Genomic DNA, 57,671 nt, shown 5'->3' on the forward strand with positions numbered 1-57,671 from the left:
CCCGTCGATGACTTCGTCGAGAATTTCGGGATGGTCGGTCAGATCCTTCTGGAACCACAGCCGATTGACGAGCAGGCGCAGGATATTTTCGCGCAGATGCTCCACGCGGTCGGGGCGAACGGCAACGTCGGCATTGACGCCCTTTACCAGCATGTCGAGACCGTCGCGGAAATCGTCGGGGCCAAAGTCGGACAGGCCCGTCCGATCCTGCGCCGTTTGCAGCAGTTCCCGAGCGTCGAGCACTTTCATCACCATTCTCTCCTAGATGCCTGCGGCACATGTCCGCAAAAGCCGTGCTGATAACATTGTCGGTCAAGCGGATCGGCAGCCGCCCCCGTCAGAGCTTCGATATGACCTCGTCGCCGAACCGCTTGATATCATCGAGTTTCTTTTGCAGCGGGACGTCGGGCGTCGGGAACAGGACGATGCAATAATCGGTCACGCCGATATCCTCGAACTTGCGATAGGCGCCAAGGTCGGGCCGTTCCTGCTGCGCGGTGCGCATATTATATTGGCGGGCGTGAATCTGGAAATCGCGATCGTCGGCGCCGTAGGACCGGCGCAGGTCGTGCAGTTCGGCGATCATGGCCTTCATCGGATCATAGTCCATGTTCACCACGGTCCAGCCGTCGCCCACCCTGGCGGCGCGGCGCAAGGCCGGCTTTGAATGGCCGCCGATGACGATGGGCACGGGGCGGGTCGGCGCCGGATTGATCTTGATCGGCCCGAACCGGTTATGCTTGCCCTCATAGCCGAACAGTTCGCCCGTCATCAGCCCCTTGAGGATGTCGATCGATTCGTCCAGAAGCTCGCCGCGCTTGCTCCAGTCGAGGCCGTTATAGGAAAAATCCTCCTCCCACGGGCCGATGCCGGCGCCATAGATGAAGCGATTGTCCGAAATGACCGCCAGCGAACAAATCTGTTTGGCCAGCAATATCGGCGCGCGCGACGCCGACTTCATCACATTGGGAAAGAAGCGCAGCTTGCTGGTCCGGGCCGCCATCCAGGCAAAGGCGACCATCGGTTCGATAAAGGCGGTATTTTCGATATATTTCCGGATCGCGTCGGTTTCATTATACGGATAAATCGAGTCCGTTTCAGCAGGATAGAACACGCTGTCCGGTGTGGAGAAAGCGTCGAATCCGGCTTCCTCCGCGGCAACGGCCATCTCCAGCCAGTCCTGATACTGGCCCATTGTCTCCGATAGGCTAAAGCGCACTTTCCGATCCTCCAAAGACTTTTTTCATATGCCGCCGCGACTTCAATGTCGCTCAATTATCCCGTCGCTTCACAGGTGCTTGCAGAATATCTTGCCGGCGGCGATCCCCCCTCACCACCCCTGGCCGAAGGGCGCAAAGGCGGACGCCGTGCAGCGCAGGCTGCTGATCCGCCAGCCCGACGGCGTGCGGACGAATTCATCCTCGTAGAAAGCCGTCGTCCACATCGCGCCCATGTCGCGCCGGTTGAGCGCGACGGCCACATGCCATCGCCCTTTCGCGCTATCGCCATCCACCTCTATGTGCGGGTTGCCGAGCAGGTGATAGGAATAGGGATATAGCGTCGCGTCGTTGAACCGTTCGGTGACGGCGGCCGATCCGATCAACGGCGGTGCGCCGGTCGGCACGATATGGAAAATCGCGTCCTCGGTGAAAAGCGCACCGATCTCCTCGCCCGTATGGGGCTTTTCCGCGCTGCTGTCGGCGAGTTCGGTGTAGCGGGACTTGAGGCGGATGATCTCCTGGATATCCTCAAGCCGCTGGAGTCGCTCTTCAATGGTCATAGCAGCGCATTCGTCTTCGATTTTTTCGTCGGTCATCGGGTTCATGCGATCGGATTTGCGGATCGGTTGAGCTGAATGAAGTCCTGGTGGGTCGGGCTGTGGCCGAGGCTGCCATATTGGGTGACGAGATGATCGCGCGTTTTGGGCGCCTGCCCCGGAACCGCCTGGTCGAGCGCCCTGCGCATGGTGTCGGCGTCGTAATCGCAGCAATAGCTTGGGGTGGCGGGCTGCTGGCGCCATGAATCGGCGAGCGCACCGGCATCGACGGGATCAAAGCCCATGGCGTCGACAATGTCGCACACCAGCGCCTTGTGGGCCGGATCATCGCCTGCAACGGCGATGGCGAGTCGCCCCGGCGTGCCTTTGGACTGGCCCAGTTCAGCCAGCGAATAGGCCAGGATGTTGTTGAAGGCCTTGATCACGGGCCGGCCGATCCGGCGGGATACCCAGACGCTTTCGACCTCGCCATCGTCGAGTTCGGCAATCTGCGGATCGCGCATGCCCGGATAATAGTTGCCGGTGTCGACCACCGGCACGTCCCGGGGAACGGCGTCGAACAGATCGCCGGGCAGATTGGCGATGGCAGGAAGCGGAATGGACAGGATCACCATGTCGGCGCCGGCGACGGCACCCTTCGCATCGGCCGCCGTCGCGCCGATTTCGTCGGCGAAAGCCTGAACATTCCGGGCGCCCCTGGAATTGGCGACCCGCACCTGGTGCCCCGCCGCGGCAAGCCTACGTGCAAGCAGGCCACCGATGCTGCCAATACCAATAATGCCGATCTTCATGCCTCGTCCCAACCTGTTGCGTTACACCGGAGTTTAGGCCTAAGTAGTGGCATCGGCAATAGCCTACCAAAAAGTGTGAAGCTGTCTGAAAGGTAAGCATGGATGGGACATGACTGGATATGCGACGACCCCAAAAGGCAACTGATCTGGGCCGCCGCGACAAAGGATGCGCTGCGTTTGCTGGAAGGCAAATGGAAGATCGTCATCATCTGCCAGCTGTTCGGCGCGAAGGCGCCGATCCGATTCGCCGAGCTGGAACGGCGGATCGAAGGGGTGAACCAGAAGATGCTGATCCAGCAGCTCAAGCAGCTTGAAAAGGACGGCATCGTCGCGCGGAAGGTCTATCCCCAGGTGCCGCCACGGGTGGAATATTCGCTGACCGAGATGGGCAAGGCGCTTGGCCCGTCCATGGCCGAGCTTACCGAATGGGCGTTCAAGCTGCGCGAGGCGGTGGACGCGCGCGATAAGGTCGAATGACCGGCGGCAAACGTCCAACGCCTCAACCGGCGCAACGGGCCCCTGATCACAGCCAAGGCCGGCACGGCTGTGTTTCCCGGCATCGGCCAATATCCCCTTGCCGCTGACGGCCTGGCTGCAACGGATCGCATCTGCGCCTGCTCCACGTCCTTAGAGCGCGTCGAACATTATCCCTCGATCGCCGCCCGCGAGGCGCCCCCCCCCCCCCTGCGCTTGCGCCTGTCCAAGCCACGCGCTTGCAGCCCCCGATCCTTGCGTGTCTGTGGGCGCGGGTCGCGAGCCTAGGCCCGGTTGCAGGATGCGGCCAGGGACGCGGGAGACAATAGCGCCCGTAGCGCGACTTCGAACCCGGCGGCGATCATATCGGGCGCGCTGGCCGGATGCGTACTCGCGTGCAGCGCCAAAGCGCGCGTCATCATGAGCAAAGTCTCGATACGGCCGTTGATGTCCCTTTCCGCAAGGCCTTCGAACGCGGGCGCGACAATGGTGCGAAGGGCATCGCGGAATCGATCGTCCACGCGCGCGACCAGTTCGGCGACCCTGGGATTGCGCGCCGCTTCGGCCAGGACCGCCTGGGCAAGCGCTGCCCGCTCAAAGTCGAGCAACCATGGCACGGCATTGAGGTATCGATCGACAAGGGCATCGATGTCCAGCTTTCCCAGCTCATCCGGGTGGGTGATGTGCAGCATGAAATCCTCAAAATCGCGCTCGGTGAGGGCGATCATGATCGCTTCCTTGCTCGCGAATATTTTATAGACGTGCCCAACGCTCATGGATGCTTGCGCGCAGATGCGGCTGATCGTCGCTGCGTGGACCCCCTCGGCAATGACGCATGCGCGCGCGGCATCGAGGATTTGAGTCTTGCGGGACATCGCGCGCTCTTCCCGTCGTGATATCACCGCTGCCGATCGTGCCATCTATCATTTTCCCAACCGCTTGCGGCGCCCAGAAGCCGAAGCAGAGCGTCTTGCATATCTTGCCCTGTGGGATAAGGAAATAGGTATAGAGCGAGCGATCACTCTATTTCTATTGACCGACCGACGCGCCTGTGTCATTCCAGGTCGAACGGCCGATCGCTTCGGCCTGTAACCAAAGACCTGCGATATGCTGGCGATGGCGCAATGGAAAAGGATGAGGATCAGGCGATGAAGGGTTTCGACCATGCCGAACTGCGGACCCATTATGATGACATAATGGGGCTGATCGCCCGCAAGGAGCCGACGCTCGCGCCCGATATCCTCAAGGTTCCGGTGACGGACTATACCGATCGCGCGCGATGGGAACGCGAAGTCGCGCTCCTGAGGACGACGCCGATGATGCTCGCATTGTCGAGCGAGCTGCCCGAGCCTGGCAGCTATTGGGCCATGACCCGGCTTGGCGTGCCGATGCTGCTCACGCGCTTGAAATCGGGCGAGGCGAGGCTGTTCATCAATGCCTGCCGGCACCGCGGCGCCAGGGTGGTGGAGGACGGAAAGGGCAAGGAACCGCGCTTTACCTGTATCTATCATGCCTGGACATATGGGCTGGACGGGAAGCTCCTGGCATTGCCGGAAAACCGGATTTTCGGGGACGTCGACAAGAGCTGCTACGGCCTGACCGAACTGGCAGTCGAAGAAAGGGCCGGCCTGATCTGGGGGGTGCTCACACCGGGCGCGCCGCTCGACCTCGACGAATATCTGGGACCGCAGATGACGGACCTGCTGGCGAAATGTCGCCTGGACCGCTTCCAGGTCGTCAACCAGATCGAATTGCCCGCCGCGAACTGGAAGCTGGCGTTCGAAGGCTATTGCGAATCCTACCATTTCATCAGCCTGCACGCCAAGAGCTTCGGCAGCTTCGTCATTCCCAATGTACTGAAATTCGACAGCTTCAATTCGCATACGCAGTTCCTGACGCCGGTTCTGGGCATCGACGGTTGCGATCCTTCATCGACGAATGATCTGAAGCGCTATGTGCAACTCGCCTTCACCTGCTTCCCCACGACTTTCTTTGCCTTTGCGAGCGACACGGCCTTCTCAAGCGAACGAGAAGCCGGAGTCGAGCCGGTAGAACGGATTTTCATCAACCAGGTCCTGCCCGGCGACAGCCCGGAAACGTCGATAACCATCTCTCGCACCGTGGTCAGTACCGACTTCATCGGGACACCGATCGAGGAAGAGACGCGGCACTGGTCGATGATGACCCACAGGACCGTCCGCGAAGAGGATTATCCGGTCGTGCAAAGCACCCAGGCCACGCTGCTGTCGGGCGCTCAGGACCACCTGACGATCGGGCGCAACGAAATCGCCATTCATCACCTCCACCAGATGTTGCGCAAAGCATTGGGCGACGAATTGCTGGGCGAACGCGGCGACCATGCTCCCGCTGTCGGGCACATGGCGAATGTGTCGCCGCCGATGGTCAATTGCTGAGGGACCGTCGAGCGCATGGACGGCGTGCCGCGCCACCCCGGCCGACAAGGCGACGGGACCCGTTTTCTCGCCATCCACAGGGCCGATGCCGAGCACCAATATCGGTTTGACTACCACGATGAATTTTATGCATCATAGCGCGCCGATTTAGTCATTGGACTGGCGGTGAGACCGAGCGTAACCGCGAGGCAGCATAATAGGGAGGCGGATTGATGCCAGGCAAATTGACTTTCGGTTACCTTTACGATTTCCGTAATCCGCCGCAGTGGCGTCGGCCCTGGGCAGATGTTTACAAGGAAGCCATCGACGTCGCCGTCTGGAGCGAAGGGATCGGTTTCGGGGGCGCATGGGTGCCCGAGCATCATCTGTCCAGCGATGGCTACCTGCCCTCGCCGCTCGCCGTGATTTCGGCGATGGCGACGCGCACCAAGCGCATCAGGCTTGGCACCTGGATCGCATTGGCCCCGCTATATCACCCGATGCGCTTCGCTTCCGATTGCGCGGTGCTCGACATCATTTGCGAAGGGCGGCTCGATGCCGGCCTCGCGATCGGATATCGGCCAACGGAATATGCGGCGATGGGCGTCGATTTCACCAAGCGTGGCCGGCTGTTCGACGAATGGCTGGAGATCGTCACCAAATTGTGGGCGGGCGGAAAGGTGAGCTATGCCGGGGAGCATTATCAGCTGGATGACGTCCAGTTGATGCCGCCCGCCCCCAACAGCCGCATCCCGATTTTCATCGGCGCCTTTGCCCCCAAGGCGATGGACCGGGTGCTGGCCTATGCCGACGGCTATGTGGGATCGGTCGAAGGCGCCGAACTCTATGTCCAGAAGCTGCGCGAGCAAGGGAAGGACATGAGCGAGGGCAAGGTACGGCTCGGCGATTTCTACACCCTCGTCGCCCGCGACCCGGAACAGGCGATGGAGGAGCTGGCTCCCCATTTCCTGCACGTCAACAACGCCTATGCCGAATGGGGTGGCGAGGGGATGGACTGGATGAGCCTCGACGATTTCAAGGCGTCGGGCAAGTTGCAGATATTGACCCCCGATGCCGCGATCGCGAAATACAAGGGATTGCAGGAACGGATGCCGCTCGACCATGTATGCATGATGATGCCGGCGGGCCTCCCCGCCAAGCGCTTCATGCCCTACGCGCAACTGTTCGCCGACGAGGTGTTGCCGGCTTTCAAATAGGCGGAGGGGCGCGGGCGTTGCTGGCGATCGGACATGCGCAAGGATGCGGTGACGCAACTTTTGCGATGTTCGACGCAAATCGCCGGCCCGCCCCCTTCCGCTCAAGGCGATTGCCCGTTTCCTTTGTTCAGTTTCGGATATAGTGCCTAGCGCTACCTGGCCTTTGGCCATGTCGAATTTTCGATGCGGGTCGAGGCGCTCGCAGGATTTTACAGGAGAAAGTGGATGGAACTCGGCAAACTTGCGATTTGGGCCAATGTCAATGGACCGATCAGCTTTTTCGAGGACGAGAAGTCCGGCGAACTGGGACCGGCGACGGCCGAACGCCTCGCTCGTTTCGCCCGCCGCGTCGAGGAACTGGGCTATGATTCGATCTGGATGCCCGACGCTTTCGGCCGCGATCCCCTGCTCGCCTCCGCCTGGTTGCTGGCCAACACCACCACGCTGAAGGTGGCGACGGGCATCATCAGCATCTATTCGCGCGATCCCATCGCCATGCGGGCCGGCGCCGATGCGCTGAACGAACAATGGGGTGGACGCTTCATCCTGGGCCTGGGCGTTTCCCATCGCGAAACCGTGGAGGGGATGCGCGGCCACCAATATGAAAAACCGATCCCCGCGATGCGATCCTATCTGGAGGCGATCGCCAAGGCGCCCTATTATGCGGCGGCGCCCGCTGAACCGACGACGATCGTGCTGGCCGGTCTGCGCGAAAAGATGATCGAGCTGGGCGGGACGCACGCGCAGGGCGCGCACAGCTACCTTGTGACGCCCGAACATACTGCCCAGGCCCGCGCGATCCTGGGCCCGGACAAGCTGCTCTGCGTCGAGCAGCCGATGGCGCTGGAAACCGACCCTGTAAAGGCGCGGGAACTCGCACGCGCCGAGGTCGCATTCTATCTCACGCTGCCGAACTATTGCAATTCGTGGAAGGCGCTGGGCTTTTCCGACGAGGATCTTGCCAATGGCGGCTCCGATCACTTCGTCGACTCGCTCGTCGCCTGGGGTGACGAGGCGGCGCTGCGCAAGCGCATCGACGAGCATCTGAGCGCAGGCGCGACCCAGGTGTGCATCAAGCCGTTGGCGCCAGGGGGCGGCAGCACCGACATGCGCATCGTCGAACTGCTCGCGCCTGGCGCCTGAGCGGCGGTTGGACGAACATATAAAATAGATATGGAGTGATGCCTGTGCGTGCCGTTACCGCTGATTTCGACAATCTTTCGCAGTCCCCACGGATTTCGGAAATAGAGCAGCCGACGTTATCGGACGGTGAAATGCTGGTACGCATTTCCTATGGCGGGATGAATGCGGCGGACTGGCAATATTCGCAGGGAATGGTGCCGACCATGGCCCGCGGCAGCCTCAATATCCTGGGTTTTGAGGCTGCCGGCGTGGTCGCGCGGGTCGCACCGGACGTCACGAGCTTCCGCGAGGGTGACCGCGTCATGTTCGCGCGAAGCCGCGCGACCGGGGATACGGGCACGTTCGCGGAATATGTCGCGTTCCCGGCCGATCTGGCGTGTCGCGTGCCGGACTGGATGACGATGGAGGATGCAGCCGCCACGCCTATCTGCTTCCTCACCTCCTACATCTCGCTGTTCGCGGACGATCTGGGCAACGCCAAGCCGGGGCAAAAGGTGCTGATCCATGGCGGCTCCGGCGGCGTCGGCAGCTTCGCCATCCAGCTGGCAAAATATGGCGGGCTGCTCGTGGCGGCGACGGGCCGCACGGCCAATCAGGACTATATGATCGAAATGGGCGCGGACATCGCCATCGACTATACCGATCGGGAAAAAGGCATCGTCGCGCAGACGCGCGAGTGGGCGCCCGAAGGAGTCGATCTGGTGTTCGACGCCGTGCGGCAAGATACACTGCCCGACGCGCTCGCTGCGTTGAAACCGGGCGGAACGCTGGTCAGCATATCGACCGGTCTCGACACCAGCAATCTGGACGAGCAAATGGTCGCGTCGCAGGCCCGCGGGTTCAAGCATGTGCGCTGTTTTGCCCATTGGCCCGAGAGAATTGCCAAGGTGCCCTTGGTCAACATTCTGGAGAAGAAGGGCATTCGCATCCCTCCGGTCGAAGTGGTGGAACTTGACGACCTCGAACCCGCGATCACGCGGCTCAGGGGTGGGCATAACCGGGGCAAGCTCGTGCTGAAGATGACGGGCAAATAAGGTCCGGCATCGGCCGCCGCCGGATGAGTCAGGCGCTGCATCGACAATGATGGAAGGCGGTGGCGCGCAGCCGCCGCCTATCTATGCCATGATGCCGAGGTCATAGCCGCATGTCGAAGGGCAAAAGTTCCTCCGCCGAGCTTGCGCGCTGGCGTCGCACAGCCGGATCCGCAGGGGGATTGATCAGATCCGCGATTATGGATCGGGCCATGCGAGACAGTTTCCTGTTCTGCAAAGTAACCAGAACGATGTCCTGATACTTCCACTTGTCGATCAGGTCGCCGATAGGAAGCTCGACCAAGTCATATTCCGGGTGCGATGAAAGCACATGCCTCATGACAACGATCAGGGATTCGGTTCTTTGCGCCAGATCCATTGCGTATAATATGTCGTCGCAATGTATCGTCGTACGAAAATTATATTCATGACGCCAACCATAGTTCGCGTCACCATTATACCCAGTGGATACCGGAATTCTGGGCGAAAGTATCGGATATTCGGACATTTCCGCCAAATCTATGGAATCTTTATTCGCCAGAGGATGTGATTTTCTGGCAGCTATGACGAATTCCACCCGACACAGCGGTTCGAGTGCCAGTCGATTGGACATGGTATCGACATCGCGTTCAGCGGCAACGTAGAACTCGATATCCTCTTTCAATAATGAATTAAGCAGCTTTTCTCCCGATTGCTCGATGATTTCTATGTCGAAACCGGAACAGTGACTCAAAGACATTGCCAACGTCTGTTTCACAATATCGAGCTGAGCGAGCGCAGGGGTTATCCCGAAGACGGCCTTGCCCGAGGACCCTGCGCTCAAGGCATCGATTTCGTAAACAAACTCATCGATCTGATGGACCAGCCGTCTGGCAAAGACGAGGAATTCGCGACCCAGCGGCGTCAGCCTGACCCCCGTCTGGTTCCTGTCGAACAGGCAAATGCCGATGCATTCCTCCAGATTGGCGATGCTCCTGCTCAAGGCCGATTGGGTTATGCGCAGGACGTTGGCTGCCCGCTGATAATTTAGCTCGTTTGCCAGGACAACGGCTCGGTCGAGGGAGCGGATGTCCCTCATCTTGAGGAGTTTGTCTAGCATAGGTCCATATCCGTCAGGTTGCTCGACATCGCGATCCTTTGTGCCAGGCGCGCGGGGGTCAACCCATGTTTGCCCGGCATGGCTTCCCCGCACCGCGTCTCCGACGATTTTCGCCTCTGTTCGACCATAAGATCGAGACGAACGTCACGACGCTTGAAAGCCACCTCACTCTCCTGCCCATGCACGATGCGTTGCGCCCGCCACTGCATATATGTGGCGTTCATATGTGCTGTAACAATTGTTACAAGAACAATCCGGCCATGCCTCCTCCTGCCCACCGACACTCGCGGCGTGCCGAGGTGGTGGAGGCGGACCATGATATCGTTGCGGAACAAGGCCCCGTCAAGCTGGCCGTGCGCCAGGTTGCGGCAGCAGCGGGTATCCAGCGCCGCGGGCTTCAGTCACTATTTTTCGGGCAAGCAGCTTCTGGTGTCGGCGGTCTGTCGCGTCCCATCTGATAGCAGGATGCGGGCGAATGCCGGTCACACCGTCCCGCTCGGCTCGCCGCGCTCGGCACGATCGAACGCCATGTCCCAGAAGAGCCGACCGCCATCAGCCGCATGGTTGACGCTTCGCAACAATTGGAAGGGCACGGCGACCGCCGACCGCACGGGAATGCGAACGACATCCGCGCCGCCGGGGTCGTCGCTGCCGAAATCGAAAAATGCCGCGACGTCGTCGGTCGCTCGCATCCGGAACGGCGCGCCTTCGGCCATCTCCGGCATCTCGACGAACCGGCATCCTGTTGCGGTCAATGGCGCATAGAGCATGTCCCACAGGCCGGGATTGAGATTGCGGGTAAATACCTGCAAGCGCGAACTGTCCAGTTCCCCGGGCGCAATCGACGGACGCTGCGCCCATTGATGCGATCGGCCCACTGTCACCGCCAAGCCATAATGCGCCAGGACGATACGTTCGAAACGGGCGGTGTCGACTTCGCCCATCATGAAGGACAAGTCGATCTCGCCGGCCTCCAGCTTCGCCAACAGCGGGAGCGACCAGGCGCTTTCAAGCTCAAGGCTGACGTCGGTATGGGCCAGGGCGAAATCGTTGAGCAACTCGTGCCGGTGCCGGCTCGTCTTGGTGCTGGGCGCGGCCCCTATCCGCAGCACGCGCCGCTCGCGACGGCCCAGCTGGAGCGATAATCGGTCGGCGGTTTGGGACAGGCGCGCCATCTCCTCCGCCACAGGCAGGAAGGCGGCACCACGCTCTGTCAAGGTGACGCTGCGGGTCGTGCGATGCAGCAGGCGGAAACCCAGTATGTTTTCCAGCTTGGCGAGCCGCGCCGACAACCAGGGTTGCCCCACCCGCAGGCGTTGCGACGCGCGGACGAAGGAGCGTTCCTGCGCGATCGCGGCGAACTCGATCATGAGCCTAGGATCGATCCGCACCGCTGCCTCTCCTGATGGCGCGCACGATAATGTCGAAATTCGACTTAATCAAGCGCCAATCCGGCTTGGACTAGGCCCCAATGCGATTGCATAATCCTTATCCCGGCACGAAATGGCCGATAGTCCGCAGGTTCGTTGCGCCGGTCGCAACAATGATGGAGAGGATAATGTCGGCATCATCCGGGACAGTGGCGACGCCGTCCTATCTTGAAATCGTGGCCGGCTTTGACATGGACGATGAGCTGGCATTGCTGAGGATGGATGACGGCGGGGCGGTCAATGCCGCCGAACTGTGTTGCACCCGTCATGCCAGCGATCCCGACCGGGTGGCATTGCGTCATCGCGCCCCGGACGGCGCCACCCGCGACTGGACCTTCGCCGAACTCGATCGCGCGTCGTCGCGTTTCGCCGCGGTGCTGCGCGACCTTGGCGTCACGAAGGGGGATCGCGTGGCGGGCCTGTTGCCGCGCACCGCCGAATTGCTGGTCACCATATTGGCGACATGGCGGATCGGTGCGGTGTACCAGCCGCTGTTCACCGCCTTTGGCCCCAAGGCGATCGAGCACCGGCTCAAGCTGGCCGATACGCGCGTCGTGGTCGCCGATGCCGCGAACCGGCCGAAACTGGCGGACCTCGACACGCAGGCCGCGACAGTCATAGTGGGCGCAGCGGCCGGCAGCGGCGACAGGGACTTCTGGTCGGCCATCAACGAACAGGCAGGTGGCATCGCGCCGGTTCGGCTCGCTCTGGACGACCCGTTCCTGATGATGTTCACCTCCGGCACGACAGGGTTGCCCAAGCCGCTGTTCGTGCCGCTGCGCGCGATCGCCTGCTTCGTCTTGTATATGCGCCATGCCATCGATCTGCGGGCCGACGACCGGTTCTGGAACCTTGCCGACCCCGGCTGGGCCTATGGCCTTTACTGGGCCGTTATCGGCCCGCTCGCGATGGGCATGACGACGGTCTTTCACGAAGGCGGCTTCAGCGTGGAGTCCACCTATGACACGATCGTCGAATATGGGATCACCAACCTGACAGGATCGCCGACCGCCTATCGACAATTTCTTGCCGCCGGCCCCGAAAAGGCGGCCCGCGTCAAGGGCCGGTTGCGCGTGGTCAGCAGTGCCGGCGAACCGCTGAACCCCGAAGTGATCCGCTGGTTCGACCAGCATCTCGACGTCGCGATACATGATCATTACGGGCAAACCGAACTCGGCATGGTGGTGTGCAACCATCATGGCCTTTCGCATCCGGTGCGGATCGGATCGGCCGGCTATGCGCTGCCCGGCTACCGCGTCGTCATACTTTCGCCCGACGACCGGGAACTGGGCGTGGGCGAACCGGGCGAATTGGCCCTGGATCTGGCGCAATCGCAGCTGATGTGGTTCACCGGCTATATGGGCCGCGACACGCCGGCGCTGACCGGCGCCTATTTTCGCAGCGGGGACATGGCCGAACTGAATGACGACGGCAGCATCTCGTTCCTTGGCCGTTCCGACGATGTCATCACCACATCGGGCTATCGCGTCGGCCCGTTCGATGTCGAGAGCGCGCTGCTGGAACATCCGGCCGTCGTGGAATCGGCGGTGATCGGAAAGCCCGATCCGGAGCGGACCGAGATCATCAAGGCGTTCGTGGTTTTAAGGCCGGAATATGAGCCAGGCCCGGCGCTCGCCGAGGAGTTGCGCCTGCACGTCCGGTCCTGCCTGTCTGCGCATGCCTATCCGCGCGAAATCGTCTTCGTCACCGACCTGCCCAAGACGCCCAGCGGCAAGGTCCAGCGTTTCCTGCTTCGCCAGCAGGAGATCGCCCAGCAGCCCGCGGCCGCATCATGACCGTTTCTATCCGGCCCGATCCCGGCGTTTCGGCTTTCGATGCGGTCGCGGGGCGCCGTTCGATCCGCCGCTTCCTGCCCGACCCGGTGCCATATGCGGTAGTCGACAACATGCTGGCAACCGCATCGCGCGCGCCTTCGGGACAAAATATGCAGCCCTGGCTGGTCCATGTGGTCACCGGCGATACCCGCGCGCGCCTGTGCAGCGTGGTGGCGGACGCGGTCATCGCGGGCGAGCGCAGCGACGAATATGCATATTTCCCGGCCGAGATCCGTGAGCCCTATCGCGCGCGCCGACGCAAGATCGGCTTTGACCTGTTCGCGATCTACGGCATCGGCCGAGACGATCTGGAGGGGCGCCAGCGCGTGCTGCTGCGCAACTTCGACTTCTTCGGCGCGCCGGTTGGGCTGTTCTTCACGATGGAACGCGACTGGGGCTATGGCGCGTGGATCGACATGGGCAACTTCATGACCAACATCATGACGCTGGCGCCCGCCTTTGGCCTGGCGACATGCCCGCAACAGGCCTGGGCGGAATATGGCGCGGCCGTCCGCCGGGTGCTGCCGGTGCCGGACGATCATGTGATCGTATCCGGCATGGCGCTGGGGGTTCCCGACCTTGAGGCCCCGGTCAATGCCCTGGTGACGGAGCGCGTCGCAACCAGCGCTTTCGTCCGGCATCATGGCTGACCCCGGATGGTCGAGGCGGGAGCGAGCATGTTTGCGTTGTGGGCGTGGCGCCTGATCGGGCGCACTATATGTCCGGCTCGGCTGCGTATCGCTCTTTAAGGAGAAACAAGATGCAAAATGATCCTGTCGTCATCGCCAGCTATGCGCGCACGCCGATGGGCGGGTTCCAGGGCGCCTTGTCCGCGCTCAAGGCCACCGACCTTGGCGCCGCCGCGGTGAAAGCGGCGGTGGAGCGCGCGGGGATATCATCCGACGATGTCGATCGCATCTATATGGGCTGCGTGCTGCCAGCCGGGTTGGGGCAGGCGCCCGCGCGACAGGCGGCGCTGGGCGCGGGCCTTGGCATTCATACCGAAGCGACGACCGTCAACAAGATGTGCGGATCGGGCATGCAGGCGGCGATCATGGCGCACGAGGCGCTGGTGGCGGGCGCAGCCGACGTGGTGATCGCGGGCGGCATGGAAAGCATGACCAACGCGCCCTATGCGCTGACCAAGCATCGCGGCGGCGCGCGCATCGGCCATGATCGCATCATCGACACGATGATGATGGACGGGCTGGAAGACGCCTATGAACCTGGCAAGGCGATGGGCGTCTTTGCCGAGGAAACCGCGCGCGACTATCAATTCACGCGGGACGAGCAGGACGCCTATGCCATCCGGTCGCTCGAACGGGCAAATGCGGCCATCCGCGGCGGTGCGTTCGCCAGCGAGATCACGCCGGTCACGGTCGCGGGCCGGGGCGGCGATACCGTCGTCGATACCGACGAGCAGCCCGGCAAGGCCAGGCCCGATAAAATCCCGGCGCTCAAGCCCGCCTTCGTCAAGGATGGCACGATCACCGCCGCCAACGCCTCCTCCATCTCCGACGGTGCGGCAGCGCTGGTCATGACGCGGGCCAGCGTGGCGGAACGGCTCGGCCTCAAGCCGGTGGCAACGGTCGTCGCGACCGCCGCCCATGCGCACGAGCCGTCCAAATTCGCCATTGCGCCCGTCCCGGCGATCCGCAAGGTGCTGAAAAAGGCAGGCTGGTCGGTCACGGACGTCGACCTGTTCGAGGTCAACGAAGCCTTCGCCGTCGTCGCGATGATCGCGGCGAAGGAACTGGGCATCCCCGACGACAGGCTAAACGTCAATGGCGGCGCGACGGCGCTGGGCCATCCCATCGGCGCGTCGGGCGCGCGCATCCTCGCGACGCTGATCGCCGCGCTCGAACATCGCGGGCTCAGGCGCGGCGTCGCCAGCCTGTGCATCGGCGGGGGCGAGGCCACCGCCATGGCGATCGAGCTGATCTGAAGGGAAAGCCGCGACATGGATATTCGAAACAGCGCCGCCATCGTCACCGGCGGCGCATCGGGCCTTGGCCTGGCGACGGCGACGATGCTGGCGGCGCAGGGGGCGAAGGTTGCGATCTTCGATCTCAACGAAGCGGATGGCGAGGCAGCGGCGGCAAATGTCGGCGGCGTCTTCGTTCGCGTCGACGTCGCCGATGAGGCCAGCGTCGCTTCCGCCATCGACGTGGCCGAACAGGCCCATGGCATCGCCCGCATACTCGTCAACTGCGCCGGCGTCGCGCCCGCCGCGCGGACGGTGGGCAAGGATTTCGCGCCGCATCCGCTGGCCGGTTACCGCAGGACGATAGAGATCAACCTGGTCGGCACCTTCAACGTCCTGTCCCAATTCGCGGCCCGGGCGGCCAGAGTCGAGGAGGTAGAGGGAGAACGCGGCGTCATCGTCAATACCGCCTCGGTCGCCGCCTATGACGGCCAGATCGGACAGGCTGCCTACAGCGCATCGAAGGGCGGGATCGTCGGCATGACCTTGCCGGTCGCACGAGATCTGGCGCAGCACAAGATCCGCGTCATGGCCATCGCGCCGGGCATTTTCCTGACGCCGATGATGCAATCCTTTCCGCAACATGTGCAGGACGCGCTGGGCGCACAGGTCCCCCACCCCAGTCGCCTGGGGGACCCCCGCGAATATGCGCAACTGGTCGAGGCGATCGTCCGCAATCCCATGCTTAACGGAGAGGTCATCCGGCTGGACGGCGCCATCCGCATGCCGCCGCGCTGAAGGGGATCGGCGCTGGCGGACATTGCTCGCAACATTGCCGCCGCGTCGCCCCGCCCGAGGATCCGGGCGACGGCATCGCGCTTGCACCCATCGCCGGAACTGCCCCTCCCCATGGCCGCCCGCCGCCCTCAAAAAGTCGGGATCGCAGCCGCCCTGAAATAGAGCGGCGGTTATTCACATTCCCGCGAGGATGACTATTTTGCCCGGCATAATGGCGGATGAAGGCGGCGAACGGGACCCGGCCCGGCGTTTATCTCCCCAAATCTTCGTCAAGGATGGCACGATCAACGCTGATCGCCACACCATGTCGCGCGTCATTCCCGCATCGGCCGGTTGCCCCGGCACGGTCATATGATATGGCGAACCCGAACGACTTATAACGTGCGTTACGGGCGGGAATATCTGTATGTCCTTACCAGTCGATCGCCATTCGCGTCGCGCCGAGGTGGCGGAGGCGGCCTACCATATCGTCGCGGAACAGGGTCTGGACATGTTGACCGTCCGGGCGGTGGCTAAGGCCATGGGGTGCAGCACCGCCGTGGTCAGTCATTATTTCGCGGGCAAGCAGGACCTGCTGCTGGCGGTGCATCGCTTTGCCTCCGAATGCGCCTTCATGCGATGGGCATCCGTGGAAGCTGCGGGGGGCGACCTGTGCGCCTGCCTGAAAGAGGTGCTTCCGACCGACACCGAAATGCGGCGCTATTGGCGGGTCTATTTTTCGTTCTGGAGCACGGTAGGGACAGATCCCGGCCTTGGCGCGATCCATAGCGGCATGCTGGCGCGCAGCCTGGATAATATTCGCCGACTGATGAACAAGGACCCGCGCCTTGCGAAGCTTGAGACCCCTGCGCTGGACAGCCTCGTTCGTCAGGTTCTGGCCTTGCAGACCGGCATCGCGACGCAAGCGGCCATCAGCGAAGACTATTGGCCGGCGGACCAGCAAATTGCAGATCTCGAAAGCGGTTTTGCAAAGCTTCTGGCCGGGGCATGATCGAAGGCGGCGCCTGGGGGTTCAGCGCGCCGGTATCGCGCCTCTTGCTCCGGGCGGGCGGGTGCTTTTTGCGAGCCCCTCGCCGTACCGCGCGCCGGGCGAATTTCGCAGTTTTCACTTGTGACAACTGTTATATGGCCTACTATCGCGCGGCGATGATGCGCGCATATTGTGATCAAACCAGTCGATCCGCCGGATTGATCCCGTCCTGAAGCAATGGCGCGCAACCGCTGAACAAGACGAAGCGCATGTGTCCGGCATTGGCTCCGGGTCCATGGGACTGTCGCGGCCGGAGGGAGCCTGAACATGTATAAAAGCAATGAAATCATGCAGATCGCTTATGTCGTCGACGATCTTGACGCTGCCATCGAACGCTGGAGAAGCCTGATCGACACAGGTCCTTTCTTCGTTTTTCGTGACAGCTCCCCCGAAATATTCAAATATAGGGGGCAGCAGAGCGAGGTGCGACTGGATATCGCGATCGGACAGGTTGGCCCTGTTCAGGTTGAATTTGTTCAGCCCAAGATGGCGGGCCCCAATATCTGGCGCGACGGCGTTGCCGCGGGCGCGCAGGGCTTCCATCATCAATGCTATGTGACCGATGATCTTCAGGCCGAAATCGCGCGCTACGCGCAGATGGGCGTCGAGTTGGGTGTCGAGGCCCAGGCGGGACCGATCGCATTCGCCTATTTCGATACGCGACATCTGATCGGGAGCATGACCGAAGTGGTACAGCGTTGCGAGGCGTTCGACGGACTGTGCAAAATGATCGCGGATGCGGCGGTCGACTGGGATGGCTCCGACCCGGTGCGCGTTCTGGGCTGAAATAGCCCCCCCTTTTTGGACTGTCTCGATTTGGTAGTCGGAGCGATTTGGCAATGAGAATGTACCGCCGGCCGGCGCAGGCTCGCCGGCTTGAAGCTGCGCGACGCACGCGAATGGCACGCGGCTTCGGGCTGGCTTTTTAAAGATACGCGCTGGCAGGTGTAGCGGGAGGATGCGATGAGCAGATATTTCGGGAGCGCCATGCAGACGGCGTTCGTCGTTCGCAATATAGACGATCATATTCGGCGCTGTGTCGAGGTCGGTATCGGTCCCTTCTTCGTCAGCCGGAACATGATCCTGAACATGCGCTGCCGTGGCGAGCGGCGGCAGGTGCCCATCACCATCGCGCTCGCCTATTCGGGATCGATGATGTATGAATATCTCGAACCGCATGACGACACGCCATCGCCCTATAGCGCGTTTCTGGCGAAGAACCCCGAAGGCGGCCTGCATCACCTCGCCTATTTCTGCGACGATTATGACGATGCGCTTGCCAGGGCGAAGTCGCGGGGCGGGACGTTCGACATTGTCATGGAGCTTTACACGCAGGACGGCAGCCTGATCGAAATCTACGTCGAACCTGAGGGACAGCCTGACGGGCTGCTGTCCCAGCTGATCGTGGAAAGCATGTTCGGCAGCTTTTTCAAGCAGGCCGAGGCCGCCGCGCTCGAATGGGACGGGACCAGCCCGGTGCGTCCGCTCGCCGATCTGCTGCCGCCGGTGATGCAGCCGCCAGTGATGCGGCCGCGCGGGGCCACATAAGTTCGGGACCCGGACGGGTGTCGTTGCATAAGGAGAGGTCGACGAAATGCTTACGGACACAGTCGTGATCGTGACGGGCGGTATGCGGCCGGATAAGACGCTGTCGCATATTGCTTTTCGAAAGGACCCAGGTAAAATTTAGGGCACATGCCTCAATCGACAGTTGACAAAGCCGGTTGACTTGGGTGATGAAGGAATAACAGACAAGTTTTAAGAACCAATATGTTTTGCCTGTACTATCGGTTCAGTTAAAATCGCCGCGATCAGTCAGCAGGGCTTGATACCCTCGATATTAACGAAATAAAGATACGTTTCCGGGCAAAAAGATGATTAAATATTAACCGCGATAATAAAAATAGATAAATTGGCTGGCAATGCCGATAAATAAGAGGGGATGTTCGATGAAGACGAGCTATGTCATTCTTAAAACAATATTGCTTGCCGGCAGCGCCATGACCGGCTTTTCGGCCCAGGCCCAGTCCGCCGGCGCGCAGGATGCCGCGACATCTTCTGCCAGCGCCGCCCAGGGCGAGGCGTCCGGTTTGGGCGACATCATCGTGACGGCGCAGCGCCGCTCCGAACGGTTGCAGGACGTCCCGGTCGCCATCACGGCGGTCACCCCTGAATCGGCGCAGCAGCTTGGCCTGCGGAACCTTCGCGATATCAAGCTGGTCGTGCCCGGTACGGACTTTGCGGAAGGCACGGGTTTCGCGCAGCTGTATATCCGCGGCATCGGCCAGAATTTCGCGACGCCGGGTGTGGAAGCGCCCGTCTCGGTCTATCTCGACGGCGCTTATCTGCAACGCACGGCGGGATATAACTCGCTGCTCGACATCGTCGATCCCGGCACGATCGAAGTGCTGCGCGGGCCGCAGGGAACCCTGTACGGCCGCAACGCCACGGGCGGCGTGATCCGCCTCAACGCGGCGCTGCCGACATCGAAGTTCGAGGGCCGCGTGCTGGGCGAATATGGCCGGTTCGACCATAAGCAGTTCGACGGCATGCTGAACCTTCCCGTCAGCGAAACGCTGAGCGTCCGCTTCGCGGGCCGCTATCTGGAAGAAGACGGCTATATCCGCAATCTTGCGACCGGCAACGACCTTGGCGGCGGACGATCCTACACGCTGCGCGGCACGGTGCGGTGGCAGCCGAACGACAGCACGGACATCGTCGCAGGCGTCGAATATCAAAAGAGCCGCTGGCGGCGGGATATCGATCAACTCGCCTTCGGCGCGCCCCTGTGCCTTACCTGCCAGACCACCGGCAACACGCCGGCCGACGGTTTCTACGAAACCAACCAGACCGAATTGGTGCCGTTCCGCAATCGCGTCCTGCGCACCTATGTACGGACCACCTTTTCCACGGACAATTTCGACATAACCAGCCTGAGCACCTTCCTGTCCGACAAGAGCGTGCAGAAGGCCGATAACGATTATGTGCCCGTCAACGCTTTCGTGTTCGAAGTGCGCGGCGTGGGCGGCAAGACCTATTCGCAGGAATTGCAGGTCGCATCGCATCTGGACGGGCGGTTCAACTATATCTTCGGGGTCAACTATCTTTACGACAAGGCCTTTTTCGACCTTGCGCTGACGGGTAACGACTATGCCGGCGTGATCGCCGCCACCGGGGATGGCCCTGGCACCGTGAATACCATCCGCACGGAATCGATCTCGGCCTTTGTCGAGGGCAATTACAAGCTGACCGATCAGGTGAAGGTGACCTTCGGCGGACGCTATACCTATGACAAGCGGACGATCACCGGCGACAATAATGCCGGGTTCGAATTGTTCGGCTTGCCGGACAGGTTCACCTTCGGCGGTTCGTTCCGTGCGTTCACACCCCGCTTTGTCCTGGCCTGGGACAATGGCCCGACCAACATCTATTACAGCTTCACGCGGGGCTTCAAGGCGGGCGGTCTGAGCACGCCCGCCACATCGCCGGCCGAGGCGCTGCGTCCTGAAAAGATCTTCAACCATGAAATCGGCATCAAGAATTCCCTGATGGGCGGAATGCTGCGCACGTCGCTGTCGGTCTTCTATTACAAGAACAAGGATTTGCAGACCCAGATCATCGACGCGACCGCAGGCGGATCGCGGTATGAAAATGCCGGCGGGCTAGAGGGCTATGGCGCGGAGTTCGAGGCGACGCTGCGTCCGACCGACGGGCTGACGCTGGGCGCCTCGCTGGGCTATCTGCACACTGAATTTTTCGATTATGAAAATGCGTCGCAGGTGTGCGTGAGGCCCTTCGATCCGGCCGCACCGGGGGCGGTTCTCTTCAATTGCCCTCCCGGACCGGACACGAACCTGAATGGCGTGCGCGGCGTCCATGCGCCAAAATTGCAGGCGTCGCTGACCGCCAGCTATGAATTCCCGATCGGAACATGGAGTGCCAATATCGCCGGTGCGGCGCAATATCGCTCATCGTTCGACTTCGCGGCGAATGGCGGCGGCGTCCTGCACTATGACCGTCAGGGCAGCTACACCGTCGCCAACTTCTCGGGCTATGTCAGCCCTCCGGGCGACAATATCCGCCTTGGCGGCTATATCGACAACGCGTTCGGCCAGAAATATGCGGTCTATCGCTCCACCAGCCAGCCCTATGGCCTGAGCTATCAGGCGGGCAAGCCGACCACCTATGGCGTTCGTGCCGAATATCGTTTCTAAATAGCGAGGGGGCGGTCACGTCGGCAATGCCGCTATGATCGCCCCCCCATCTTCCATCAAGCCGTGGACCGGATGGCGCAGCGCTGTTCCTTCGCTCATGATGACGCGATGAAATCTGATCTTATATAATTTGCTATTGGGCCAAGTCCCAACCGCCGATGGTGTGGCTGGCGACGATCGCTCGCGCCACTTGTAACAACTGTTCTATAACTTATAAGGATCGGCGAGGCTGCGCGCGCTCATCGCCCCGATCCCTGGTCGAACCGGGGCGGGCCCTGCAAAAATGACCCATCAGATGCGCGTCGCTTCGGAGAGATGACATTCAGAAAGGCTCATCATGACGCTTACCAATGGCCCCACCTCGGCTTTGCTGGATCTTACGGGCAAAACCGCGCTGGTCACCGCCGCGGGACAGGGCCTGGGACGCGCGGTCGCGCTGCGCCTTGCGGATGCTGGTGCGAACATCGTGGTATCGACACGCCGACCGGAGCCGGGCGCGGCGGTGGCGGAGGAAATCCGTGCCGCTGGCGGAAAGGCCATCGCCGTCATAAACGATGTCACCAACCTTTCGCAGATCGAACCCGCGCTCGACAAGGCGACCGAGGCCTTTGGCGGCGTGGATATCCTCGCCAACGTCGCGGGGGGAATTCACCCGTTCACGCCGTTCCTCGAACTGGACGAGACGATGTGGCAAGATACGATGGAGCGTAACGTCAAAGGGTCTTATTTCATGACCCAGGCGGTTGCGAAGCGGCTGGTGGCGGCCGGCAAGCCGGGCAGGATTGTCACCATCGGCTCGACCGCCGCTTTCCGCGCGGACGATCTGATGTCAGCCTATAATGCCGCGAAGGCGGCGCTGGTGCAATTCACCCGCTCCGTCGCCGTCGAGCTTGCGCCGCATAAGATCCTCGTCAACGCTGTGCTTCCCGGCCCGCTGCGGACCACCAACACCGAATGGATCTACGATGATCCAAAGATTGCCGCGCAAGTCGCCCAGAAGGTGCCGCTTGGCCATCCCGCCGATCCTGACGACGTTGCCAACGCCGTCCTGTTTTTCGCGGGCAGAGGCGCCGGCCATAACACGGGGACTCTTCTGGTAGTCGATGGCGGCTTCCTGTGCGGGTGACGGCGCAATAGCGTCAACTCAGATAGCTGGCTTCGCCCGTCGCCGTACGCAAAGTGGCGCCCCCGCGCTGATCGTAGGGACAAGGAGCGCCTACCCGCATGAGGAAGCGGGTCGACGTGCACGACGGCGGCGACCCCAGTCTGCAGCGGCGCAACTGGTGGCAGACCGGCTCGCGGCGGACCAGACCGAATGTGCGATTCGAAGGAGATGAAGATGGACGTTTCGGTGCGGATTTCGGCGGCTGCAATGATCATAGGCCTTGCAGGAAGCGGCGCCCATGCGCAAACGCCGGGACTTCTGGATCAGAAGCCCGCCAGCGCCGCGACGCGCGAGGTGCTTGCCAAGCCGATCCCCCCGAGCCCTGAGGACCGGCGTGACTTCGACTTCAGCGAGCGCGGCTTCATGGGGACCATTCCGGCGGTCAAGAGTGCAGACGGCCGCGTTCTGCGCGATCTGACCGCTTATGACTGGGCGGCCAAGACGAAGCCGGACACCGTCAACCCCAGCCTGCTGCGCGCTACAGAACTCTCTGCGCGCAGCGGCCTTTTCAAGGTGACGGACGGGGTCTATCAGGTGCGCGGCGTCGATGCCGCGAACATGACCGTCGTCGAAACCGCGACAGGTTATGTGGTCATCGACCCGCTGATGTTCGCGGAACACGCCCGCGCGGCGATGGATCTGGTCTATGCCAAGGTGGGCCGCCGACCGGTGCGGGCGGTGGTCTACACCCATTCCCATGGCGACCATTATGCCGGCGTCAAAGGCGTGGTCACGGAAGCGGACGTGAAGGGCGGCAAGATTGCCATCATTGCGCCTGACGGGTTCATGCGGGAGCTCATATCCGAGGCCGTCATCGCCGGCCCCGCCATGGGTCGCCGCGCGCAGTATCACGCCGGGTCCCCCCTGGAAGTAGGTCCCAAGGGATTGGTTGGCTGGGGCGTGGCGCTCGGCCGCCTGGAGGGCACCAGCACTTTCCTGGCTCCTACGGACAGTGTGACCCGCACGGGCGAGACCCGGCGGATCGACGGCCTGGACATTGAGTTCCAGATGGTGCCGGAGAGTGAGGCGCCGTCCGAATTCAACCTCTATCTGCCCAAGCAGCGGGCGCTGCTGATCGCGGAGACCGCCAGTTGCAGTCTGCACAACATTCAGACATTGCGCGGCGCGCGGCCTCGGGACGCCCTGCGCTGGGCGGGCTATCTGGACGAGGATCTGCGCCTCTATGCCGGGCGATCCGACGTGGTGATGATGAGCCACTGCTGGCCCAGGTTCGGACAGGACGAGGTCAAGGACTTCCTCACCAAGCAGCGTGATGCCTACAAGTTCATCCACGACCAGACCGTTCGGCTGATGAATATGGGCAAGACGCCCACAGAGATCGGCGACGAACTCAAACTGCCCGAAAGCCTGGCGAAGGAATGGTACAACCGCGACTACTACGGCACGGTCAGCCATAATTCAAAAGGCGTCTACGATCGCTATCTTGGCTGGTTCGACGGTGTTCCCGCCAACCTCAACCCGCTGCCGACAGAAGAGGCCGCCAAACGCTATGTGGCATTGGCCGGCGGACCGGAGAAGATGCTTGCCGCAGGCCGGGCCGCTGCGACCAGCGGTGATTACCGCTGGGCGGCCGAAGTGCTGCAGAAGCTGGTTTTTGCCCAGCCCACATTGGAGGCGCGCGCGGCGCTGGCGGACGTTTACGAACAACTGGGATATCAGAGCGAAAGCGGGCTGTGGCGGAATTTCTACCTCTCCGCGGCGAAGGATCTTCGCGAGCCCCGGCAACCGCAAACGCCGTCCCCGACGAAAATTCCTGACACCATGCTGGCGATCCCTACATCTGCTTACCTGGATGTTCTGGCGACCAGGCTGGATCCTGCCAGGATCGGCGATGCGCCGCTGTCCCTGAACCTCATCGTCAAAGACAGGGACGAGCGTGCGCTGATCACCCTTTCCAACCATGTCCTGCTGGGCGAGATGGGAGGCAACAGCGATACGGCCAGCGCAACCATCGAGGCGCCATGGACGACCATATTGCAGCTTTTTTCCGGCGCCCCGCTGGCAAAGTTGGAAACAGGGAGTGATTTGAAAATCGCGGGCGACAAGGACGCTGTCGAGCGCCTGCGGTCAGCGCTCACGACATTCAATGGCTTCAACATCGTCACTCCATGATACGGACGGCCAGAACGCCAGACTCGACAACAGGCGAGCCTGGCGTGAAGTCGGGGCCGACATGATGGCTCGATCGGCGTCCTCGCCGTCGGCGGCGTCATCCGGCTGGTCGACCCAATCGTCGCGGACGAGGCCTTGGATATTACCGCACATCTGGGCGTTGCCGCTGCGTGATACGAAACAGGGGGCAGCGACGCCTAGCGATGTGAAGCAGGTGGAGAATCGCAACTCACTTTTGGCTGGGGGGAAAGGAGCCGCCGAGCACTGGCGCGAAGAAGTCGAGGATTGGAAAACACGGGCGGGCGAGGCTACGGCGTGATCGCGCGCAGCATGCTAACGCCGCGGACGTGGTGGCTCATTTAGGTCAACGGGAGACAGGCATGTCCAACGATATTCAACAGCAGGTTTTCTGGGAACAGCAGAACCGGTCGTTCAGCGAACCTACGGCCGCCTGCGACCTGTTGCACCCCGAAACGCGCAAGACCGAGACCGACCCGGCGCTCACCGAGACGCAATATTTCGGTTTCAGCGTGCCCGAGGAGCATATCCACGGCATGACCTATCTGTGGCACCACCCCAATCTCGGCGTCGTCAGCGGCGGCGTCTTTGCCTGGCGCGGGGTCAAGAGAGGCCCGCTGGAGGCGGAGCTTTTCGATATGATCACCTTCGGCTCCGACGACTGCCTCGCCGGGGACCTCTACGACTATACGCTGCCCAACGGCTACCATGTCACGACGCTGGAGCCGATGCGCAAGCACCGGCTGCGCTACGCGGACCCCAGCCGGGGCAACGCGCTCGACATCTCCTACGAAGCGGTGATGCCCGCCATGGTGCTCGGTAACGGCCACCACCTCGAACAAGCGATGCGCACTACCGGCGAGCTGACTCTGGCCGGCAAGACCTACCCCCTCGATGGTTTCAGCGTGCGCGATCGCACCTGGTCGGAGCTGCGGCGGGACACGTTGCAGCCGGGAGCCATGCCGCCTATCGACTGGATGACGGGCGCCTTCGGCGACGACTTCTGCTTCGGCTGCACCGCGCAGGACAATCTGGACACCAACCCGGACTGGAAGGGCGTCATCGAACCCTCGCCGGGTGATCCGCTCAAGCTCGGCTGGGTGTGGCGCGACGGCGAGATGATCCCGCTGGTCTCTTCCCACAAGCGCAGCACGCGTACGCCCGTCAGCCTGTTCCCCGAAACCGTCGATATGGTGCTGACGGACGCGCATGGGCGGACTTACGAGATGAAGGGCACGATCCTTGCCGCCTGTCCCTGGTATCCGTGGCCTACCATCGAGGCGGTCATCTGCTCGGTGCGCTGGGAGTGCGAGGGGCGCACGGCTTATGGCGAGGTGCAGCGTGGATTGCGGCCGGACTATATCCGCGCTTTCCGCAGCCAGTCGTGACCATCCAGGCGTCCACCTGACAGGGCCGGTCGACTGCGCGCTTCGCCCGGCGTAACGCCGAACCGGGCGCGATAGGCATTGCTGAAATGCGCACCGCTGCGGAATCCGGCCATATAGGCTATGTCGACGATGTTGAAATGCGCGAATTCGCGATCCATGAGCCACGCGTCGGCCTGACGTAGCCTGGTCGACCACAGGCAGGTTGCAAAGCTCGTCTGCTCCCGGCGAAGAAGATAGTGCAGCGCGCGGACGGACATATGGCATGCGCGTGCGACATGATCAGCCGTCAGCCCCTGCACGGTGAAATGCTGGTCGATGAAGCGCAAGACGCGTTCCAGCGAGGCATTGCGCGGTGCTGGAGCGGCGCGATAGGGCGGCGCGTGCGCTCGGCTGGGTGCTGCCATCGGTCGGCCTTCAGGCGGTAACTGGCGGCTGCGGCATGCGGGGCGTCAGCATTGATTTTTCGGAGATGTCGTTTTGGCTCTTCATAATCCCGCCGGGCCACCATAGCCCGGCGGGATTTTTCATCCGTCAGAAGCTGACTCGCGCCGATACGCGAATGTCCCGCCCGGAAAGGGGCGCGAAGTCCTTCAGGAAAGAGGCATGGCGGCGGGCGACGACATCGAAGATGTTGTTCGCCGACAGCGCGAAGCTCAAGGGCCGCTCGCTGCCCCAGGGGCGGAAGTTCACTTCGGCATTGACCAGGGTGTAGCCCTTCGTCTCCGTCTCGAACGCCGAGATCCGCTTCTGGTCGTCGGTCCATTCGACCTCGCCGCGCACGTCGACCTTCGGGCTGGTGACGCCAAGGCCACCGAGCAGGCGCAGCGGCGGGATACGGGGCGCTGGGCCTGAACCGACGATCCGGGCGTGCACATAATCGCCCAGCGCATCGGCAACGATGTTCATGTCGCCGAACTTCACCAGCGTGACCGATCCTTGCGCTTCGAACCCGTAGTAGCGCGCCTTGGCCTGGGCGAACTGGTAGATGGGCAGGCCATCCTCCTCCTCGCCGGTCAGCCCTTCATAGATGAAGTTGGAGAACCAGTTGTGATAGGCCGACGCCTCAAAGCTGTAATTCTCGCCCTTGTCGCGCAGCACGGCTTCAAGGCCCACGGCGCGTTCGGTCCTGAAATTCGGATTGCCGACCTCGAACGCCTGGGTGCCCGCATGGGGGCCATTGGCGAACAGTTCCTCCGCCGAGGGTGCGCGCACCGTTCGCGACAGGTTGACGCCCAGGCGCCAGTCCTGACCCAGCCCATAGGACGCGCCGCCCGATAGCGAAAGCGTGTCGAAGGTCCGCTTGCCCAAGAAGAATTGCGGCTGGTCTTCCAGCGGCTTGGCCTCAAGCGCGCTATGGTCGTAGCGTGCACCCGCCTCCAGCTTCAGCGCGCCATAATCGAGCGTCTGGAAAGTGAAGACACCGAATTGCTGGGTGCTGTTCTTGGGCAGGAACGCCTCCTCCCCGACGACGTTGAAGTCGCGCGAGAAATATTGAATGCCGCTCGCGCCCTTCCAGACGCCATGATCGGCCTGCACCAGTTCGACACGCGCTTCGATCCCCTTGTTGTAGAAAGCGGTGCCGACCTCGCCGCTCTCTTCCAGTTCGAAATGACGATAGTCGGCATAGCCGGCGCGGGCGCGGATGCTCTTGAGGATCGTGCCGCCGGTGTCGACCTCGGCGCGCAGGTCCACCCGATCCTGCGCCAGGTCGAGCCGGGGCGCCTCCTGCTCCTGTCCGGGTAGCGTCGCATAGCGGAGCGGGATGCCATACAGGCTGTCATAATGGCTGTAGGACACGCCCAGATTGCCGGTGTCGGTGATGAAAGCCGCGCCCACCCCTGCGGTCCAGGTCTTGCTCTGGCTGTTGGGCAGCATGCCCTTGACCGCCGCGTTGGCCGCGAAATCGATCGGCTCTTCCTCTTCCCCCTCGCCCTGTTCGGGCGGCAGCAGGCTGGAAGCGAGCGCCTGGGCGCGGGCCTGCGGCGACAGGGCATAGCCGCCGATGCGCATATTGCCGGACTTCAGATAGCTGCCGTCGGCATGGACCACGAACCGGTCGCCCAGCGGCACGTCGATCGATCCCGCGCCGCTGCGCTCATCGGCGGCGCTGCCATAGGTGGCCAGCGCATCGACATGGACGGGTTCGTCGGGGACCGTGCGCGGAATACGCTTGTCGATGACGTTGACGACGCCCCCGATCGCCGAGGCGCCGTAGAGCAGCGACTGCGGCCCGCGCAGCACTTCGATGCGCTCGGCGAGCAAGGGGTTCACGACCGGCGCATGGTCGACGCTGGTGTTGGACACGTCGATCGATCCGATCCCGTCGACCAGCACGCGCACGCGCTCGCCCTGCAGGCCGCGCAGCACCGGGCGCGATGCGCTGGGGCCAAAGGAAGTCGCGGACACGCCCGGCGTATGCTGCAGCGTCTCGCCGAGCGAGGGGCGTACGGCCTGGGTCAGCGCGCTACCCTGGATCACAGACGCGCCGGACAGAATGTCGGCGCGCGCCCGATCGAAGGGGGCGGTGACGATGATGTCGGCCGAAGCGGGCCGGTGCGTGTCACCGGCATCGGCCGGCGATGCATCCTCGCCCGCAAATGCCGGCTGGGCGAGGGAGACCATGGCGACGGCCGAGCAGGTCGAGAGAAGAAGGCTGATGCGCATAGAATTAACCCTTTATCGATCCAAACCTCTGGATCCTCTCCCGGCGCCTGTGGCGCTCTCCCCTGCAACGCGCGCTCTAACCGGATTCTTTGCAGGATACAATATAACATATTGTGGGCCGCGCGGATTGTAGGAGCGCTGTTGCCCAATCATGTGTTTCGATCACCCATGACATGGTGTCGCGATCGCGCATCGGGCGCGGACCGGACATTTCGCGCCAGCCAAGGCCGATCCCTGCCGGATACGGGTCTATTGCTGCGCCGATTCGGTCGGCGCGGAATCGATCTTCAAACGCGAGGCGAGCACGGCCCTGGCCCGGTCCGGTTGGGCGGCCTTTTCGCGAGCGTGACGCGCCAGCGCTTCCTCCCGCGCCGCGACCTGTTCCTTATAGGTCAGGCCGGTATAATCGATCGACGCCAAAATATCCGCTTCCCCAAAGCCATCGCCGTCCATGTCGCAGGCCAAGGCCGGCCCCGCGATCATCAGCGACGCGCCCGAGACGAACTGAAGACCGATTGAAACTGGACCACGCATGATTCACGTCCTTTCGATGGGCAGCCGGACATCAGCCAGCGCGAAGATGGATGTCGTTCGCACGAAACCCGCCTTCAGGGCCGGCATGGACGACGCGGGCGCGGCCGCCTTGTCATCTGGACGACGCGATCAGTTCTTCCTCCTTTAAGACGCGCCCGTTGGCGACGACCGTTTTCACCTTGAAGGTGTTGGCGATATTTTCGCGCGGATCGCCTTCGAGCAGAGTGATATCGGCCAGCTTGCCTGCTTCGAGCGTCCCGGCGTCAAGGTTCAGCGCCCTGGCCGGATTGACCGTGGCAGTCTGGAGCGCCTGAAAAGGTGTCAGGCCGGCATCGACATAGGATGCGATTTCCGCATGGAGATTGGTGGCGATCATCGTGTCCGTGCCGGCCACCACCTGCGTCCCGGCGTCGTACATTTTCTTGAGGCTCACCATCATGCCACCCATCATCGGCCGGATCAGACCCTCGAACGGACTGCGTTCGGTGACCGAGCGCTGCGCCCAGACTGGATAGAGCTTCAATCGCGGATCATCCTTATAGTCGGGATATTTGGCGAGATAGCCCGACAGCGCGCCGAACATCGTCGGCGTCACGGTGCGGCCGGAACGTCCGAACAGCTGGATCACATCATCATAGGCCATGCCCATCGGCCCCTGCTTGGGCGAATAGCCGCGCCGGCTGGTGGCGCCCATATGTTCCGTCCCATCGACGCCGGTATAAGCGGCCGGAAAGATTTCGTGACCGGACACCGGCACGCCCATGGCGTGCGCGGCCTCGACGATGCGCCGCTGGCCGAAGTCGGTCATGCGGACATAGCTTTTGATCAGATCATATTTGAGCGCCTTGGCCCGGCCCAGTTCGCGCTCCAGATGCGCCGGACCCGATACCGCGACGCCCATCTTGTAATAGACGCGCTGCCATTCCAGCAACGGGCTGGCGGTATAGAAGCGCGGGCTGATGCGCACGCCGGCCTCGCTCGCCTCGCGATCCTCCACCGCGTCATAGACCATCGTGCCGGGATCGCGCACGGTGGTAATGCCATAGGCGAGCCAAGCCTTTTCCAAGTTGGAGCCGAAGTCCTTCTGGATATGCGCATGATATTCGATCAGGCCGGGAATGGCCGTGAGGTTCGGGGCATCGACATAGGTGACGGCCGGGTCGCGGGCGCCCGCATCATGATCGCGGATTGCGGTGATGCGGTTGCCATCGATCACGATATCCTTGTTCAGTTGCGTCTCGTCACGGACCGAATCGACCAGCTTGCCGACATGGATGATGATGCGGCCCGTCGGCTTGGCGAGCCGGTAGCTGAGGTCGAGCGGCACCTGGGTGACGACGCCCGTTTCGACATTCACGGTCTTGAGCTTGTCGTCCGACTGGAAGAGGATGGTCTTGCCATCGGCGGTCCAGGTCGGGAAGAAGGCCGTGTCCGACGCCAGCGCGCGAGGCGGACCAAGCGGCTTTCCGTCCCGGTCGACGGGCCATAGCTTCAGCAGCCCTTCATAGATGCCCGCCATTCTGGTGCCATCGGGCGACCAGGCCGGGCCGCTGCCGCTGCGCGTGTCGAGCGACATATTCTCTTCTGGAATCTGCCAGAAGGGTTCGGTTTTGCCGTTGGTCGGGATGACATAGGCCTGATTCGTGCCTTCGCGAAAGCTGGCCGAATATTTGTGGCTCATGCTGATGACGATATATTTGCCGTCGGCCGACCAGCTCGGGCTGCCCGGCTGACCCAGCGACGTCTGCAATCGCGTGACCTTGCCGGTGGCGACATCCACCATGCAAACGCCTGCCACGCCCCACTGGCCGTCAATGTCCAGGAAGGCGACCTTGGTGCCGTCCGGCGACCAGGCCGCGCCCAGAGGCTGGGTTTCCATGCTGGTGAGTTGCCGGTCCTTGCCGGTCGCCAGGTCGCGGATGAACAGTTCCGGCAGGCCGCCGGCCCGGTCAGAGGACCACACGATGCTCCTGCCGTCGGGCGACCAGGCCGGATCGGCGTCGAGCGCGGCATCCTTCGTCAGATTTTCCGGCGCACCGCCCCTGGTCGACACCATGTACAGATCGCCGAGCGCGACAAAGGCGATGCGGCTGCCGTCCGGCGAGATTTTCGGATGGACGATGCCCAGCGCCTTGCGCGGCACGGTCGAATCCCAGTCGCGCTTGGCGCGCGCGTAGCTGGGGCGCACCGCTTCCAGCGTCGCGGCGAAATCGACAGTCGACAGGTTTTTCCCGGCGCGATGGCGAATTTTGCCGTCGGACACATAATAATAGCCGCCCCTGTTCCACGAGACACGGAAGGGGAAGACATTCTCGCTGCCGCTCACGACCGCGCCGTCAATTTCCAGCCGCGATCCCTTGTGGTCGGACGCCACATAGGCGAGTTGCCCCGCCGGGCCGAAGGAAGGCGCGTCGAGCCGCACGCCGTCGACCGCCTTGAGCGGACTTTCCTTGCCATCCGCCAGCGTCGTCGCGAACAGCGACGCCTTGATCATCCCCTGCTGACTGGAATAGGCGATGCGCGCGCCATCGGGCGACCATGTCGGCATCCGGTCTTCCAGCGGACCTTTCGTCACTTGCCGCAGCGCGCCGCTGGCCAGGTCCACCGTCCAGATATCGTAGCTGCTGCCGGAGCGGTCGGACGAAAAGGCTATCGTCCCGCCATCCGGCGAGAAGACCGGTTCGCGATCGTCATAGGCGCCGTTGGTCAGCTTCTTCGCGTCGCTGCCGTCGGGCCTGATCGTCCAGAGGTCATAGCCGCCATCGCGATAGGCAAAATAGGCGAGGCGCGACCCGTCGGGCGCCCAGACCGGCTGGCGCGCGTCCCAGAAATAGTCGGTGATGCGCTTCGCCCTGCCGCCCTTCGCGGGCATGATCCAGAGACTTCCTTGCAGGTCGATCGCCAGCCATTTGCCGTCGGGCGAGGCGGAAACCGCCATCGAAGTGCCTTCATGGACGTCGAAAGCCGCCGGCGTTTCGCCGCCGGGCGGCGGCGGGTTGGCCGGTTGGGCCGATGCCGAAGCGGCCATGACCGTCGCCATGCCCGCCACCCATGCTTTCATAAACAGCTTTGCCAATGGACCTGCACCTTCGAATTTTGCGACGCGGCTTGGAACAAAAGCTGGCGCGTCAGACACTTGCATTAAACGGATAGGCTTCGCTCGACCCACTACGGGCGAGAGTCAGGCTTGCATCGCGCAAACAGATAACCCTCCCTGTTCATTTGGTCACCGACCCGGCAGTGGCGCGAACGACATAGGGACGAGCGCGCCCAGCATGCTCTGCCTGTTGCAACCTGACACTGCGATAACGGCCGCGACAATATCGCTGCGCGGAAGATAATTGACGGGCCTCGACGGCTGAATTGCTCACATTCCGACCGGCATGAATGACGACCATATCGCCAATGAGCGGACATGGCTCTGATCAAGAGATCGCCGGGTGTTGAGCGGGATCATCTTTGTCAACCGGAATGGGTTGCGCTGGCGGGATGCACCAAAGGACTATGGGCCGCACAAGACGCTTTACAACCGCTGGAAGCGATGGGGTGACAAGGGCGTTTTCCTTTGGATGATGGAAGGTCTGGCAGCGCCTCAGGCTTCCGAACGCACAACGGTGATGATCGACGCGACCTATTTCAAGGCCCACCGCACGGCATCGAGCCTTGCGTTAAAAAAGGGGGCGCGGGACGCCTGATCGGACGCACGAAAGGCGGCATGAACACCAAGGCTCTCCTGAGCTTGTCGAAGGGCGCCATGCCGTTACCGATGCGAACGGCCGCCCGATCAGTTTCTTCATGACCGCAGGGCAGGTCAGCGACTATACCGGTGCTGCCGCCCTGTTGGACCAACTTCCCAAAGCCCAATGGCTGCTTGCTGATCGTGGCTATGATGCCGACTGGTTCCGCGATGCTTTGCAGGACAAGGGCATCACCCCCTGCATCCCCGGTCGCAAATCCCGGAACAAGGCCGTCAAACACGACAAGCGCCGCTACAAACGGCGCAACCGCATCGAGATCATGTTCGGCCGCCTCAAGGACTGGCGACGGGTCGCAACGCGCTACGACCGGTGCCCCAACGCCTTCCTCTCGGCCATCGCCCTCGCTGCCACCGTCATCTTCTGGCTTCGATCAGTGAATCCTGTGCCTAGCGTCATAACGTTGGTCATGAAGTTGCCGATGTCAATCCATGCTCTAATCCCAATCCCGCTCGATTGTGAAAAACAGTCCCACTGGCGCGCCAAAGAATGCGAAATTGCGCAACAACGCTTCTTGGCGGCCGACATGGTCATCGCGTTCTACGCCGTAGATCGCAAAAAGGTCGAACCCAACCTTGCGGCGGCGCGAGAGATAAGGCTCACGTATTGCCGCAGGAAAATAGTTATATTCCTAGCTGCGCTTCCCCGCACGAACCGCATCTGCAACCACCTTGCACAGCCGATCACGGGTGTCGCCCTTCACGACCTGTACTCTCCAAGCCCTGCATATTCTGTCCCGAAGGAGCGCGCGACGCGGCTGAAAGGATTTGATCGACCACCGCGTGGGTCACCGGATCAGGCAAGAAGCGCCGGATGGAGCGGCTCTCGAGCCGTGACGAGGCTCAGATAATGTCAGGCGTGGCGGATCGACTACAACGACGTCCGTCCGCATATCGCCTTCGGCGATCAGACGCAGACGGCGCTTCATAAAGGGCAGCTTTCTCACAAAGGCTGACCAAAATGCGTGACGGTCATATGATGATCGATCCATCATATGAGCCACTCAGCGGGGGCATATCAGTTGCAGGAAATTCCCCGATCCGTTCGCTCGTTTGACAAAATCAAAATTTCTGCGCTTGTCGTATGAAAGTCGGCCTGACATCAATTAGAGGGGGGCTCGAGATATTCCTGATGGAGTTCGCAGCCTGAATCAGCGCAAGCGAAGGTCTTGTATATGGTCTTGATAAGCGAAGAGCGTGAATTATGGCTGGCGCGAAATATTTTGCCTAATGAAGGCGCCCTACGAAAGCACCTTGCTCGCTATAATTTACCGATCGACCTCGAAATCGATGATGTTGTGCAAGAATGTTATAGCAATCTAGCGACAAAGGAGACGGTTGTTGATATCCGGCATCCGCGAAATTATCTCTATTCAGTCGCGCGAACCGTAATTTTGAAGCATGTGCAAAAAGCGCGTGTCACGCCGATCCGTCTGAGCGAACTTATCGAATCTTATGAACAGGCGAGTTACGATCCTTCTCCCGAACAACAGGTTTCGGATCGCGAACAACTGCATATTCTTGCTTTAGCCGTGTCGAAGCTTCCCGAGCCTGGCCGTCGGGCGTTCCTGATGCGCGTTATTGACGAACTTTCCTTTCGTGAAATCGGCTTAAGGCTGGGGGTTTCCGATAATGCGGTTCAAAAAAGTGTTACAAAGACAGTACAAAAGCTAGGTTATCTGCTGGGCCGAGGCCGATCTGCCGAAGTGAGCACATATGGTCTTGTCGTAGTTAAAGAAATCGATTCACATGTCGCTGCGCGAGAATAGCACGGATATCGAAGCTGCGGCGACTGACTGGGCCGTGCGCGTGGAATATCGCCTTATCGACCTGGAAGGACAGGCGGAGTTGGAGCACTGGCTTGCGGGGGACTCGCGCAGATTAGGCGCTTATGCCCGTGCGCGTGCTGTATGCGTTCACGCGCGGCGCGCCAAGGCACTAGGATCCTCTTTCGACCCGGACAGATATAATGACGTCGAGCCTCACGCCAGCGTCTCTCTGGAAACTGCCGCAACTGATTTTGCAGATATACCTGCCCCCTTGCCTAGAATGACCCGACGAATGCTATTTGGATGGGCAGGAGCCGTGGCAGTCGTCGGCGGCGCGACAGTGATCGGACTAGGGTCCAGGGCCTCCGCTCATGTTTACCGGACCCATCTTGGCGAAGTCAAACTTGTACCGTTGCAGGATGGTTTGTCGGCCACTCTTAACACCGAATCGAGTATAAGCGTCCGCTATAAGTCCGACGCCAGCATCGTTGAACTGACGTCCGGAGAGGTTATGTTCGACGTCCCGTACGATATATCCCGTCCCTGCATCGTCGTGGCAGGAGACACGCGAACCACCGGTCATGGAGCATGCTTCACGGTGAAAAATCTCGACAGCTCGGTAGCCGTGCTGGTGAGCAGCGGCAGCGTCCTCATCGAACGCATTTCACGGCCAGGTATTCAACGACGGATCGAGGCTAATGTTCGCGCAATCGTCGATGCCGACAGGTCGATCGCCATGACCGCCCAGCGTCCGGCAGCGGTGGCTCGAGAAATGGCTTGGCGCGAAGGGATGCTGGCGTTCGACGACACGCCGCTGAAAGAGGCCGCAAAGGAGTTTTCCCGCTTCAGCAATGTGAAGATCCAGTTCGCCGATGCCGCGATCGAGGAAAAGACGGTTACGGGCTATTTCGCCGCGAACAATCCAATCGGCTTCGCCAAAGCGATCGCAATAAGCATGGGTCTTCGGACCGAAGGCACGGACAAGGCCGTGACACTTCGGTTCTGACAGGGCTGTCGCTTTCCCACCTCATGTCCAGTCAGACTAGGTGTAGCAGTTTGCACATTTGTTATCATTGATGTTGCATTGACCCCAGACCTGAGCCGGTCAAAATCACTCCGCCAACCAGAATTGAAAAATATTTTCACGTGGTGGGCGGAAACGGATCCTCTCAGGGATCTAGTCTCCTGATTGGCGATGCCAATACATGCCAAGGGGGAACAGTTAATGGGGGCCTATCTCAAATCCGCTATGATGAGCGGTACGGCGATCGCTATCTTGTCAACGGCGCCGGCTGCGCTCGCCCAAGCCCGTAATTTTGACATCCCGTCGCAAGCCGCGTCGCAAGCCATACTTCAGTTCGCAAAACAGGCGGGTGTGCAGATCGTGGTCCCTGGCCAACGCCTGCGGGGTAAACGAACCAACGAGATCAAGGGAAATCTTGATGTGCGTTCCGCTCTGCGCACGTTGATCAGCCCGACCGATCTGCGTGTCGTCTCGGATAATGGCGGCGTTATCGTGCTTGCGATGGCGCAACCGCCCCGCGCTCAGAGCGACCCGGCACCGATCCAGGCGACCGGCAGCGCAGATTCGGAGACGCCGGAACCCAGTGGCGAAATCGTCGTCACCGGTTCGCGTATCGCACGTCGTGATCTGGATACGCCGGCCCCGCGCGCTGTCGTGTCCGACGCCGAGTTCAAGCAATCCGGTGCGATCAACGTCGAAAGCGTGATGAACGCGCTGCCACAGATACGGCCGAGCAACACGGGTTTTTATAACGGTCCCAGCGTTGCTACACTCGACCTTCGCGGTCTTGGCACGAACCGGAATCTCGTGCTGGTCAATGGCCGCCGCTACATGTTCTACAACACCTCTCAGGTAACCGACCTTAACACGATCCCGCAGTTCCTGATACAGGGCGTGGACGTCGTGACCGGAGGTGCCTCGGCGGTATATGGTTCGGACGCCATTGCAGGCGTGGTCAATTTCCGCCTGCGGACCAACCTGCGCGGTCTGGAAATCGGCGGTCAGAACAGCATCTCGGGAAAAGGTGACGGGCACCGCTTCGAGGCTCATGTCGCGATGGGAACCGAATTCGCCGAAGGCAGAGGCCACATCACGCTCTATGGCGAATATTATAAACGCAAGCCGATCTTCCAGACGGCGCGCGAATTTTCCAGTGTCGCGCTGGGCGACAACGCCGACAAGACGGGCTTCTTCATCAGCGGGTCGTCGACGGTGCCAAGCGGCCGGTTCACAGCGCTTGGCAACAATGCGTTTGCCGCCGGCACCCTGTTCAACAATCTGACCCTGGGCGGCACCTTCCCGACACCGGGAGCGAATGCGCGCGCGTACACCGGCGCCGACGCATATAATCCAGCGTCGTCGAGCTATCTGATGACCCCGCAGGAGCGGTGGCTTGGGGGCGGCTATGGCGAATATGAGATAAGCGACCACGCCAAGGCCTATATGGAGGTCAGCTACGTCAACAATCGCGTTGCCGCGAGCCTTGCGCCGACGCCCTTTGGCGGTAGCTTCCTGGTCAACCTCAGCGCGGCGCAAAACTATCTTTCGCCAACCGATTACGCGACCTTGTCTGCTATTGGCGCGCGGCAGGCGGCGGCAGGCTATACATTCACGAGCCAAAACGGCCAGAATTACACGGTGGGCGCAAATCCGGCCTCGAACGGTGCGAACCAGATCGGGTTAAGCGTATCCCGACGCTCGGAAGAAGCGGGTCTGCGGCAGGTTTTTGATGACCGCAAGGCCTTCCGCGCACTGGGAGGTCTAAGCGGCAAGATTGCTGGCGACTGGACCTATGATGCCTATTATATGTATGCCCGGACGCGTAACTCGCAGGTGCAGTATGGCAATCTGTCGCAGCGCGCGATTCAGGCAGGCCTGCTGGACGGGACCGTGAATCTGTTCGGCGCCGGCACGCTCACGCCGTCGGCGGTCGATGCGATTTCCATCCGCACGAATAACCGGGACATCTCGACGCTCCAGGTCGCGAATGGCTCGATACAGGGGAAGCTGTTCAATATCGGATGGGGCGCGGACGATGTCGCACTGGTGGTCGGAGGCGAGTATCGCAAAGTTCGCAGCGAATATATCCCGGACCTCGCATTGTCGTCGGGCGACTCCGTGGGTTTGCCCCCAGGGAAGGCCACTGCAGGCGGCTACAATATCAAGGAGGCCTTTTTCGAGCTGAGCGTGCCGATCGCAGCCCATAGCCCGTTCGTGGAGCGATTGGAGGTGGATGCGCGAGGACGCTATTCCAAATATTCGCTCGGAGCGGTGGGCGGGGTTTGGACCTATGCCTTTGGCGCCCAATATGCGCCGGTCAGGGACATCACCTTCCGGGCCCAATATTCGCGCGCTGTTCGTGCGCCGAATGTCGGCGAACTGTTCGGCGGTGCGGGTTCGGACTCGGCGATCGCACAGGACCCCTGCGCGCTCGCCGCCAACGCTAACAGTGCGACCATCCGGGCGCTGTGCATCGCAACGGGCGTACCGGCGGCGTCGATCGGATCGAGCATATTGCAACCCAATGCGACGATTCTTGGGACGACCGGCGGCAATCCCAACCTGCAGGAAGAAAAGTCGACGTCCTACACGTTCGGGGCCGTGATCCGTCCCCGTTGGATCCCGCGACTGAATGTCACTGTCGATTACTTCAATATCAATGTGAAGGATGCCATTGCGCCTGTCGGCGGGGGCGTCGCCAACATCCTCAACCTTTGCTACAACACGATCCAAGACGCCAACAGTGCGATTTGCCGGCTGATCCGTCGCAATCCGACCACTGGTGTCATCGACGCCGCGACCGGGCCGAACGGCTCACAGAACACGGTCCTTGAAACGCAGGCGAACCTTGGTTTTTACAAGACGTCGGGCGTCGATATTGCGGCGGATTACACGCAACCGCTCGACTTCGGCATCGGCACGTCACAGAGCCAATTGAACCTGTCAGTGGCTGCGACATGGACGCAGAAGTTCGACATCCAGCCGATCAGCGGTCTTTCAACACTGGAATGCGCCGGTCGCTTTGGTCTGACCTGCGGCAATCCCTTGCCGCATTGGCGGACCACCACACGCCTGTCATTCATCAACGGGCCGGCCACGCTCAGCCTGAAGTGGCTTCATTACGGCCCGGTGCGGGACGACAGTGCAACTGTCTTCACCGTTGAAAGAATGCATTCATATGACAAGTTCGATCTGAGCGCATCGGTCGACATCAACGAACGTGCAACGATAACGGCGGGCATCAACAACCTTGCGAACGCCAAGCCGCCGGCCATCGGGGGGTTCAACATGCAACAGGGTAATACCTGGCCCAATACCTACGACGTGCTGGCCCGTGATTTCTTCCTGAGCATGAATGTTCGATTCTGACCCCTGTGACGGTCGTCGATCTGACGAGCGCGACCGTCGCGTGCCGTTCAATCATCAGGATGGTGCGCCGGGTTGCCATCCAGATGGAAGACACCGCAGGAATTTGGCCAAGTCCGATGGGAAGGAGTATGGCGTGATTGACCGTCGTGAAGTGCTGGCGGGCGGATTGGCCCTGAGCGCGGCGGCGATGCTGCCCGCGCCCAGGGCTTTGGCCGCAGATATAGACACCAGCGATCTGCAACCGATGCTCGGCGATGTGCGGGCGATCGGTCCGGAAGAGCGGTCACGGCGGATCGAGCGGGCGCAGGCGCTGATGCACGCCAACGGGATATCCGCTGTCCTGATCGAACCGGGCGCGTCACTAGCCTATTTCACCGGCCTGGAATGGTGGCGCAGCGAACGGCTGACCGTTGCGGTGATCCCGGTCAAGGGGGACCCGGTGATCGTGACGCCGTTTTTCGAGGAGCCGTCGATCCGCGAAACATTGGCGATCCGCGCTGACGTGCGGGTGTGGCAGGAGGATGAAAGCCCGAGCCCTGTGATCGCCGGCGCGCTGCGCGATCGGGGCAGCGCAACCGGGAATGTCGGCGTCGAGGAGACCGTTCGCTTCTTTGCCAGCGACGGTCTGGCGCAGATGTTGCCGCAGATCAGGCTCGTATCGGCCAATCCCGTCGTGCGCAGATGCCGGATGATCAAATCGCCGGCAGAAATCGCGCTCATGCAGAAGGCGAACGAGATTGCGCTTGCCGGTGCGAAATGGGCGTGGGAGCGCACGCGTGAGGGCATGACAGCCCAGGACATCGGCGCGCTGATGAAGGCCGCGATCATCAAGCTCGGTGGCTCCTTCGAAGGGATGCCGCTCATTCTTATTGGCAAGAACGCCGCTTATCCGCATGGCTCACGCCTTCCCCAGGTCGTGCGTGAGGGCGAAGTCGTGCTGATGGACTTCGGCTGCATGGTGCAGGGCTATTGCGCCGACATCTCCCGAACATTCGTGCCCGGGCGCATTCCGGACGACGTCGCGCGCGTTTTCGACACGGTTGCGCAGGGGCAAAGGATCGTCATGCGGACGGCAAAGGTCGGCCTGCCAGCTGGCCAGGTCGACGACGCTGTGCGCGCCTTTTACGAAGCGAAGGGCTACGGCCCCGGCTACCGCCTTCCGGGCTTGTCGCATCGCACCGGTCACGGCATCGGCATGGATGGCCATGAACCGATCAACCTGGTTCGTGGCGAAAAAACACCACTCGCCGCAGGCATGTGCTTCTCGAACGAGCCGGGCCTCTACCTCCCGGGTAAATTCGGCGTGCGGCTAGAGGATTGCTGGCATCTGACCGATGCCGGCCCCGTCTACTTCACCACGCCACCTGAAAATATCAACAAGCCGTTCGGTTAAGGCAGATGACCTGGACGGAGTGGCGCTGGTTCAACATCTCGACGCATTCACGGCCCGGCGGTGTGGTTTGAAAAAGGGGAAGACAATGCAATATTGGAATCGACCGTTGGCCGGAATATGCGCGCTGGCACTGGCGTCGGGCGCGATCGCGCAACCGACGAAGCGGCAGCAGGTCGAAACGGCGTTCGACGCGGGCATTAGCACCAAGGAGATGCTCGGGTGGATGAAGAACATGTCATCCGCGCCCAATCATGTCGGCTCGCCGCATAACAAGGCCAATGCCGAATATATGCTGGGCCTGTTCAAGTCGTGGGGCTGGGATGCGCGCATCGAGACCTTCTCGGTCCTGTATCCCACGCCGATCTCCACGACGGTCGAGATGATCACGCCGGAAACTATAAAGCTTGGCGGGCAGGAGCCTCTCATCCCGGGAAGCGGCGCCACCAGCTATGCTGGAGCATTGGTGCCTTATCTCGCTTATCAGGGTGACGGAAACGTTACCGCCGATCTCGTCTACCTCAATTACGGTGCGCCGGACGATTACGAGGCGCTTGCCCGCCGTGGTATCGACGTCCGCGGCAAGATCGTGATCACACGCTATGGGGGGGGCGTCCATCGTGGCCTCAAGCCACAGCTTGCACAGGAGCACGGCGCGGTCGGCTGCATCATCTATTCCGACCCAGCCGAGGACGGCTATGCGGTTGGCGAGATGTACCCCAAAGGCGGCGCGCGGCCACCGCACGGGGTGCAGCGTGGCTCTGTCTCGGCGGCGGGATATCCCGGCGATCCACTGACCCCCGGCGTCGGCGCTACTGCAGGCGCCAAGCGGCTGACGCATGCAGAAGGCGTTCCCCTCAAAATCCCCACTCTTCCCATGTCCTATGGCGATGCTTCCAAACTTCTGGCCAAGCTGGGCGGTCCGGTCGTCCCCAGTGGCTGGCAGGGCGCCTTGCCCTTCACCTATCATGTCGGTGGCAAGGGCGATGTGAAGGTGCATCTTGCCGTCAAGTCCAAATGGGCGATGACCGACATTCACGACGTGGTGGCCGTGATGAAAGGGTCCGTCTTTCCGGACGAATGGGTAGTTCGCGGCAATCATCGTGATGGCTGGGGCATGGCTGCGGTTGATCCGCTGTCTGGCAGTGTGGCCATGATGTCGGAAATGAAGGCTATCGGGTTGCTCGTCAAGCAGGGCTGGCGGCCAAAGCGCACGCTCGTCTACGGGAGTTGGGACGCGGAAGAAGCGGGTCTGATCGGCTCGACCGAATGGGCGGAGGCACATGCGGACGAACTGAAGGCCAAGGCGCTCATTTACATCAATACGGACGCGACCGCCCGGGGATTTTTATATGCTGGGGGCAGCCACAATCTTCAACACCTGCTCAATGGCGTCGCAGCGGATGTTACGGATCCCGAAACCGGGGTAAGCGTGCTCAGACGCGCACAGGCGGAAACACTGGTAACGGATTACGAAACAAAGGGCCGCTATCGCAATCCCCCCGCGGTCACCGCCGCCAGAAAGGGAGCGGACATGCCCCTGATTCCGTTAGGCTCGGGTTCGGACTATTCTGCGTTCCTGCAACATTTAGGCCTTCCTTCGCTCGATCTGGGCTTTGGCTTCGAGATCCCGTTCGGCGGCACGTATCATTCACTTTACGACGACTATCAGAATCTCACAACGTACAACGATCCCGGCATGGCCTACAGCGCGACCTTGGCAAAGATTGCAGGGCGCATGGCGCTGCGCATGGCGGATGCAGAGACGCCCCCCCTGCGCTTTGGCGATCTGGCCGACAATATCGCCACATATCTCGCAGAGGTGAAGGCGCTTGCCGACGGGCGGCGCGAAAGGGACACGCAACTCGGCAAGCTTTTGGCCGACGACAGTTTCCGGCTGGCCAGCGATCCACTGAACCCGGTTTCTCCGCCGCCCGCAGTTACCGTAGCAGCGCCGAAGATCGACTTCTCAGCGCTCGAAAGCGCGATAGGCAAGCTCAAGACTAGCGCGGCGGCGTTCGACAGCGCTTATCTTGCGCAAGGCGCCACGCTTTTGCCGGCCTCGCGGACCAAGCTGAATGCGATGCTGCGCGATATCGACCAGTTGCTGCTCGACAAACGCGGCCTGCCCGGCCGGCCCTGGTATCGTCATATGATCTATGCGCCGGGCCGGTTCACTGGCTACGGGGCCAAGACCCTTCCCGGTATACGCGAAGCCATTGAAGAGAGGCGCTTTTCCGATGCAACCACCTATGTCGGTATCACGGCTCAGGTGATCGACGCTTATGCATCTCGGCTTGATCAGGCGCGGAGTATTCTGGAGTCCAAGTGACCAATCGCGGAGTCAGATCTGTGGTCTGCCGGGGCCGGCAAATAGCCATCGAAGTCTCCCCCGCTTCGGGGACAGGTGAACTCCCAAACCTTGGCAGCCAATCGATATATACAATGACGATATCAGGAGCATGAGAATGAAACAGGATTTTCAGGCAAGCCAGGATCAACAGGTTTCCCCAGAGGGAGCGCCGGCTATCTCCCGCCGGATGGTGGCGGGCAGCTTCGCGGCGATGGCGGCGTGGCTGGCGGGATCGGGCGTCGGCCGGGCCGCGACGGGCGGCAGCGCGGCCAAACAGTATATGCCTGAAATCGGCACGGACTATGCGACGACGGATCCGGTTTATTTCGATCCCGAATTCCCGCCGGTCCACTTTCCCCACAGCTTCAAGAGCAAGGGAAAGCCGATCCAGTCCTTCATGTGGCTGGCGAACGGCCCTGAAGCCAAGGGGTGCGTCATCATCTCTCCGCAGGCCAATGGCGGAGACAGCATGGACAGCCTCATTCCAGCGCTGGTGGGTGCCGGCATCCACGTCATGCGCTTCAATCCACGCGGGATGTGGGATGAGTATGAGGATTATTCCATCGCCGGCTCGCTCGATGATCTGCTCGCGGCGATCGCCTTCCTGCGCGAAAATGGTGGCCAGCATAGCATTCCGGGAAGTGGGGACCATCCCCGGCAGTACAAGATCGACCTCGATCATATCGCCGTTCTGGGCAAAAGCGGCGGCGGTGGCCTCAATGGCCTGATTGCCGCTTCCGAAAGCCCCTACCTCAACACGATGATTGCCGTGGAACCCGCGATACTCCGCGTCCTGCCGCCGTCATATGACAAGCATTTCGAAGAAGTGAGAGTAGCGACGGATGGTCGAATCGACCAGAAAAAGTGGTTTGACCAATTGACGCCGGCCGATCGTGAGCGGCTCAACGTCTTCAAGGCGGTGCCAAAGCTTGTAGACAAGAACATCCTGCTGGTCGGATCGATGGACCAGGATTATGTGCAGAACATTCACAAGCCGATAGTGCAGGCCATGACGGCGGCAGGCGCCAGGCATTTTTCCGAAATGATTCTGGAGGCGGGCAACTCGTTCATGCTGAACAAGAGGATAGCGCTGTCGCGGATCGTCATTTCCTGGCTGAAGAAAGAATGCGAGTTCTGAACGTCGTAATCAGCATGGGCATGTGGTCGCTATGGGAACATGCCGTCACCGCCGGAGGGAGTGACCGTGGTCGAGACTTGTTCAGAGCCAGAATGCCACGCCGGCAGCGAGGCTTGCGGCTCGACGGTTCGGAAACGCTGTATCTGCGGCGTCGACCTGATCCACTGTTGCCAGATCTTGAAGATACGGCGATGACAGGCAACCTGGTTTCTTTGATTTTTCAGACCGATATGATGCGCTGCGAGGCGCTGTTGATCCGCTGGGGAGCATAGGCCGGGTGATTACGGTCGGTCCTATGCTGGTAAGTCCGAACGTTGGGAGAAGAATATGGGATCGGGTTTTCTGTCGCGCCGGGATATGATCGTCGGCGCAGCCGGACTGCAACTGGCCGGCGTCGCCATGGCGGCCGAAGCGCCCAAACACGTTGCCGCAGGCCCCAGCCTTCGTGGCGCGGTCCATGGAACCGTTGCGCCCGGATATGAACCTGTCCGCGCGGCTTTCGAGGATAATTTCGTCTCGGGCAAGGAGCTTGGAGCGCATTTCGCTGTGTACCGGGACGGCGCACCGCTGGTTGACCTGTGGGGCGGCAGCACCAACGAAGCCGAAACGGTTTCGGTCGCGGAAAATACGCTCTACACGCTCATGTCGACCACAAAGGGCCTCACCTCGATGTGCATCGCTATGTTGGTGGACAGGGGAAAGCTCGACTATGAGGCGCCCGTGGCGACCTACTGGCCGGAATTTGCCGCAGAGGGCAAGGGGGCGGTGACCGTCGGGGAACTCATGTCCCATCAGGCCGGGCTCACGGGGCCGCGCGGTCCGGTTACGATCGAAGATTTTTACGAGCACAAGGCCCTTGCCAACCGGCTCGCCGCACAGGAGCCGTTCTTTCGGCCGGGCGTCTTTGGCTATCATTCGCTGACCTTTGGCACGCTCGCCGATGAGCTGGTCCGGCGAACCGATGGCCGAACGGTCGGCCGTTTCTTCGCTGAGGAGGTGGTGTCGAAGGTTGGAATCGATGCCTTCATGGGTCTTCCGTCCGAGGAAGAGCATCGCGCCGCCACGATGGTGTCGGCAATGGACGGCAGCACATTGTTTTTTGACTCCCCCAATCCGACGGCAGCCGCAGCGGCAGGTAAAACGGGCGTGATTTTCTGGGGGCCAGATCAGCCGATCCAGCGTCAGCACGGGATCCCTGCAGCGGGCGGTACGTCAAATGCCCGCAACCTCGCCAAGCTGTACGCTCATCTCGTTCGCAGCGACCAGCCGGGTGTAACGCCGCTGATCAGCAAGTCCGTGCTACAGCAAGCGACGCGCGCGCGCGTGGTCGGCTTAAACCAATGCGGTGGCGAACTGGGTCGATACGCGGCGGGATTTCGCCTCGATCAAACGAGATACGGATCAAATCCGGCATCCTTTGGGCATTGCGGTTTTGGGGGCAGCACGGCATTTGCCGATCCGGCGCGTCGCCTGGGCGTTTCCTATACGCCAAACAGAATGTTGAACCCCAACTGGTATGGCACTGATCCTCGGCTCGCCATCCTTCTGAACGCACTCTTTACGGTGGAAAGGGGAAATAAGTAGGTCTAGCTAATGTTCACAAAGCGCATAATAACGGCGGGTCAGATCTGTCCGGGCATCCTCGTCCAGATTGCGGAACGCGGCCGACAGGCTGTCGCTGCAATGAGTACGGGGGCTCCTGCCCAGCGCCCACAACGCATTTTGCAGGCCTGCGGCAAGAGCGACATAACTTTCGCCGCTCAGGAGACATGGGCGATCGTCAGGACCTGATTGTGGCCGTCGGTCTCGCGAGCCTCGGGCGACAGCTCGTCGATGCCGTGGCGGCGATAGACGGTTTGCCTAAATCACCGGGGTAGGCAAGATCGGTCTAGACGGCCGGGTCCCGAACGTCGCCCGCAAACCTGCTTCATAGTGGCATTGGCTCCAGAAAGTCATACGGCGACCTATTCCTCAGGCGGCTTGCGCTCGCCGGCAAAGGGATTGCCGTCCTGCGGCGCTTCCGTGCTCCATGCTGCGGCCGGGTCGGCGAAGAACATCTCGCGCTTGTGCCGCTTGGGGTCGTTTAATCGTGGCCTTGTCAACTGGTGTTTCGCGCACCTTCAATTGCCCTGTGATGTCGACATCACAGGTTGCGTTGGTACAGGTTGTTCAGCGCCTTGGGCTGCGGTCGCGCCAGCGATGCCGTTTGTCGGTACAGGGTCGCTTACGCGGTCGAGACATGCTCGCCGCAGGGTGGGTTTTCGAGGGCCGGATCTTCCAATGTTGTTCACGCACTTTGCCGCTGGAGCAGTGGCAAGTGCATCCCCATGCGCGGAATGATCCTGTCCGCGTCCCGACAGGGACGGCTCGGCGCGTCCACCGCAATGGAGGCTAAGTTCAGCTCAGCGTGGGCGCGGTTCTTGCGTTGCTGCTCATGCTTGGGCGGCGATCGAACGCTCGAACCGTTCTCCCGATCGAAGCATGCCATGCATGGCGGACGGCGCGCCCAAGCGGAGGGGATCATGACCGTCGAGGCGGCAGCACCACCGGCACCCGAAACCCCCGCCACACCGGGCAAGGTGGACCCGGAAATACTCGCACTTCGCGCCCAGCCGGCGCGCGCGATCCGCTTCAAGCGAGGCGCCGTGGTGGCGATCACGGCGCTTGGTTCGGTCAGTCTGATTGCGACGGCGTGGGTCGCGCTGCGGCCGTCCGCATTGCACCTCGCTGGACAAGCCGATGACCAGACAGCCGCGGCGAAGGCGCCAGCCGATACGCTGAGCGGGCTGCCGGGCAGCTACGGCGACGTACCCAAGCTCGGGCCACCTTTGTCGGGTGATCTCGGCCGGCCGATCCTCGATCATCAGCGTGCGACGGGCATCGAGCCGGCGAGTGGCGAAACCGGGCGCGCCGACCAGGCCGCAGCGACCGAACGGGATCGACGGGCGGCGGAGCTGAAGGCGGCGCGCGAGTCGGGATTGCTGGTGCAATCCGGCAATCGCACCGATCCGACCCGCGGCACAGATGCGACGCCACCCTCGCCACCGGTCGCAGCCACCGATGCGTCGCGGCTCGCGATCGATCCTGATCGCGATCCCAATGCTCAGCAACGCAAAGCCGACTTCGTCGCTGCGCGCGTCAACGAGCATCGGTCGAGCCCGCCGGCGTCGCCGGACATGCTGTCCGCTGGCAGCGTCATCGCGGCGAGCCTGATCACCGGACTCAGGTCCGACTTGCCCGGTCTCGTCACGGCGGCCCGCGCAGTCGAAGCCGTTGGGCAAAAGATTGCCGTCGCCATGCAACCAGCGGCTGCGATTCCCGCCCCCGTGGAAGACCACACATAGGCGAGCTTTGGTCGATTTTCTGATTCGGCGGTATTACCCGTCGGGTCGCAACGGTGCTGCCTAGCAAGGAGGCTCAAATGACAGATATCCGCAATTTCAGCCGCAATGAAGCCGCACGGCTTCTGCAATCTTATGCTGCCCGTTTTTCGTTGGTCAGTTGCCGGGGGTGCCCCCCCGGGTGGGGGGAAGGGCAAACCCGGCCAGCGCATCAACGCATCGACGCCAGTTTTCGGCCACGGCCTCAAACAAACAATGTACGAGGCCCACCCCATCGAACGTCGCCGGCGGAGTGGCGCTCAGCCTTTGGATTGCAGACCTATGCTTGATACTGGCGATTTGCAGATGATCGGCTGCGAGGCGATCAACACCCTCAAATAGCGACAGCGGGGCATCGCTCTCAGCCGGGAACATAGCTTATACCTCCAAACATTGGTTGAGCCAAAGGGAGGAGCTAGTATCATACTACTGGTAAATCGGCATCGGCTATATTGACGCTTGATACCGCCATAAGGCGGCAGCGGGCAAGTTCGGGGGATGGACCTCAAGGATCGCGTTGCCAGCAGAATAAAGACAATCCGGAAACTCCGGCGGCTGACTCAAGAGCAGCTGGCGCAGCGCGTTGATCGAACCGTGTTTGCCATTTCCCAGTTGGAACGAGGCAAGAGCCTGCCGAGCTTTGAGACTTTGGAACGCCTGTCAGTTGCGTTGGAGGTTCCGGTTAAGGAGTTCTTCGATGATGGAAGCGAGGAGGCGGGCACGTCACCTCATCGCCTCAGCCTCACTACAGCGGTCGCCGACCGGGTCAGGTCGATGGCGGACGATCAGATAGAAGCGACGCTTCGCATGATGGACGCAATGTGGCCAAAAGCGCGCAAGTAGGCAATTTCTGGCTTATAAAAAAGGGGTCCCTGCGTGGCGGGCGAGTGAGCACCACACGCAAGCATATGATTGTAAAACAAATTCTTCAGCGACATGCCAAGCCTGCCATAAGCTGACTCGACTTGCATGATCGCGCGAAGTAGACAAATTTATCTTTCCTATGGCGCGTAGCTCGTGAAAATTCGACCACGATGGCAATCACCCAAAAATCTATAAAGATTTTGTGGTCAGCATCGGGAGGATTGTGCGCGTTTCCTGAATGCCAGCAGCGGCTTACGTTCAGCGAGGCCGGTGATTTTGCGCCTTATACCCTGGGCGAGATGGCGCATATTTGCGGCGACCAACCCGGTGCAAACCGCCATAACGCAGCACAAACTCCACAAGAGCGGGATGACTATCAGAATCTCATTCTTTTGTGCCCCACCCATCACAGCCTGATTGATCGTGCCGAAAACGAGGGGCGCTTTCCGGTCGAGTTTCTGCATCAGATTAAGGCCGACCACGAAGCTTTCGTTCGATTGCGGCTTCATCCAGCCCCCGTAACCGACAAACAGGCCATAGCGCGTGAGATTTCGCCGCTGCTCGCTGCCAATCATCAGGTCTGGCTGAACTACGGTCCACTTTCCGATCTTGCTCGCAAAAACCCCAATAGCGATGCAGCCTATGCCGTGTGGCTTTCTGAACGACTTGGGACAATCGTGCCGAACAATCGTCGTATCGCCGAAATTCTAGGCGATAGTGTCCAGATTTTCACACTCGAAGAACAGCGAACAATCGCGGATTTCCAGCTTCACGCTCGCAGCTATGAGCGCTGGGTAGCAGATGAAATTGCCTATGAAGGTGTTGTCCGCTTCCCCACCGGCTTTGCCGATCTGATCGAGAAGACACTGCATGCCAGCGCATAGTGAAACATTTCCTTGGCCAAGCTACTATGGAAATTTCGATTTCTTTGAACGAAGAATGCGTACCCACAGCCGTGTTCGTAGCCTCGAAGTGTTGAATGACGGGCGATATAGGCTCACAAAGACAGATGGGGCCGTACTCGAAGTTTTCATATGCGAGTGCTATTCCTATGGTGTCGCTGAATATCTGGAAACAACCGGCAAGCTCGGTAGATTAGACGCGATCATCATATCATCAAACTGGTGCGGCTACACTACCGATCTAAAAATGCAGTGCCGTGACGAACGGGTAGGCCTCTTTGACATTCGAGACTTTATGGCCGCACTCAATCGCGAAGCGTTCTGGACCTATCTGAGCGATTGGGAAGAGAAGCGTTTCAAAGAGCAAGGACTTATTTAGTGGAGAGCCTTACCGTTTATGGGTTTGGTTCGTTCTTCAGCGACGAACCCAAGCCACACGACATCGATTTGCTGCTTGTGCATCGCTCGGCAAACCTTGAGTCATGCAGATTTGCTATCGACTGCAAGGCGCAGATCAGATCGATCCTCCCCTCCGCCGACATCGTGATGCTCTCACGGGCAGAGGCCGACAGTCTCGATTTCCTTGAGGGGGCGAAGGCGATAGAACTCGACCGCGTAACTGCCGAGAGCATGGACGCCGATGTGCGGGCACTTGCGCGCCGACTTTTGAGACGCTAACCGCGCCGTGAGAAGCCCACTCCCTCGATAAGTCCAAGGTGAAAATCGCGGCCCGCAGTCCGCACCTCGTGGCGACATGGTGGCGACACAGATTGAATGCGCAAATTCGGTTCGCCCAAAGGGCGTCTATCTCGTTGATATATCTAGGAAAACTGGAGCGGGCGAAGGGATTCGAACCCTCGACCCCAACCTTGGCAAGGTTGTGCTCTACCCCTGAGCTACGCCCGCTCTGGCGGCCGAAAGGAAACCCTCTCGGCGGGTGAGGCGTGGCACCTAGCAGCGGTTTTCCGGCACGGCAAGGGGGGATTTGGCGATTGCGTGTTTTTCCGGCATTCTGCCTGCTTGGCGCGGTTTTGCGCCCCTGCCCGCTTGCGGGCGCAGGGTGACGTTCCCCATATGGCGCAATATCATTCGGCTTTGGGCCGCAGGCACGGGAGACAGGCAGTGGCAACGTTGGGCATGAGCGAGAAGGACAAGGCAGCGGTGGAGGATTTTCGCCGGGACGTGGTCGATCCGTCGCGCAACAGCCTGGTGATTGTCGATTTCTGGGCCGAATGGTGCGGCCCGTGCAAGCAATTGGCCCCGGTCATCGAAAAAGTCTGCACCGACTATGCCGCCAAGGGCGTCAAGCTGGTCAAGATCAATGTCGATGACAATGGCTTTATCGCCAGCCAGTTCCGCGTCCAGTCGATCCCCGCCGTCTATGCCGTGTTTCAGGGCCAGCCGGTCGCCGATCTCAGCCAGGCGCGTACCGAAGGGCAGCTCAAGCAGATGCTCGACCAGTTGCTGGGCCAGTTGCCGATCCAGTCGGAGGAAAAGGCGCAGGCACAGGAAATCGCTCCACTGATCGCGATGGGCGAGGAGATGCTGGCCGGGGGCGAATATGCGCGCGCCCTGTCCATTTTCGAACAGATCGCGGCGATGGCGCCGGACAATGTCGAGGTAGTGGGCGGCGTGGTGCGCGCACTGGTTGGGCTGGGGCGGCTCGATGACGCCGAAGCGCTGCTGGCCGACCTGCCGCCCGAAATCGGCAAGGAACAGCCCATGGAGCGCGCCCGCGCGGCGCTTACCCTGGCACGCGACGCCCGGCCGGTGGCGGACCTGTCGGCGGTCGAGGCGAGGCTGGCGGCGGACCCCGACGATCATGAGGCGCGGTTCGAGCTTGCGGGCGGGCTGATGGCCAATGGCGACAGGGACGCGGCCGCCGATGCGCTGCTGGAGATCGTCCGACGCGACCGGGACTGGAACGAGGGGGCGGCGCGCACGCAATTGCTGACGCTGTTCGGCGCGGTCGGGCTGGAGGATCCGTGGGTCGCGGCCCAACGCCGCCGCTTGTCGCAAATCCTGTTCGCCTGATATCGATGGCGCGTGCGCGCATCTCGCTCTTTCCGCTGGCGGGCGCACTGTTGTTGCCGGGCATGCAATTGCCGCTGCACATCTTTGAGTCGCGCTACCGCGCGCTGATACGCGACGCGATGGCGCGCGACCGGCGCATCGGCATGATCCAGCCGCGCGGCAGCGGCGCAAAGCCGCCGCTGTTCGATGTCGGCTGCGTCGGCCATATCAGCGAATTCGAGGCGCTGGAGGATGGTCGCTTCAACATCATACTCAACGGGCTGGCGCGCTTTCGCGTGCTGCGCGAACTGGATGTCACCACTGCCTTTCGCCAGGTCGAAGCCGAAGTCGAGGACAGTGGCACCCGCGCCGACGACATATTGGCCGCGATCGAGCGGGCCGCGCTGGAGCAGGAGTCGCGCCGCTTCGCCGAGGCGCAGGGCTATATCGTCGATTGGTCGGCCGTGTCCCGCCTGGACGACGCGGCGCTGGTCAACGGCATTGCCCAGATCGCCCCGTTCGACCCGGCCGCCAAGCAGATATTGCTGGAGGCCAATACGCTGAGCGAGCGCGCCGAACGCACCATACAGCTGATGCAGTTTTTCGGACGCACCGATGGCGATGGCGGCGTTACGATGCAATGAGCGCGCCCGGCCTCGTACCGCGGACGCAGGGTCGGCTTATTTGAAGGCGGCGATGCATTCCACTTCGACCGGTGCGCCCAGCGCCAGTCCGTCAGCGCCAAATGCACTGCGCGCGGGCAGGCGCCTGTCCTGGAAATAGGGGACGTAAGCGGCGTTGAAACGCGGCCAGTCGGCCATGTCGTCCAGCATCACCGTGCATTTGACGACGTCGCCGAAATCGAGGTCGTTAGCCGCGAGGATCGCGCCGATGCTGTCCATCGCGCCCCTGACCGCAGCGTCGAACCCCGCCCCATGCCGATCCATGCCCGGTGGCACCTGTCCGATCTGTCCCGACAGATAGAGCGTATCGCCAACGCGGACCGCGAGCGAGAAGGGCGGGCGGGCTGGCATGCCCGGCTGCGCGAGGATGGCCGCAGGGAACATCAATGCGGAAAGCATCGCCGCAATCCGACAGGCCGTGATCATGGTTCTTTCCGAAGGCCGATGGGCCGGCCCTTCCTGACCGGCCCTGTTCGATGGTCAGAATTTGAAGTCGATACGCGCATAATAATAGCCGCCCGACGTGCCGTAAGGACCGTGATTATAGGGGCTGTTATAAGCGCCGCTGCCGTTCTGGTAGGGCGACACGCCAGGGTTGACGACGACGCCGGTGCCGGTCACCAGCTTGGGCACTTCAGGAACCTTGTCGAACAGGTTGTTCGCCCCGATCGAGAAGGTGACATTGTCGGTGAAATCATAGCCGACTTCCAGATCGGTGATGATTGCCGATTTGACGACGCCGTTGAAGTAGAGCTGGTTGGCGTTCACGCCGCCGACGAGGGCGCCATCGGCAATCAGGAAGCCGCCGTCGGGCACGACGCCGCTGCCCACGCCCGGACGCACCAGGATGCTCGTTTTGGCATATAGGGTTTCGCGCAGGTTGACGGTCAGCGGACCGGCCTTGAGCAGGGCGCCAAAGCCGACCTTATATTTGGGCGTCGTGTCTTCGATATTGCTTTCCGACGCCGCGTTGAACAGCGGATAGCCGACCTTGTTCCTGGTGATCTTGGTCTTGTTGTAATTGCCGTTCAGCGACAGGTTGAGCGTGCCGAAGTCCAGCGCGACCGGATAGCTGGCGGAAAAATCCACGCCCGTCGTTTTCGTGTCGATGCCGTTGGTGAAGCTTTGCACGCCAACCTGTTGCAACGCGGTGTCGAGGACGATACCTGCCGCCGCCAGCGCATCGAAGATCGCCGCGGCCCCCGGTTGGACGACGCCACCTTGAACCGCGTTGCGCGACGCGGTGGCGGCGATGCGATCCTTGATCTTGATCATATAGGCGTCGACGGTGATCGCCAGCTTGGGCACCGGATGCAAAACGAAGCCAGCCGAGAAGTTCTTCGACTTTTCCGGGCCAAGCGCACCAAAGCCCAGCAGGGCTGCGGCGGGACTGCCAGCGGGAAGCTGTGCGACGGCACTGGTAGGCCCCACATTGATGGTCGAATATTTCTGTTCGGCGAGCGTCGGCGCGCGGAAACCCGTGCTGGCCGTGCCGCGGATCGCGATGGCGTCGCTGAAATCGTAGCGCGTCGTGATCTTGCCGATCAGCGTATCGCCGAAATCGGTATAATCCTCATACCGCCCGGCCAGATCGAGCGTCCAGCCTTCGACCGGTTCGGCGATGAAGTTGATATAGCCGGCCCTGGAACTGCGGTCGAACTTGCCGGCGTCGGTCGCCTTGTAGCCGGGGAAGGACTGAACGCCGGTCTTGTATGTCGAATAAAAATCGCCGGCGACGATCTCGTAACTGTCCTTGCGATATTCACCGCCGAAGGCAAAGGTCAGCGGCGCGGCCATGCCCAGTTCGAATTCCTTGCGGATGTCGGCGGTCACCGTGGTCTGGCTCAGGCGAAAGCCGCCGTCATAGGCCTTGTCCGGCGTGTTCGGCCTGCCGATACCGGCGAGCGAAGCGGCAAAGCTTTCCTGCCACACTTCGCGATGAGCGGATTTTTCGGTCCAGATGTCGTTCTTCTGATGGCCGTAAGTGGTGCTGAGGTCGTAATTCCAACCGCTGCCGACTTCGCCCCTGGCGCCGACCGTGAAGCTATATTCATCCTCGATCACATGTTGCAGCGGGACCATGCCGAAGGTGCCGGTGTCGCCATAACAGATGCTGGGGTCGTAAGCCGCCGGGGTGACGCCGCCGCCCAGGTTGCCGGCTTCGTAGCAGATGCGCTTGGGATGGCGGTAGCCCTGCTTGGCCCAGCCTTCGCGGCGGGACACGTCGCCGAAGCTGTACACTTCCACGCCGCCGAAATCATAGCCCGCGTTGTAGAACAGGATATTCAGTTCGGTCTTGGGCTGGCCGCCGTTGATCCCGGCGAGCGCGTCGCCGGCCAGGTTGGACCATTGCGCGGGCGCGTTGGGCTGGAGCGTACCGTCCGGCCTGGTGACCTGCACCTGTCCTTCGCCCAGCGTCGTATAATCCTGGCGGCGATGGAACAACGAGAAGTTGATGAACCCGTCCTCGCCCAGCTTGACGCCGTAATTGCCCGAGATCGAGAAGAGTTCGCCTTCGCTGTCATAATATTGGCCGCCGGTGACCTTGATCGATCCGCCTTCGGCTTCGTCCTTGAGGATGAAGTTGATGACGCCGGCGATCGCATCGGTGCCGTACACAGCGGCGGCGCCTTCCTGAAAAACTTCGACCTGCGCGACCGAGTCCGGCGGAATGAGGTCGATACTGGGCGCGGCGGAGCCGGAGAAAGCGCCAAGCACCTGGAGGATGGCGTTGCCGTGGCGACGCTTGCCGTTGACCAGCACCAGCGTGTGATTGGGGCTGAGGCCGCGCAGGCGCGCCGATAGCGAGAAGCTGGAAAGATCGGTGCCCTGCGTCTGTGCGGTGAAGCCGGGAACCATCTGGGTCAGAACCTGGTTGAGGTTCGGCTGGCCGACATGGCTGATCGCTTCCTGGCTCAACACCTGTATCGGCGCGGCGCTGTCGGCCGCCTGCATGCCCACGGCGCGGGTTCCGGTGACGATGATCTCGGCGCCCTCTTCGAACTGCGGCGCTTCCGCCTGCGGTGCCTGGGCCATTGACGCATCCTGGGCGACGGCGCAGGCGCTCCACGAAGATGCCAGGATGAGAGACAGTCGCAGCGCAGATCGCTTGGTCATGATGTTCAACCCCCTTTTTACCGATTATGCCGGTGTCAGGGGGATCAACGAACGGCGGTCATGAATCCGCCATTTACCGCTTATAAATCAATATGATGTCGATTCGCAGGCAGATCGGTCGCCGATGCGCAAATGGTCGATTATTGCGCAGAAGCGCGATTTCGCAATTGCCAAGCGCGCAAGTCAGAAGGCGCATTTTGCATGCAAATGGCATGGTGGAAAAATCGTCGCGAATACGTTTTAGGCGCAGCGAGGTTCGGAGCGGATCAGTTTTCCATCGCTTCGGCGATCAACGCCGTCGCTTCATCGCCTTCCCAATCCATTGCGCCGATGACGCGTACGACTTCCTTACCCGCCCCGTTATAAAGCACCGTGGTCGGCAACAGCCCGGTGGCATAATGGAATCCGAACTGGTTTTCCGGGTCGATCCAGCCCTTGAGATGGGGAAGATCATGCTTGGCGAAGAAGGGATCGACCAGCGCCGCCCCCTGGCTGTCCTGCGAGATCGTGAAGACCGCCAGGCCTTTTGGTCCATGGATTGCGGCAACCTTGTCCAGCGTCGGCATTTCCGCGACGCAGGGCGCGCACCAGGTCGCCCACAGGTTGACCAGCATTGGACGGCCGGCGACATCCTGAAGCGTCGCGCTCTGGCCGCCGGGCGCGTCAAAGGAGAAGTCCGGTGCCGCCGTCCCGGCCTTGCTGCGGTCGAGGCGGTAGCCAAGGGCGCCCTGCCCTTTTGCCCGGTCCCCTGCCCTGTCCCCGCCGCCGCCCCTGGGCGCGACCTCTCCGCTGGTCGCCGCCTCCTGCCCGCTTGCATTGGCTTGCCCCGAAGGCGGCGATTGCCTATCGCATCCCGCCAGCAGGGCCATGGCCATGACGCCGGACAGGAGCAGTCTCATTTCAGATCGCACGCCAAACTCCAATAGCATGTGGGGGGGCCGCTTCGCTGCGGGACCCGCCGCGGTCATGCGCGAGATAAATGCGTCTATCCCCTTCGACAAGCGATTGTGGAAGCAGGATATAGCGGGATCGCAGGCGCATGTCGCAATGCTGGCGCAACAGGGCATCGTCTCGCAGGCCGACGCCGACGCGATCAGCGCCGGGCTGGAGACGATCCGCGCCGAATATGAATCGGACGGCGTGCCGGTGGATCTCGACCTGGAAGATATCCACATGGTCACGGAGTCGCGGCTGGCGCAGCTGATCGGCCCGGCGGCGGGACGGCTGCACACCGCGCGGTCGCGCAACGATCAGGTCGCGACCGATTTCCGGCTGTGGGTGCGCGACGCGATCGACGAGGTGTCCGCCGGCCTTGCCGCGTTGCAGGGCGCGCTGCTCGACCGTGCCGAGGAGCATGTCGAGGCGGTGATGCCGGGCTTTACGCATCTCCAGTCGGCGCAACCGGTCACGCTGGGTCATCACCTGATGGCCTATCATGCGATGATCGGTCGCGATCGCAGCCGCTTTGCCGATGCGCGCGTGCGGATGAACGAATGCCCGCTGGGCGCGGCGGCGCTCGCCGGCACGGGCTTTCCCATCGACCGGCACGCCACGGCGGCGGCGCTTGGCTTCGACCGGCCTACCGGCAACAGTCTCGACAGCGTGTCCGACCGCGACTTCGCGCTCGACTATCTGATGGCCGCGACCCAATGTTCGCTGCACCTGTCGCGGCTGGCCGAGGAGTTCATCATCTGGGCAAGCCAGCCGTTCGGCTTCGTGAAGCTGCCCGACGCCTATTCGACCGGCAGTTCGATCATGCCGCAAAAGCGCAATCCCGACGCGGCTGAACTGGTACGCGGCCATGCCGGACGGATCGCAGGCTGCATGACGGCGCTCACCATCACGATGAAGGGCCTGCCGCTCGCCTATTCCAAGGACATGCAGGACGACAAGCCGCCTGTGTTCGAGGCGCACGACCTGCTGGGGCTGTCGATCGCGGCGATGACCGGCATGATCGAGACGGTGACATTCCGCACCGACCGGATGCGGGGTCTCGCCGAAAGCGGCTTTGCCACCGCGACCGACCTTGCCGACTGGCTGGTGCGCGAAGCCAACGTGCCGTTCCGCGAGGCGCATCATATCACCGGCCGGGCCGTGGCGGCGGCCGAAGCGGCGGGCGTGGCGCTCGACCAGTTGCCGATCGCGACGCTCAAGCAGATCGACACGCGGATCGACGAGCGGCTCTATGCGGTGCTCACCGTGGATGCATCGGTCGCCAGCCGCACCAGCCATGGCGGCACCGCGCCGGCGCAGGTCCGCATGCGGATCGCACAGGCCCGCGCCGGGGAGGAGGCATGAGCATGCCGCGCGGAACCCGCACCATCATCATCCTGATCGCGCTCGGCCTGTCGGGCTGCGGCGGCAGGCAGCCGCTGAAACCGGTCGAGGGCCAGAGCCTGCCCGCCGTTCCGGTCGGCGCGGCCGCCGCGCCAACGGCGCAGGAACTGACCACGCCGTCGACACAGGCACGGCCTGAACGCAATGTCGAACTGTTGCGCCAGTCGGAGGAGCGCAAGGACGATCCGTTCGACTTGCCGCCCGAACGAGAATAGGGGATCATCCTTGGACCATTTCGATTATGTCGACGGCGTCATGCATGTCGAACAGGTGCCGATGGCGGCCATTGCCGAGGCCGTCGGCACGCCCGTCTACATCTATTCCACCGCGACGCTGACCCGCCATGTCGGCGTATTTCGCGACGCGCTGGCGCAACTTGACGATCCGCTGATCGCCTTTGCGGTCAAGGCCAATCCCAATGCGGCGGTGCTGGCGACGCTGGCGAAGCTGGGCCTGGGCGCCGACGTGGTTTCCGGTGGCGAACTGCTGCGCGCGATCGCAGCCGGTATTCCGGCCGACC

General features: G+C 61.7%; 49 protein-coding genes, 1 tRNA gene and 3 pseudogenes (1 of these 53 running past the window's edge). 37 read left to right on the top strand and 16 right to left on the bottom strand.

The window, feature by feature from the left end; all coding sequences use genetic code 11:
- From WG908_RS08100 to WG908_RS08115, 4 genes and pseudogenes are all read right to left on the bottom strand, one after another.
- Window positions 1-249 (bottom strand): annotated as a pseudogene (locus WG908_RS08100) (sulfotransferase family protein); the annotation flags it as partial.
- A gap of 88 nt (window positions 250-337) precedes the next feature.
- The gene (locus WG908_RS08105) at window positions 338-1,195 is read right to left on the bottom strand and encodes a TIGR03619 family F420-dependent LLM class oxidoreductase (protein ID WP_340186077.1); all 858 of its coding nucleotides are present in this window, start codon (window positions 1,193-1,195) and stop codon (window positions 338-340) included.
- A gap of 135 nt (window positions 1,196-1,330) precedes the next feature.
- Entirely contained in the window at window positions 1,331-1,816 is a 486-nt protein-coding gene (locus WG908_RS08110; RefSeq protein WP_340186078.1) for a nuclear transport factor 2 family protein, read from the bottom strand.
- A 5-nt stretch (window positions 1,817-1,821) separates the two neighbouring features.
- Window positions 1,822-2,568, bottom strand: a complete 747-nt coding sequence (locus WG908_RS08115) for an NADPH-dependent F420 reductase (RefSeq protein ID WP_340186079.1) — start codon at window positions 2,566-2,568, stop codon at window positions 1,822-1,824.
- A 102-nt stretch (window positions 2,569-2,670) separates the two neighbouring features.
- Here WG908_RS08115 and WG908_RS08120 point away from each other — a divergent pair, with 102 nt between their 5' ends.
- Complete coding sequence (locus WG908_RS08120; RefSeq protein ID WP_340186080.1) at window positions 2,671-3,045, top strand: winged helix-turn-helix transcriptional regulator; 375 nt, start codon at window positions 2,671-2,673, stop codon at window positions 3,043-3,045.
- Between the two features lie 281 nt (window positions 3,046-3,326).
- On the opposite strand, the gene WG908_RS08125 is transcribed toward WG908_RS08120, so the two are convergent.
- The gene (locus WG908_RS08125) at window positions 3,327-3,917 is read right to left on the bottom strand and encodes a TetR/AcrR family transcriptional regulator (RefSeq protein WP_340186081.1); all 591 of its coding nucleotides are present in this window, start codon (window positions 3,915-3,917) and stop codon (window positions 3,327-3,329) included.
- Here WG908_RS08125 and WG908_RS08130 point away from each other — a divergent pair.
- From WG908_RS08130 to WG908_RS08150, 5 genes are all read left to right on the top strand, one after another.
- The gene (locus tag WG908_RS08130; RefSeq protein WP_340186082.1) at window positions 3,907-4,134 is read left to right on the top strand and encodes a hypothetical protein; all 228 of its coding nucleotides are present in this window, start codon (window positions 3,907-3,909) and stop codon (window positions 4,132-4,134) included. The two genes, WG908_RS08125 and WG908_RS08130, sit on opposite strands and share 11 nt — an antisense overlap.
- Window positions 4,135-4,166: 32 nt before the next feature.
- Window positions 4,167-5,456: an aromatic ring-hydroxylating oxygenase subunit alpha gene (locus WG908_RS08135; protein WP_340186083.1), complete on the top strand. Its 1,290-nt coding sequence runs from the start codon at window positions 4,167-4,169 to the stop codon at window positions 5,454-5,456.
- A gap of 212 nt (window positions 5,457-5,668) precedes the next feature.
- Window positions 5,669-6,652 carry an LLM class flavin-dependent oxidoreductase gene (locus WG908_RS08140; protein ID WP_340186084.1) on the top strand — a complete coding sequence of 328 codons (984 nt, stop codon included), beginning with the start codon at window positions 5,669-5,671 and terminating at the stop codon, window positions 6,650-6,652.
- A 225-nt stretch (window positions 6,653-6,877) separates the two neighbouring features.
- Complete coding sequence (locus WG908_RS08145; protein WP_340186085.1) at window positions 6,878-7,795, top strand: TIGR03620 family F420-dependent LLM class oxidoreductase; 918 nt, start codon at window positions 6,878-6,880, stop codon at window positions 7,793-7,795.
- A gap of 38 nt (window positions 7,796-7,833) precedes the next feature.
- Entirely contained in the window at window positions 7,834-8,829 is a 996-nt protein-coding gene (locus WG908_RS08150) for a quinone oxidoreductase family protein (RefSeq protein WP_340186086.1), read from the top strand.
- Between the two features lie 100 nt (window positions 8,830-8,929).
- On the opposite strand, the gene WG908_RS08155 is transcribed toward WG908_RS08150, so the two are convergent.
- Entirely contained in the window at window positions 8,930-9,925 is a 996-nt protein-coding gene (locus tag WG908_RS08155; RefSeq protein ID WP_340186087.1) for a LysR family transcriptional regulator, read from the bottom strand.
- 65 nt (window positions 9,926-9,990) lie between these two features.
- On the opposite strand from WG908_RS08155, the gene WG908_RS08160 reads away from it, so the two are divergent.
- A complete protein-coding gene (locus WG908_RS08160; protein ID WP_340186088.1) occupies window positions 9,991-10,383 on the top strand; it encodes a TetR/AcrR family transcriptional regulator in 393 nt (130 codons plus the stop codon).
- A 24-nt stretch (window positions 10,384-10,407) separates the two neighbouring features.
- On the opposite strand, the gene WG908_RS08165 is transcribed toward WG908_RS08160, so the two are convergent.
- A complete protein-coding gene (locus WG908_RS08165) occupies window positions 10,408-11,295 on the bottom strand; it encodes a LysR family transcriptional regulator (RefSeq protein ID WP_340186089.1) in 888 nt (295 codons plus the stop codon).
- A 188-nt stretch (window positions 11,296-11,483) separates the two neighbouring features.
- Between WG908_RS08165 and WG908_RS08170 the strand changes: the two genes are divergently transcribed.
- The 11 genes from WG908_RS08170 to WG908_RS08220 all read left to right on the top strand — a co-directional run bounded on the left by WG908_RS08170 (window position 11,484) and on the right by WG908_RS08220 (window position 25,860).
- Window positions 11,484-13,151 (top strand): AMP-binding protein, encoded by a 1,668-nt coding sequence (locus WG908_RS08170; protein WP_340186090.1) that lies wholly within the window; start codon window positions 11,484-11,486, stop codon window positions 13,149-13,151.
- Entirely contained in the window at window positions 13,148-13,840 is a 693-nt protein-coding gene (locus WG908_RS08175; protein WP_340186091.1) for a nitroreductase, read from the top strand. Before WG908_RS08170 ends, WG908_RS08175 begins: the two co-directional genes overlap by 4 nt.
- Window positions 13,841-13,950: 110 nt before the next feature.
- Window positions 13,951-15,135, top strand: a complete 1,185-nt coding sequence (locus WG908_RS08180; RefSeq protein WP_340186092.1) for an acetyl-CoA C-acyltransferase — start codon at window positions 13,951-13,953, stop codon at window positions 15,133-15,135.
- Window positions 15,136-15,150: 15 nt separating this feature from the next.
- Window positions 15,151-15,912 carry an SDR family NAD(P)-dependent oxidoreductase gene (locus WG908_RS08185; RefSeq protein ID WP_340186093.1) on the top strand — a complete coding sequence of 254 codons (762 nt, stop codon included), beginning with the start codon at window positions 15,151-15,153 and terminating at the stop codon, window positions 15,910-15,912.
- Window positions 15,913-16,318: 406 nt separating this feature from the next.
- On the top strand, window positions 16,319-16,903 hold the full coding sequence (locus tag WG908_RS08190; protein WP_340186094.1) for a TetR/AcrR family transcriptional regulator: 585 nt from the start codon (window positions 16,319-16,321) through the stop codon (window positions 16,901-16,903).
- 306 nt (window positions 16,904-17,209) lie between these two features.
- Entirely contained in the window at window positions 17,210-17,728 is a 519-nt protein-coding gene (locus tag WG908_RS08195) for a VOC family protein (protein ID WP_340186095.1), read from the top strand.
- A 177-nt stretch (window positions 17,729-17,905) separates the two neighbouring features.
- Window positions 17,906-18,490, top strand: coding sequence for a VOC family protein (locus tag WG908_RS08200; RefSeq protein WP_340186096.1), 585 nt, complete (start codon window positions 17,906-17,908; stop codon window positions 18,488-18,490).
- 401 nt (window positions 18,491-18,891) lie between these two features.
- Window positions 18,892-21,156 (top strand): TonB-dependent receptor, encoded by a 2,265-nt coding sequence (locus WG908_RS08205; RefSeq protein WP_340186097.1) that lies wholly within the window; start codon window positions 18,892-18,894, stop codon window positions 21,154-21,156.
- Window positions 21,157-21,493: 337 nt separating this feature from the next.
- A complete protein-coding gene (locus tag WG908_RS08210) occupies window positions 21,494-22,282 on the top strand; it encodes an SDR family NAD(P)-dependent oxidoreductase (RefSeq protein ID WP_340186098.1) in 789 nt (262 codons plus the stop codon).
- A 213-nt stretch (window positions 22,283-22,495) separates the two neighbouring features.
- Window positions 22,496-24,454, top strand: a complete 1,959-nt coding sequence (locus WG908_RS08215; protein ID WP_340186099.1) for an alkyl/aryl-sulfatase — start codon at window positions 22,496-22,498, stop codon at window positions 24,452-24,454.
- 380 nt (window positions 24,455-24,834) lie between these two features.
- Window positions 24,835-25,860: a DUF7064 domain-containing protein gene (locus WG908_RS08220; protein ID WP_340186100.1), complete on the top strand. Its 1,026-nt coding sequence runs from the start codon at window positions 24,835-24,837 to the stop codon at window positions 25,858-25,860.
- Here WG908_RS08220 and WG908_RS08225 read toward each other — a convergent pair.
- From WG908_RS08225 to WG908_RS08240, 4 genes are all read right to left on the bottom strand, one after another.
- Window positions 25,830-26,264, bottom strand: coding sequence for a helix-turn-helix transcriptional regulator (locus WG908_RS08225; protein ID WP_340186101.1), 435 nt, complete (start codon window positions 26,262-26,264; stop codon window positions 25,830-25,832). The two genes, WG908_RS08220 and WG908_RS08225, sit on opposite strands and share 31 nt — an antisense overlap.
- Before the next feature lie 127 nt (window positions 26,265-26,391).
- A complete protein-coding gene (locus tag WG908_RS08230; protein ID WP_340186102.1) occupies window positions 26,392-28,524 on the bottom strand; it encodes a TonB-dependent receptor in 2,133 nt (710 codons plus the stop codon).
- Window positions 28,525-28,773: 249 nt separating this feature from the next.
- Window positions 28,774-29,058 carry a hypothetical protein gene (locus WG908_RS08235; RefSeq protein ID WP_340186103.1) on the bottom strand — a complete coding sequence of 95 codons (285 nt, stop codon included), beginning with the start codon at window positions 29,056-29,058 and terminating at the stop codon, window positions 28,774-28,776.
- A gap of 112 nt (window positions 29,059-29,170) precedes the next feature.
- Window positions 29,171-32,134 carry an amidohydrolase family protein gene (locus WG908_RS08240; protein WP_340186104.1) on the bottom strand — a complete coding sequence of 988 codons (2,964 nt, stop codon included), beginning with the start codon at window positions 32,132-32,134 and terminating at the stop codon, window positions 29,171-29,173.
- Window positions 32,135-32,489: 355 nt separating this feature from the next.
- On the opposite strand from WG908_RS08240, the pseudogene WG908_RS08245 reads away from it, so the two are divergent.
- From WG908_RS08245 to WG908_RS08285, 9 genes and pseudogenes are all read left to right on the top strand, one after another.
- A pseudogene (locus WG908_RS08245) lies at window positions 32,490-33,183 on the top strand (IS5 family transposase); the annotation flags it as partial.
- A gap of 804 nt (window positions 33,184-33,987) precedes the next feature.
- Window positions 33,988-34,581: an RNA polymerase sigma factor gene (locus WG908_RS08250; RefSeq protein ID WP_340186105.1), complete on the top strand. Its 594-nt coding sequence runs from the start codon at window positions 33,988-33,990 to the stop codon at window positions 34,579-34,581.
- Window positions 34,562-35,587, top strand: coding sequence for a FecR family protein (locus tag WG908_RS08255; RefSeq protein ID WP_340186106.1), 1,026 nt, complete (start codon window positions 34,562-34,564; stop codon window positions 35,585-35,587). The genes WG908_RS08250 and WG908_RS08255 overlap by 20 nt, the downstream gene beginning before the upstream one ends.
- Window positions 35,588-35,806: 219 nt before the next feature.
- Window positions 35,807-38,974: a TonB-dependent receptor gene (locus WG908_RS08260; protein WP_340186107.1), complete on the top strand. Its 3,168-nt coding sequence runs from the start codon at window positions 35,807-35,809 to the stop codon at window positions 38,972-38,974.
- Between the two features lie 133 nt (window positions 38,975-39,107).
- On the top strand, window positions 39,108-40,367 hold the full coding sequence (locus WG908_RS08265) for a M24 family metallopeptidase (protein WP_445326687.1): 1,260 nt from the start codon (window positions 39,108-39,110) through the stop codon (window positions 40,365-40,367).
- Window positions 40,368-40,386: 19 nt separating this feature from the next.
- Window positions 40,387-42,696: a transferrin receptor-like dimerization domain-containing protein gene (locus WG908_RS08270; protein ID WP_340186108.1), complete on the top strand. Its 2,310-nt coding sequence runs from the start codon at window positions 40,387-40,389 to the stop codon at window positions 42,694-42,696.
- Between the two features lie 136 nt (window positions 42,697-42,832).
- A complete protein-coding gene (locus WG908_RS08275; protein WP_340186109.1) occupies window positions 42,833-43,855 on the top strand; it encodes an alpha/beta fold hydrolase in 1,023 nt (340 codons plus the stop codon).
- Between the two features lie 92 nt (window positions 43,856-43,947).
- The gene (locus WG908_RS08280; protein ID WP_340186110.1) at window positions 43,948-44,127 is read left to right on the top strand and encodes a hypothetical protein; all 180 of its coding nucleotides are present in this window, start codon (window positions 43,948-43,950) and stop codon (window positions 44,125-44,127) included.
- An 85-nt stretch (window positions 44,128-44,212) separates the two neighbouring features.
- The gene (locus WG908_RS08285) at window positions 44,213-45,439 is read left to right on the top strand and encodes a serine hydrolase domain-containing protein (protein ID WP_340186111.1); all 1,227 of its coding nucleotides are present in this window, start codon (window positions 44,213-44,215) and stop codon (window positions 45,437-45,439) included.
- Window positions 45,440-45,448: 9 nt separating this feature from the next.
- Here WG908_RS08285 and WG908_RS08290 read toward each other — a convergent pair.
- Window positions 45,449-45,613, bottom strand: a pseudogene (locus WG908_RS08290) (IS21 family transposase); the annotation flags it as partial.
- A gap of 764 nt (window positions 45,614-46,377) precedes the next feature.
- On the opposite strand from WG908_RS08290, the gene WG908_RS08295 reads away from it, so the two are divergent.
- The 5 genes from WG908_RS08295 (at window position 46,378) to WG908_RS08315 (ending at window position 49,679) form a co-directional block, all read left to right on the top strand.
- On the top strand, window positions 46,378-47,199 hold the full coding sequence (locus tag WG908_RS08295) for a TraB/TrbI/VirB10 family type IV secretion system protein (RefSeq protein WP_340186112.1): 822 nt from the start codon (window positions 46,378-46,380) through the stop codon (window positions 47,197-47,199).
- Window positions 47,200-47,733: 534 nt separating this feature from the next.
- The gene (locus tag WG908_RS08300) at window positions 47,734-48,078 is read left to right on the top strand and encodes a helix-turn-helix domain-containing protein (RefSeq protein WP_340186113.1); all 345 of its coding nucleotides are present in this window, start codon (window positions 47,734-47,736) and stop codon (window positions 48,076-48,078) included.
- Between the two features lie 191 nt (window positions 48,079-48,269).
- On the top strand, window positions 48,270-48,983 hold the full coding sequence (locus tag WG908_RS08305) for an HNH endonuclease (protein ID WP_340186114.1): 714 nt from the start codon (window positions 48,270-48,272) through the stop codon (window positions 48,981-48,983).
- Window positions 48,984-49,038: 55 nt separating this feature from the next.
- A complete protein-coding gene (locus WG908_RS08310; RefSeq protein ID WP_340186115.1) occupies window positions 49,039-49,380 on the top strand; it encodes a hypothetical protein in 342 nt (113 codons plus the stop codon).
- Window positions 49,380-49,679, top strand: a complete 300-nt coding sequence (locus WG908_RS08315; protein ID WP_340186116.1) for a hypothetical protein — start codon at window positions 49,380-49,382, stop codon at window positions 49,677-49,679. The genes WG908_RS08310 and WG908_RS08315 overlap by 1 nt, the downstream gene beginning before the upstream one ends.
- A 153-nt stretch (window positions 49,680-49,832) precedes the next feature.
- On the opposite strand, the gene WG908_RS08320 is transcribed toward WG908_RS08315, so the two are convergent.
- Window positions 49,833-49,907: transfer RNA gene (locus tag WG908_RS08320), tRNA-Gly, on the bottom strand.
- Between the two features lie 216 nt (window positions 49,908-50,123).
- On the opposite strand from WG908_RS08320, the gene WG908_RS08325 reads away from it, so the two are divergent.
- Both WG908_RS08325 and WG908_RS08330 read left to right on the top strand, forming a co-directional pair.
- Complete coding sequence (locus WG908_RS08325; protein WP_340186117.1) at window positions 50,124-51,035, top strand: tetratricopeptide repeat protein; 912 nt, start codon at window positions 50,124-50,126, stop codon at window positions 51,033-51,035.
- 5 nt (window positions 51,036-51,040) lie between these two features.
- Window positions 51,041-51,658, top strand: coding sequence for an LON peptidase substrate-binding domain-containing protein (locus tag WG908_RS08330; RefSeq protein WP_340186118.1), 618 nt, complete (start codon window positions 51,041-51,043; stop codon window positions 51,656-51,658).
- A 36-nt stretch (window positions 51,659-51,694) separates the two neighbouring features.
- On the opposite strand, the gene WG908_RS08335 is transcribed toward WG908_RS08330, so the two are convergent.
- The 3 genes from WG908_RS08335 to WG908_RS08345 all read right to left on the bottom strand — a co-directional run bounded on the left by WG908_RS08335 (window position 51,695) and on the right by WG908_RS08345 (window position 55,743).
- Complete coding sequence (locus WG908_RS08335; RefSeq protein WP_340186366.1) at window positions 51,695-52,096, bottom strand: RidA family protein; 402 nt, start codon at window positions 52,094-52,096, stop codon at window positions 51,695-51,697.
- 81 nt (window positions 52,097-52,177) lie between these two features.
- Window positions 52,178-54,814: a TonB-dependent receptor plug domain-containing protein gene (locus tag WG908_RS08340; protein WP_340186119.1), complete on the bottom strand. Its 2,637-nt coding sequence runs from the start codon at window positions 54,812-54,814 to the stop codon at window positions 52,178-52,180.
- 266 nt (window positions 54,815-55,080) lie between these two features.
- The gene (locus WG908_RS08345) at window positions 55,081-55,743 is read right to left on the bottom strand and encodes a TlpA family protein disulfide reductase (RefSeq protein WP_445326688.1); all 663 of its coding nucleotides are present in this window, start codon (window positions 55,741-55,743) and stop codon (window positions 55,081-55,083) included.
- Between WG908_RS08345 and argH the strand changes: the two genes are divergently transcribed.
- The 3 genes in view from argH to lysA are tightly spaced (at most 10 nt apart) and all read left to right on the top strand, a layout consistent with a single transcriptional unit that may run on beyond the window.
- On the top strand, window positions 55,742-57,112 hold the full coding sequence (gene argH / locus WG908_RS08350; RefSeq protein WP_340186120.1) for an argininosuccinate lyase: 1,371 nt from the start codon (window positions 55,742-55,744) through the stop codon (window positions 57,110-57,112). The genes WG908_RS08345 and argH overlap by 2 nt on opposite strands.
- Window positions 57,113-57,114: 2 nt before the next feature.
- A complete protein-coding gene (locus WG908_RS08355; protein ID WP_340186121.1) occupies window positions 57,115-57,366 on the top strand; it encodes a hypothetical protein in 252 nt (83 codons plus the stop codon).
- A 10-nt stretch (window positions 57,367-57,376) separates the two neighbouring features.
- Window positions 57,377-57,671, top strand: the start of a protein-coding gene (gene lysA, locus WG908_RS08360) for a diaminopimelate decarboxylase (RefSeq protein WP_340186122.1). The gene runs 971 nt beyond the window's last position; only the first 295 of its 1,266 coding nucleotides appear in the window; its start codon is at window positions 57,377-57,379; its stop codon lies beyond the right edge, outside the window.

The sequence above is a fragment of the Sphingobium anseongense genome, assembly GCF_037725245.1.
Lineage (GTDB): Bacteria > Pseudomonadota > Alphaproteobacteria > Sphingomonadales > Sphingomonadaceae > Sphingobium.

Excerpts from the sequence above, each read along its gene's own strand:
- WG908_RS08105 (WP_340186077.1), bottom strand. The coding sequence starts at position 1,195 with ATGGGCCAGTATCAGGACTGGCTGGAGATGGCCGTTGCCGCGGAGGAA.
- WG908_RS08110 (WP_340186078.1), bottom strand. The coding sequence starts at position 1,816 with ATGACCGACGAAAAAATCGAAGACGAATGCGCTGCTATGACCATTGAA.
- WG908_RS08115 (WP_340186079.1), bottom strand. The coding sequence starts at position 2,568 with ATGAAGATCGGCATTATTGGTATTGGCAGCATCGGTGGCCTGCTTGCA.
- WG908_RS08120 (WP_340186080.1), top strand. The coding sequence starts at position 2,671 with ATGGGACATGACTGGATATGCGACGACCCCAAAAGGCAACTGATCTGG.
- WG908_RS08125 (WP_340186081.1), bottom strand. The coding sequence starts at position 3,917 with ATGTCCCGCAAGACTCAAATCCTCGATGCCGCGCGCGCATGCGTCATT.
- WG908_RS08135 (WP_340186083.1), top strand. The coding sequence starts at position 4,167 with ATGGAAAAGGATGAGGATCAGGCGATGAAGGGTTTCGACCATGCCGAA.
- WG908_RS08140 (WP_340186084.1), top strand. The coding sequence starts at position 5,669 with ATGCCAGGCAAATTGACTTTCGGTTACCTTTACGATTTCCGTAATCCG.
- WG908_RS08145 (WP_340186085.1), top strand. The coding sequence starts at position 6,878 with ATGGAACTCGGCAAACTTGCGATTTGGGCCAATGTCAATGGACCGATC.
- WG908_RS08150 (WP_340186086.1), top strand. The coding sequence starts at position 7,834 with ATGCCTGTGCGTGCCGTTACCGCTGATTTCGACAATCTTTCGCAGTCC.
- WG908_RS08155 (WP_340186087.1), bottom strand. The coding sequence starts at position 9,925 with ATGCTAGACAAACTCCTCAAGATGAGGGACATCCGCTCCCTCGACCGA.
- WG908_RS08160 (WP_340186088.1), top strand. The coding sequence starts at position 9,991 with ATGTTTGCCCGGCATGGCTTCCCCGCACCGCGTCTCCGACGATTTTCG.
- WG908_RS08165 (WP_340186089.1), bottom strand. The coding sequence starts at position 11,295 with ATGATCGAGTTCGCCGCGATCGCGCAGGAACGCTCCTTCGTCCGCGCG.
- WG908_RS08170 (WP_340186090.1), top strand. The coding sequence starts at position 11,484 with ATGTCGGCATCATCCGGGACAGTGGCGACGCCGTCCTATCTTGAAATC.
- WG908_RS08175 (WP_340186091.1), top strand. The coding sequence starts at position 13,148 with ATGACCGTTTCTATCCGGCCCGATCCCGGCGTTTCGGCTTTCGATGCG.
- WG908_RS08180 (WP_340186092.1), top strand. The coding sequence starts at position 13,951 with ATGCAAAATGATCCTGTCGTCATCGCCAGCTATGCGCGCACGCCGATG.
- WG908_RS08185 (WP_340186093.1), top strand. The coding sequence starts at position 15,151 with ATGGATATTCGAAACAGCGCCGCCATCGTCACCGGCGGCGCATCGGGC.
- WG908_RS08190 (WP_340186094.1), top strand. The coding sequence starts at position 16,319 with ATGTCCTTACCAGTCGATCGCCATTCGCGTCGCGCCGAGGTGGCGGAG.
- WG908_RS08195 (WP_340186095.1), top strand. The coding sequence starts at position 17,210 with ATGTATAAAAGCAATGAAATCATGCAGATCGCTTATGTCGTCGACGAT.
- WG908_RS08200 (WP_340186096.1), top strand. The coding sequence starts at position 17,906 with ATGAGCAGATATTTCGGGAGCGCCATGCAGACGGCGTTCGTCGTTCGC.
- WG908_RS08205 (WP_340186097.1), top strand. The coding sequence starts at position 18,892 with ATGAAGACGAGCTATGTCATTCTTAAAACAATATTGCTTGCCGGCAGC.
- WG908_RS08210 (WP_340186098.1), top strand. The coding sequence starts at position 21,494 with ATGACGCTTACCAATGGCCCCACCTCGGCTTTGCTGGATCTTACGGGC.
- WG908_RS08215 (WP_340186099.1), top strand. The coding sequence starts at position 22,496 with ATGGACGTTTCGGTGCGGATTTCGGCGGCTGCAATGATCATAGGCCTT.
- WG908_RS08220 (WP_340186100.1), top strand. The coding sequence starts at position 24,835 with ATGTCCAACGATATTCAACAGCAGGTTTTCTGGGAACAGCAGAACCGG.
- WG908_RS08225 (WP_340186101.1), bottom strand. The coding sequence starts at position 26,264 with ATGGCAGCACCCAGCCGAGCGCACGCGCCGCCCTATCGCGCCGCTCCA.
- WG908_RS08230 (WP_340186102.1), bottom strand. The coding sequence starts at position 28,524 with ATGCGCATCAGCCTTCTTCTCTCGACCTGCTCGGCCGTCGCCATGGTC.
- WG908_RS08235 (WP_340186103.1), bottom strand. The coding sequence starts at position 29,058 with ATGCGTGGTCCAGTTTCAATCGGTCTTCAGTTCGTCTCGGGCGCGTCG.
- WG908_RS08250 (WP_340186105.1), top strand. The coding sequence starts at position 33,988 with ATGGTCTTGATAAGCGAAGAGCGTGAATTATGGCTGGCGCGAAATATT.
- WG908_RS08255 (WP_340186106.1), top strand. The coding sequence starts at position 34,562 with ATGTCGCTGCGCGAGAATAGCACGGATATCGAAGCTGCGGCGACTGAC.
- WG908_RS08260 (WP_340186107.1), top strand. The coding sequence starts at position 35,807 with ATGGGGGCCTATCTCAAATCCGCTATGATGAGCGGTACGGCGATCGCT.
- WG908_RS08275 (WP_340186109.1), top strand. The coding sequence starts at position 42,833 with ATGAAACAGGATTTTCAGGCAAGCCAGGATCAACAGGTTTCCCCAGAG.
- WG908_RS08280 (WP_340186110.1), top strand. The coding sequence starts at position 43,948 with ATGCCACGCCGGCAGCGAGGCTTGCGGCTCGACGGTTCGGAAACGCTG.
- WG908_RS08285 (WP_340186111.1), top strand. The coding sequence starts at position 44,213 with ATGATCGTCGGCGCAGCCGGACTGCAACTGGCCGGCGTCGCCATGGCG.
- WG908_RS08295 (WP_340186112.1), top strand. The coding sequence starts at position 46,378 with ATGACCGTCGAGGCGGCAGCACCACCGGCACCCGAAACCCCCGCCACA.
- WG908_RS08300 (WP_340186113.1), top strand. The coding sequence starts at position 47,734 with ATGGACCTCAAGGATCGCGTTGCCAGCAGAATAAAGACAATCCGGAAA.
- WG908_RS08305 (WP_340186114.1), top strand. The coding sequence starts at position 48,270 with ATGGCAATCACCCAAAAATCTATAAAGATTTTGTGGTCAGCATCGGGA.
- WG908_RS08310 (WP_340186115.1), top strand. The coding sequence starts at position 49,039 with ATGCGTACCCACAGCCGTGTTCGTAGCCTCGAAGTGTTGAATGACGGG.
- WG908_RS08330 (WP_340186118.1), top strand. The coding sequence starts at position 51,041 with ATGGCGCGTGCGCGCATCTCGCTCTTTCCGCTGGCGGGCGCACTGTTG.
- WG908_RS08335 (WP_340186366.1), bottom strand. The coding sequence starts at position 52,096 with ATGCTTTCCGCATTGATGTTCCCTGCGGCCATCCTCGCGCAGCCGGGC.
- WG908_RS08340 (WP_340186119.1), bottom strand. The coding sequence starts at position 54,814 with ATGACCAAGCGATCTGCGCTGCGACTGTCTCTCATCCTGGCATCTTCG.
- argH (WP_340186120.1), top strand. The coding sequence starts at position 55,742 with ATGTGGGGGGGCCGCTTCGCTGCGGGACCCGCCGCGGTCATGCGCGAG.
- WG908_RS08345 (WP_445326688.1), bottom strand. The coding sequence starts at position 55,743 with ATGCTATTGGAGTTTGGCGTGCGATCTGAAATGAGACTGCTCCTGTCC.
- WG908_RS08355 (WP_340186121.1), top strand. The coding sequence starts at position 57,115 with ATGCCGCGCGGAACCCGCACCATCATCATCCTGATCGCGCTCGGCCTG.